This window comes from Rhizobium sp. IY2, from assembly GCF_047532935.1.
Lineage (GTDB): Bacteria > Pseudomonadota > Alphaproteobacteria > Rhizobiales > Rhizobiaceae > Rhizobium > Rhizobium anhuiense.
Window position 1 is genome coordinate 454,056 of sequence record NZ_JBLKNU010000001.1, and the last position, 57,259, is coordinate 511,314.

Sequence of the window (57,259 nt, forward strand, 5' to 3'; positions counted from 1 at the left end):
ACGGGAAGCCGTAGGGCGGGAAGGTTCCTGGATTTTTCGTGTTCGTTATTGAAAAGCCCGCCCCACAAGGGGGAGGGGCTTAACTAGTCGCACCCGCTTTCCAGATCTTTGACGTTTCGGGAGGAGTGAGGCGGGGCCTGAGCTTAGTCCCTCCCTAAAGCTGATCCGATGCTGGCTTATGCTCCACACCAAACGGAAAAGGCCCGGACGAGCCGGGCCTTCCAATACGCAAACGGAGAAATATCAAGCCGCCTGCGTCAGCTCGTCGGCAATGACCGTGTCGAGGTTCAGGAAGCAGACCATGGTCTTTTCGAGCGCGACGATGCCGCGGCAGAAGGCGCGCTGGGCTTCCGGGATGATTTCCGGCGGCGGCTGCAGGTCTTCGCTCTTGATGGTCATCATGTCGGAAACCTGCTCGACCAACAGGCCGACCAGCTTGCCGGCGATATCGGTGACGATGATTGCCGAGCGCTCGGAGGGCTCGGTCATCTTCATGCCGAGGCGGCAGGCCATGTCGATGACGGGGATCACGGCGCCGCGCAGGTTGATGAGACCCAGCACGTAGGGCGGGGTGTGCGGCATCGGCGTCACCGGCGCCCAACCGCGGATTTCGCGGATGGCCATGATGTCGATGCAGAACTCCTGGTCGCCCAGGTGGAACGAAACGATTTCGAGATAGGCGCCCGATTGCTTGATGGCGTTGTTGTTCATGGTCAGAATTCTTCCCAGTTGTCCCCGGCGGGAGAGGCGATGACTTTGGCGGCAGAACCGCCGTTGAATGCGCCCGCGACTTTGCCGATCAGGTTGCGCGCGGGAGATGGTCTCGAATGCGAGGCGGCACTTGCCTCTCGCGGCGTTTGCCGGGCGCTCATGCCCTCGCCGGTCTTGAACTGCTTGACCAGTTGCGTCAGGTTTTCCGCGTCGATGGCGAGCGTATGGCTTGCAGCGTTCGTCTCTTCCACCATGGCCGCGTTCTTCTGCGTGACCTGATCCATCTGGCTGATGGACGTATTGATTTCATTCAGTCCCACTGATTGTTCGCGCGCAGAGGTTACGATTGATTTAACATGTTCGTCGATGCGCAGAACATCTTCGCCGATCTGGCGAAGCGCTTCGCCGGCGGCCGTCACCAGTTCGCCGCCGATCTTCACTTCGTCGCCGGATTTTCCGATCAAGGTCTTGATATCCTTGGCAGCGCCGGCGGCGCGGCCGGCGAGTTCGCGTACTTCCTGGGCAACGACGGCGAAACCCTTGCCGGCTTCGCCGGCGCGTGCTGCCTCGACGCCGGCGTTGAGCGCCAGAAGGTTCGTCTGGAAGGCGATCTCGTCGATGACGTTGATGATCTTGCCGATCTCGCGGGACGCGCCTTCGATTCGCTGCATCGCCGCCATTGCGTCGCCGACGACGATATCCGACTTCGCCGTGTTCTCACGGGTATGGGTGACCATATGGCCGACTTCCTCGGCGCGGTTGGTCGCGTTGCGGACGGTGGCGGTGATCTGGTCGAGGGCGGCTGACGTCTCTTCGAGCGACGCGGCCTGCTGCTCGGTACGCTTGGCGAGGTCGTCGGCGGCAGCGCGCATCTGGCGGCTGTTCGCCTCGATCGAGCTGCTGTTGACGGCGATGTCGCTCATCGCCTTGCGCAGCGTTGCCGTCGTCTGGTTGAAGTCGCGGCGCAGGCGCTCCAGTTCCTCGCGGAAAGGCTGGTCGATCGTAACGGTCACGTCGCCTTCCGACAGGCGGGTAAGGCCGTGGCCGAGGGCGGTGACGGCGGCGTTCAGAGCTTCGGCGTCGGCGAGCTTTGCGGCTTCGCGCTCACGGTGCTCGGCATCGCTGCGCTGCCTGTCGGTCTGGTTCTGCGTCTCGAGGTTACGCTTCTCGATGGCGGCGAGACGGAAACTGTCGGCGGCGCGGGCCATTTCGCCGATCTCGTCGCCGCGGCTCTTTTCGGCAACGTCGCTGGCGAAATCGCCGTTCATGATGCGCTGCATGCTTTCGCGCACGGCGCCGATGCCGCGGCGGATCGAGCCGCCATGGACATATTGCAGAATACCCATGCTGAGGATGGCGAAGATGCCGAGGCCGATCTGGAGAATAAGGGCTTCCCGCGATACGGCATTGGCAAGATCGACATGCTGCTGGGCAAAGACGGTGCCGTCAGCGGCGAGCTTGTCGAGCGTTTTGGTCAGCTCCTCGCCGGCGCCGTCGATCGTGTCGTCGATCTTGTCGAACTCGGCATCGGGCGCACCCTGTTGAACCAGAGCGACGAGATCGACCTGGATCGCCTTGCCCATTGCGGCGACGTCGGCGTCATAGCTTTTCAACAGACCATCGTCATGCATTTCTTCGGCAAGCCGGCGCATTTCCTTCGAGCCGCCGGAAAGGGCGGTGAGCGAATCGCCGATCAGCTTGATGCGCTCCGGCTCCACCGCCTTGTCGTTCTTGTCGACGATGATATCCATGGCGGCCAGCACCATCGTCAGGTTCGCAAGGCGCATGTCGTCGATATGGTTGACGCTCGTCTGGATCTCGCTGGCGCTACGCAGGCTGGCATCGACCCGCATGTTCTCGTACCAGCCGACGCCAAGCATCGTTCCGAAACCGAGGAAGGCCGCGCCACCGAGCGTCCAGAGCCGCTGGCTGACTGACAGGCTCTTGCGCACTGCTGAATTCGTCATGAAAAGACCCCTCCACAAACCGCTCGGGTTTATGTTCTCCTACCCTCATGCGGACGTCCGGGGTTTTTGCCACTCGGCAGACTTCATGTCAGAACGGCTCGATGGAGCCGCACGCATTGCTAAATATAGATATGACGGCTTAAGTCTTTCCTAACGATATGTGCCTTGAGACTGTCTGTTCGCTTCAAAAGCAAATTATTCAAAACACGATGTTTTTCGATCCATGGCAATTTCGACGGGCAGATTTTCCGCTGTGGATGGCCTCTATCAGTGAGACAATCAATCACGGGTCAGAAAACATATTGTTGAATTGCGCGCGTCCGGTCGGGGCTATAATCACGCGGGGCACAAGGGGTGGGCGGCAGATATCCGCCTGGATCGAGGATCATCCAATGAAGACTTTCCGCATCGCCGTCTGGGTCGGTGTCCTGATACTGGCCGGGTTTCTCGGCGGGTTCTCGTACTATCTCAGCAGATCGGGGAATGTAGTGGCGGAGGCTCCCTTCGGCGTGCCCTTTACCCTGGTCTCCCAGACGGGCCAGCCGATCACCGAGCAGGCGTTGCGCGGCAAGCCGACGGCGCTGTTTTTCGGCTTCACCCATTGCCCGGAAGTCTGCCCGACGACGCTTTTCGAGCTGAACGGCTGGATGGAGAAGGTCGATCCGAAGGGCGACAAGCTCCAGGCGTATTTCGTCACCGTCGATCCGGAGCGCGACACGCCCGAGATCATGAACCAGTACGTTTCCAATGTTTCCAAGCGGATCACCGGCATATCAGGTGCGCCTGACAAGGTCGCCGAGGTCATCAAGGGATTCCGCGTCTACGCCAAGAAGGTGCCGGTCGACGAGAAGGATCCGAATGGCGACTATACGATGGATCACACCGCCTCGGTCTTCCTGCTCGATTCGGCCGGGCGGTTTTCAGGAACGATCGCCTATGGCGAAAACCCGGACACGGCGGTAAAGAAGCTGGAGAATCTCGTCAGCAAGGGGTGATGGTTTCAGCGTGATGGGGCGTTGGCCCGACCGGCGGCGGGCAACGGAAACGGGAAAGACCGCCTATCGTGAGTGAAATCCGCCTTTACGTGACGACGACCGAAAGCAAGGCCGAAGAGATTCTCGACCTTCTGAGCACGGTCTTCGGCGAAGAAGACTTTGCCATCGGCACCACCGAGATCGATGAGAAGAAGGATATCTGGGAAGCCTCGATCTATATGATGGCCGAGGACGAGGCCGAAGTGCGTTCCCGCGTCGAGGATGCACTGAAGACCTCTTTCCCCGATGCCCGGTTGGAGCGGGAAGTCATCCCCGAGGTCGACTGGGTGGTGAAATCGCTGGAGGGGCTGAAGCCCGTCAGGGCAGGGCGCTTCCTGGTGCATGGTTCGCATGACCGCGACAAGGTCCGCCCCGGCGATATCGCCATCGAGATCGATGCCGGCCAGGCCTTCGGCACCGGCCATCACGGCACGACTGCCGGCTGCCTCGAAGTGATCGATGCCGTGGTGCGCTCACGCCCGGTCCGCAATGCCCTCGATCTCGGCACCGGAAGCGGCGTGCTGGCGATTGCGGTGCGCAAGCTCAAGAATATTCCGGTGCTGGCGACGGATATCGATCCGGTCGCGACACGGGTGGCGGCCGAGAACGTGCGCCGCAACGGCATCGCGTCGGGCATCGTCACCAGGACCGCGCCGGGCTTTCATTCAACGGCCTTTTCCGAACACGGTCCCTTCGATCTGATCATCGCCAACATTCTCGCCCGCCCGCTGATCCGCATGGCGCCGAAGCTCGCGACGCATCTTGCGCCGGGTGGATCGGTGATTCTTTCGGGCATTCTAGCCGCGCAGCGCTGGAAGGTGATTGCCGCCTATAGCGGCGCACGGCTTCGCCATGTGCGGACCATATGGCGCAATGGCTGGGTGACGATCCACTTCGATCGACCGTAATTTTGCTGGGTTGTTTCTGAGTGGGGTTAGGGCCTTAGCCTACGTCACGCTTGCTTGGGGCACCAGGTTCCTTCCCCGCCCCAATGCTGTGCCTGTCACAGGAATGAGCGAGGAGGGGCTTGCGCTCCATCCCCACGACGCCACGACTCGCACTCTTCCTAAGACAAGAAAAAAGGCGGTGCCGATGGCACCGCCTTGGACCGGTCTATCCGGCCAATGCCCGCGAGCTCAAGGGGAGGAGCGCTCAAGCGGGCTCTACTGCATTCCAATAGGCCGGTCCGGGAGGGAGGAGACGGACGGGCTTTCAGGCTTAGAACGCGTAGCTGAGGGCGCCCTTGTGGCGCGTAGCGCGCTGGCCGGCGCCGAGCAGCTTGAGGCTGTCCTCGTTCTGCGGGCGGCGGGCGCCGATCACGTGACGCACGGTCTGGCGTTCGCCAGCCTGCACCGGGCTGCTATATGCGAAGCGCGAGAGAGAGGCGGTCATTTCAAGAATTCCTTTGTTTCGGGTTCATCGCGAACCGTTCGATGGCGTCTATATAGCTATTCTGAAATGCGGAGGCAGAGGGTTTTGCTCATGGGAGCCATGCGGCCAATGCATAAAGCGTGCCAAATTACGATTTCGTGTCACAGTTCTGTCAAAATGTTGAGCGGCCCCAAGGGTTTCGACTCGTTTCGTCGCTTTTTCTCCCCATCGGTTGAAATTTCGCTAACATGGCAGCTATCCCATTAACCGGATTCGTCTCAACCATTCGGATTTCCAGCATGTTCCAGTCTTTCGAGGTCACTTCCACGCCGCAATTCGGCAGGGATCGTGTATCGGCGTTGCGCGCCGGTTTCGATTCGCTCGGCATCGACGCCTTCCTCGTGCCGCGCGCCGACGAGTTCAACGGTGAATACGTTCCCGCAGGTTCGGAGCGTCTCGCATGGTTGACGGGCTTTACCGGGTCGGCGGGTATTGCGCTGATCCTGCGCACGCAGGCGATCGTTTTCGTTGACGGGCGCTATGTGACGCAGCTTGCCGAACAGGTCGACGGTTCGGTCTTTTCGGGCGGCGATCTTGTCAATGAGCCGCCGCATGTCTGGCTGGCCGCAAACGGCGCCAAGGGCCTGCGGCTCGGCATCGATCCCTGGCTGCATGCGGGTGCCGAGGTGCGTCGTCTGGAAAAGGCGCTTTCGCAGATCGGCGGCACGCTGGTCTTCCTGCCGCACAATCCGCTCGACAGGCTTTGGAGCGACCGGCCGGCCGAGCCGCTCGGCGCGGTCAGCATCCAGAACGTCGCGCAGGCCGGCGTGCTGGCCAGAGAGAAGATCGCGACAGTTGCGGCCGATCTTTCGAAGAAGAACCTCGCTGCGGTGCTGATCGCCGATCCCTCTTCGGTCGCCTGGATCTTCAATATCCGCGGCGCCGACGTGCCGCACACGCCGCATCCGCTGGCGCGCGCCATCATTCATGCCGACGGCCGAGCCGAGCTCTTCCTCGACAAACGCAAGACGGGCATCGAGCCGGAGGCCTATCTCGGGCAGATCTGCACGCAGCTGCCGCCCTCGGCGCTGGAGGAGAGACTCGCTGCCGTTTCCCGGAATGGCGGCCGCGTGCTGATCGACCCCGATATCGCTTCCTATGCACTGGCGGAAATCATCCGCCGGGCGAGCGGCGAAGTGGTGGAGGGCGCCGATCCCGCCAAGCTGCCGCGCGCGGTGAAGAACGACGTCGAGATCAACGGCTCGGCCGCCGCGCATCTGCAGGACGGGGCGGCGATGGTGGAATTCCTCTACTGGCTGTCGCAGGAAAAACCCGGCACGGTGAGCGAGATTGTCGCGGCCGAGCGTCTCGAAGCGGCGCGCGCCCGTGTCGGCCAGAGCATGCAGAACCCGCTGAAGGACATTTCCTTCGACACGATTTCGGGTGCGGGCGAACATGCGGCGATCATGCATTACCGCGTGACGACTGAGACCAACCGGATGATCGAGGCCGGCGAACTCTTCCTGATCGATTCCGGCGCGCAATATATCAACGGCACGACCGACATCACCCGCACGGTCGGCATCGGCAGGGTAACCGAAGAGCATCGGCGCTTCTTCACGCTGGTGTTGAAGGGCATGATCGAGATCAGCACGGCGCGTTTCCCGAAAGGCACGCGCGGCTGCGACCTCGATCCGCTGGCGCGCATCGCGCTGTGGCGGGCAGGCGCCGATTTCGCCCACGGCACGGGCCATGGCGTCGGTTCCTACCTCTCGGTGCATGAGGGCCCGCAGCGCATCTCCAGGCTTTCGACGCAGGAACTGCTGCCCGGCATGATCCTTTCGAACGAGCCGGGCTATTACCGGCCCGGCAGCTTCGGCATTCGCATCGAGAACCTGATCTATGTGCGCGGCGCCGAAGAGATCGAGGGCGGCGATACGGCGATGCTCGGTTTCGAGACGCTGACCTTCTGCCCGATCGACCGCAGCCTCGTCATTCCAGAGCTTCTGACCCATGACCAGCTGCATTGGTTCAACGACTACCACCGCCGCACACGCGAGGCGCTGATGCCGCTGATCCACGATCACGATGTCAGGGCATGGCTCGAAAACGCGACGCTGCCGCTGGAATATTGAGAACGGCGTCGACGCGCCGGCGCTGCAGCCCTCAGGCGCCGATCGTGTGGCGCCAGGTCATCACGACGATCCAGGCGGCGACCAGCATCCATGTATGCGAAACGCGCAGGCCGACGAAGAGGGCGACGATCAGCGCCAGTTTCGATTCCCACCCACCGATGAAGAAGGCGGGGGCGACCAGCGTCGTCAGCACGGCGGCCGGCACGGCATTCAGCGCCGCCTCCATGCGCGGCGGAATGCTCTTCATTCGGGTGATGAGGATGTAGCCGCCGATGCGGGTGGCGAAAGTGGCGACCGCGGCGGCGAAGATGACGAGCGCCATGTGAAGATCGAATTCCATGGCTCAAACCTCGTGCACTTCGGATTGCAGGGCGTCGGCTTCGAGATCCGGCGCTTGCGGCGGCAGCGGCAGCAGGGCGGCAAGCACGATGCCGACGGCGGCGCCGAGGCTGACATGCCAGGGCGAGCCGACATAGCGATAGGCGAGGACTGATGCGACGGCGCTGACGAGCGCCACGGGCAGAAAATTGTCGCGCTTGCGGAAACCAAGGACGATGCCGAGGAAATAGGCCGGCAGCAGGATATCGAGGCCGATCGCCTTGGGATCGCCGATGAAGCCGCCGAGCATGCCGCCCAGGACGCTGATCAGCACCCAGGGAACGTAGATGATGATGCCGAAACCGAAATACCAGGCGAAGCTGACCGGCAGACCCGACTCGCCGCGTTTCACCGCTGCGGCAAATTGCGGATCGACGAGCAGGAAGAAGGTGAAAAATTTCTGGACCGGCGTGAACTGGCCGATATAGCGCGCCATCGCCGCCGAATAGAGCACGTGGCGGAAATTGACGGCGAGGATCGACAGCACGATCAGCCAGGCATGGACATTGTGGCCGAAGAGTTCGATGCCGACCATCTGGCTGGCGCCGGCATAGACGGTGGCGCTCATGAAGGCGGCTTCGGAAAGCGACATGCCGTTTTCGACGGCCAGCGCTCCGAACAGGGCGCCAAAGGGCGCCGATGCCAGCGCAACGGCAAAGCCGCCCCGCAAACCTTCAACAAAGTCGGCGCGATTCATGTGATCTTGTCCGGTTGGAATTCAGGTTTCCCCTTATGGTCTATGGCTTGCAACGGCAATTGAATTTCCTTGATTGACCAATCGATTTCGCTGAACCATCAAACTTCCGAGTGCATTCGGCCAAGAGGAAACCATGAAGAAGATCGAATTTTCCAAGGAGGCGAAGGCGGCGATCGTTTCAAGCATCCGCCGCTATTTCGAGGCGGAGCTCGACCAGCCGATCGGCGTGCTTCCGGCGGAGTTCCTGCTCGATTTCTTCGCGGACGAGATCGGCGCCCATTATTACAATCAGGGTCTTCGCGATGCGCATGCCGCCCTTCTGAGGAAGATGGAGGACCTGGCGGAAGACATCTATCTGTTGGAGCGCGAGGAGAAGAACAAGGGCACTACCGCATAGTTCTACAGCGTTCCCTACGCATCTGAGAAGGAGCACGGCGCTGTCGCCATAGCGGGACGCGGCGGCGCCGCGGCCCGCCAAGATCGCAGAGGATCAGCCCTCGCGCTTCATCCGCTCCCGGCGAGCGATTTCGGCCTCCGAGGGCTGCGCCAGCTCGAACGTGCCTGTCTTGATTGCGCCCGCACGCTCATAGACGCTCATGATGACGCCCGTCGTCGATACGCTATTGGCGGTCAGCTTCAGCGCCTCCGGCTTGGCGCCTTGACCGAAGAGGCGTTTGCCCGGGCCAAGCACGAGCGGGAAGGTCAGAAGCCGGAATTCGTCGATCAGGTCGTGCGCCAACAGGGTCTGCAGCAGGCCGCTGCTGCCCTGCGTCAGGAGGGCGGGACCGTCCTCCTGCTTCAGCCGGGCGATTTCGGCAGCGACGTCGCCACGCAAGGCGATAGAATTCTCCCAGTCGAGCGGTTCCGTGGAGCTGGTCGCGACATATTTGGTCACGGCGTTGAAGACCTGGCCGATCGGATCGTCCTTCTCGACGAAGGGCCAATGCGCGGCAAAAATCTCGTAAGTCCTGCGGCCGAGCAGCAGTTCGAAGGGGTCGGTAAAGATCCCGCCCATGAACTGGCCCATCGGCTCGTCCCAATAATTGACGGTCCAACCGCCAAGCGTGAAGCCGCCGGTCGGATCCTCCTGTGGCGCGCCCGGCGCCTGCATGACGCCATCCAGGCTGACGAAGGCTGCAGCAACAAGCTTTCTCATCTCTCAACTCCCATTGTTGGTGTGTTCAGAGCCAAGGACGGATCGGCTTGCACCGATCCGACATTCGACGCGTGGTTTTTTAGGCGCGATCTGACTTAATCTGACAAGACCTTGGCGCTGTCGATGATCGCGATGCCATGCGCCCGCATCTCCTCGATGGCGGCGGCGACATCTTCGGGCGTGATGCCGCGGCTTGCATCCTCGATGAAGCGCACGCGGACACCAGGCATCATCTCCAGCGCGTCGAGCGCGGAGAATTTGACGCAATAGTCGGTCGCGAGCCCGCAGACGTCGAGGTCGGTGATGCCCTGGTCCTCGAGGAAATCGGAAAGGCCGGTCGAGGCATCGCGGTCATTGTCGCGGAAGGCCGAATAGCTGTCGATATAGGGATGCTCGCCCTTCTGCTGGATCAGATCGATCTCTTCCGATCTGAGCGCAGGATGCAGTTCCGCATCGAGCGTGCCCTGAATGCAGTGGTCGGGCCACATCATCTGCGGCTTGCCGGAGAGTTCACCCATCTCGAAGGGGGCCGCGCCCGGATGGGCGGAGGCGAAGCTGCCGTGACCCGGCGGATGCCAGTCCTGCGAGGCGACGATCAGATCGTATTTGCCGCTGTCGATCAGCCTGTTTGCGACGGGAATCACCTTGTCGCCATCAGGTACCGGCAGATTGCCGCCCGGGCAGAAGCCGTTCTGAATGTCGACGAGCAGCAGCGCTTTCATCAAGCCCAATCCCTTCGCTCTATTGCAGTGTAAGACGCAAAGCACACTCAATGCATCAACTAGTGGATTTCCAGGCGCGGCGGCGCAAGTGTTAATTCTGGTACTAGCGGTAGTAAGTCGTCAAAGTAGAGAGCTCTAATGCAATCATCGCGATAGTTGGCGGCGGCTCTCGTGTTGAAATGGAATGGAGGGAAGGTTCGTGGATAATCTCGGGCTGGATCGAGGCTCCCCCGGCAGAGCCCGGATCTCGGCCGGCTAGATCGCAACCGCGGTGTCGGCTGCGGAATCACCTGCCGCGGCGGAAGCGCCGTAGGTATTGCGGTAGGCCTGAAGCGCCGTCTGCATGTCGCTCAGCACCTTGGTGAGCAGCGGATCGCTATCGCCGGATGTACTGATTTTGCTCGGATCGGCGGCGAGGAATTCCGACTCGGTTAACTTGCCGTCGCCATTCGTATCCATCGCGGCGAAGACACCTTTGGAAGTGTCGTCGCTTTGATCGCTACCGTCGCCCTGATCGTCGCTGTCGTCGGTTTTCTGCATGGACAGCATCAGCGACAGGATGTCGGCGGTGATCTTCTTGACGATGTCGGTACTGCTGTCGTCGCTATCGCCGTCGGTCGCGACCGTGCTTGATGTCGAGGACTGCGATGCGGCGGCGAGCTCGTCCGCCGAAATGACGCCGTCACCGTTCTTGTCCAGGCCTGAAAGCGGAGACTGATACTGTGTCAATGTGCTGCCGAGAGATGAAACACTGGTCACTTGAACCTCCTTCGAAAAGTTCGTCGTGAAGCCCGCCTTTCATGGACGGGCAGTCTCCGGGCTAAGCTGATTTGCGCAAAGCGTCAAAGCGACGTTTTGACAGGGAAGAAGGTGCGATTGACGGCGTGGGGCAACGCACGTTAACCTTTCGGTTACCAAAGCTGTTTCATTGAAATGATTGGCGTTTTTAGCGGCCGACGGGTTCGGGCGAGCGAAAGTCCATCTCTGCGAGCGCACGCGATGGCGCCATCGCGGCTTGCTGGAGGGGCGATGGACGGTCCGCCGGGGCTCCCGCCGCTGCGGCATTTCGTCCGGCTTCCCGGAGCGCGATGGCAGATCGATCTTGCTCAGGACTGCGATTTCTGCCTTTCTTGCCGTCAGCTGCAAGCCGGAACCGAAGCCATGTCCGAAGCGGACCCCGACGAAAAGATCGATGCGACCTTCCGCAACGGATCGCTGACGGCGACCGGGATCATCCTCGGTTTCTCCCTCAATTTCATCAGTCTCTGGGTATCCAATCCGAATGACTGGAGCCGCATCGATCTTCTGCCGATGTCGTTCCTGACGGTCGGCATCGCCATTCAGGTGAAGGTGTTTGCCGATCTTCTGGCGCGGGACTCACTGGTGGCTGTCAAATATGACCGGGCTCGCCGGCTTTTCCTGATCGGATTGTCGATCGTCGCCACCGGGATGGGAATTGCCCTGATGAACGATATTCTCGGGCTTGGAAGCATGCGGATGCTCGGCTGAAGGTGCTGACGCAAGGTCAGACGCGTTCGACGAACCCGTCCAGCACCCGCTTCTGTCCGGCCCGGTCGAACTCGATCGTCAGCTTGTTACCTTCGATGCCGGTGATGTTGCCGTTGCCGAATTTTAGATGGAACACGCGATCGCCGAGGGTGAATCGCGACGGTTCCGACGAGGTCGATTTCGCCACCAGCTCGCCGTCGATCGTGCGCCCTTTCGGACCGCTTTCGCCATAGCCGATGCGTTCGACGGCGTGGCCGGAGCGGGTGCCCCAATTGTCGCGGGTGGCGTCGGTCTTGTTGGCCTGGGCGCGTTTCCAGCCTGGGGTGGAATAGGAATTGGCGAAGGGCTCGGCCTTGTCGAAGCGGGACTGGCCGTAGCCGCCGCGGCCGTAACCGCCATAGCTCTGCTCCATTTCGGCGACCTCGACATGGGTTTCCGGCAGTTCGTCGAGGAAACGCGAGGGCAGGGTCGACTGCCAGAGACCGTGGATGCGGCGGTTGGAGACGAACCAGATATGGCAGCGGTGCTTGGCGCGGGTGATGCCGACATAGGCAAGGCGGCGTTCCTCCTCCAGGCCGGCGCGGCCGCTCTCATCCAGCGAGCGCTGGTGCGGGAAGAGGCCTTCCTCCCAGCCGGGCAGGAAGACGGTGTCGAATTCCAGGCCCTTGGCCGAGTGCAGCGTCATGATCGAGACGGCGTCGAGGTTCTCGTTGGTCTCGGCATCCATGACGAGGGAGACATGTTCAAGGAAGCCGCGCATCGACTCGAAGCTCTCCATCGAGCGGATCAGTTCCTTAAGGTTCTCAAGGCGGCCGGGAGCTTCGGCGCTTTTGTCGTTCTTCCACATGTCGGTATAGCCGGACTCTTCGAGGATCTGCTCGGCAAGTTCGGTATGCGGTGTGTTTTCAAGCAGTTCCTGCCATCGGCGGAAAGATTGAATCACGTCGAAGAGGGCTTTTCGCGCCTTCGGTTTCAGCTCGTCGGTCTCGATGATGTCGGCCGCTGCCGCAAGCATCGGGATGTCGCGAGCGCGCGCGTAGTCGTGCAGCGCACGCACCGTCGTATCGCCGAGGCCACGCTTTGGCGTATTGATGATGCGCTCGAAGGCGAGGTCATCGGAGGCTTGAGCGACCAGGCGGAAATAGGCCATGGCATCGCGGATTTCCAGGCGCTCGTAGAAGCGCGGGCCGCCGATGACGCGGTAATTGAGGCCGAGGGTGACGAAGCGGTCTTCGAATTCGCGCATCTGGAAGGAGGCGCGCACGAGGATCGCCATGTCGTTTAAGAGATGCTTGCTGCGCTGGAGCTGCTCGATCTCCTCACCGATGGCGCGGGCTTCCTCCTCCGAATCCCAGGAGGCGTGGACCTGAACCTTGACGTCGTCCGGATCGGAGCGGTCGGTGAACAGCGTCTTGCCGAGCCGGCCTTCATTATGGGCGATCAGATGCGCCGCGGCGCCGAGAATATGTTCGGTCGAGCGGTAATTGCGCTCGAGCTTGATCACCTTGGCGCCGGGGAAATCCTTCTCGAAGCGCAGGATATTGTCGACCTCCGCGCCGCGCCAGCCGTAGATCGACTGATCGTCGTCGCCGACGCAGCAGACATTCTGCGGCTCGCCCTTGGCGCGCTGGGCGAGGAGCCTCAACCACATATACTGGGCGGTGTTGGTGTCCTGGTACTCGTCGACCAGGATATAGCGGAAGCGGCCGTGATATTCCTTCAGGAGATCCGGATTCTTGCGGAAGATCGCGATCGGATGCATCAGCAGATCGCCGAAGTCGCAGGCGTTCAGCGTCGTCAGGCGATTCTGATAGGCAAAATAGAGATCGCGGCCGCGGCCATTGGCAAAGGCGCGGGCGTCGCCCTCGGGAATATCGGCAGGCCCGAGGCCTTTATTCTTCCAGGTGTCGATCATGCCGGCGAACTGCTTGGCCGGCCAGCGCTTGTCGTCGAGGCCTTCGGCCTGGATCAGCTGCTTGATCAGGCGGACGACGTCGTCGGTATCGAGAATGGTGAAATCGGAGCGCAGGCCGACGAGCTCGCCGTGGCGGCGCAGCAGCTTGACGCCGATCGAGTGGAAGGTGCCGAGCCAGGGCATGCCTTCGACGGCGCCGCCGACGAGCAGCGCAATGCGCTCCTTCATCTCGCGGGCGGCCTTGTTGGTGAAGGTGACGGCGAGGATCTGCGAGGGGAAGGCGCGGCCGGTGTTGAGAATATGGGCAATGCGGGTGGTGAGCACCCGTGTCTTGCCGGTGCCGGCGCCGGCGAGCACGAGGACCGGGCCCTCCAGCGTTTCGACGGCATCTGTCTGCTCAGGATTCAGCCCGGCAAGATAATCCGGCCGCTTGCCGCCGTCGCGGGCCGCCATGGCGCGCGCGGCGAGGCCTCCAGCTGCAATGCTCCCTGTTGCAGGCGCCTTTCCCAACGAAGCCTGAGGCGGCTGCGGCTTGCGCGCCATCTCGCCCGGCTCTTCATCAAAGAAGGGAATATCGTCGAAACTATTGCTCATGGCGCGTAATGTAGTGATTCGGGAAGGAAAGACCAGAAAAGATGTTCTGCTTTCATTCCCAAGTGGCCGCTATCCCAAGCGGGATGCTCTGGGCACTAAGGGCGCCGCGAGCGCGGCTGCGATCGCCATGCCGGCGAACCGGGCGAAAAAATTCAGATCGCAGCCTGTCGGAAGCGATGCCGGCGCGACGTCCTTGAAGCATCGGGCTTCGATCATCGGACGGGGTCCGGATCAATACTCGTCAACAAGGAGGCCGTTTCATGCCGAAGGTCGTTTCAAATCTCTGGTTCGCCGAGCAAGCGCGCGAAGCCGTCGAATTCTACACATCCGTTATCCCCGACTCCCGGATCGGCCGCATCACTATATTGCCGGCGGAAACGCCGAGCGGGCCTCCCGGCAGCGTCGAGCTGATCGAGTTCACGCTCGGCGACCAGGCCTTCCTGGCGATGAAAGCCGGGCCGCTCGATAGCTTCAACCATTCCTTCTCGATCGCGATTCTCCTGGAAAGCCAGGCCGAGATCGATCGGATATGGGAGGCATTCCTCGCCAATGGCGGCACGCCGGAGGCCTGCGGCTGGCTGAAGGATCGCTGGGGCCTTTCCTGGCAGATCGTGCCGCGCATGCTTTCCGAGATGGTCGCCGATAGCGACCGCGAGCGGGCGAGGCGCGTGACCGAGGTGATGCTCGGCATGATCAAGATCGATATCGCCGCGCTGGAAAAGGCGTTCAACGGCTGAGTCGCGCCGGTGGCATATCGTTACGAAAAACGGGCGCATGGCTGTGATGCGCCCGTCTTTATCATGTCAGGCGCGGATGGGTATGCGCTGTCCAGCATCGACTTTGCGCAGATTGGCTGCCAAGCGTCGATTTTTCCAGGGCTCGAATCACGGGCGACATTGCACACCCTTTTCATCTTTCTGTCACGTCGCGAAATGTGCTGATACCGCAAAAGCCCTTTTCTCAACTACAATAAGAAACAGTTTCGTAGAGTAAAAAAATAACCGGTGCATGCACGTTTTTGTGCATTGCCAGAAACAGCCGGTGAGCGTGGAATATACCTGCGAAACTATTGATTCTTAGGAATGTCGTGGCCATCTCCTTTGGTATGACGACCTAGAGCCTGTGGCAGTAACCTTGAATGGAGGGCCCATGCTGAGCGAATCCGTATTTGATGCGTTCACCCGCAGTTATGATGCGCGCCGCGAGACCGATATGTCGATCGCGGAGTATCTCGACCTTTGTAAAAAAGAACCGCTTGCCTATGCCAATGCGACCGAGCGGCTGCTCGCCGCGATAGGCGAGCCGCAGATGGTCGATACCGCCAGGGACGCGCGCCTCGGCCGGATTTTCATGAACCGGACCATCCGGATCTATCCAGCCTTTGCCGGCTTCCACGGCATGGAAGAGACAATCGAACGCATCGTTTCCTTCTTCCGGCACGCAGCCCAGGGGCTCGAAGAGCGCAAGCAGATCCTCTATCTGCTCGGCCCGGTCGGCGGCGGCAAGTCATCGCTGGCGGAGCGGCTAAAGCTGCTGATGGAGGTTCATCCGATCTACGTGCTGAAGGCCGGTGACGAGATCAGCCCCGTTTTCGAAAGTCCGCTCAACCTCTTCGACCCCGACACGATGGGATCGCTCCTGCAGGAGCAATACGGCATTCCCCTGCGTCGCCTGAACGGACTGATGAGCCCGTGGTGCCTGAAGCGACTCGACGATTTCGGCGGCGATATCTCCCGCTTCCGCGTCGTCAGAGTTCAGCCTTCGCGGCTGCGCCAGATCGCCATCGCCAAGACCGAGCCTGGGGACGAGAACAATCAGGATATCTCGTCGCTGGTCGGCAAGGTCGATATCCGCAAGCTGGAGACCTATTCCCAGAACGATCCCGACGCCTACAGCTATTCGGGCGGCCTCAACCGCGCCAATCAGGGCGTGCTCGAATTCGTCGAGATGTTCAAGGCGCCGATCAAGATGCTGCATCCGCTGCTGACGGCGACGCAGGAGGGGAACTATATCGGCTCCGAGAATATCGGCGCCATACCGTTCTCCGGCATCGTTCTTGCGCATTCGAACGAGGCGGAATGGCAGACCTTCAAGGCCAACAAGAACAACGAAGCGTTCATCGACCGTATTTGCGTCATCAAGGTGCCCTATTGTCTGCGCGTGACGGAAGAGCAGAAGATCTACGAGAAGCTGATCGAGGGATCCGAACTCGCCGATGCGCCATGCGCCCCGGCGACGCTCGAAATGCTGGCCCGTTTCTCCGTGCTTTCACGCCTGCGCAAGCATGAGAATTCGACGTATTTCTCGAAGATGCGCACATATGACGGCGAAAGCCTGAAGGAGACGGATCCGCGCGCCCGCAGTGTCCAGGAATATCGGGATGCCGCCGGCATCGACGAGGGCATGGACGGCATATCGACCCGCTTCGCCTTCAAGGTGCTCGCCTCCACCTTCAATCACGACACCACGGATATCGGCGCCGATCCGGTTCATCTGATGTATGTGCTGGAGCAGTCGATCCGCCGCGAGCAGTTTTCCGACGATGTCGAGAAGCGCTATCTGGAATTCATCAAGGCCGATCTTGCGCCGCGTTACGCAGAGTTCATTGGAAATGAAATCCAGAAGGCCTATCTTGAATCCTATGCGGACTACGGACAGAACCTGTTCGACCGCTACGTGGACTATGCCGATGCCTGGATCGAAGATGTGGACTTCAAGGATCCCGATACTGGCCAGCTTCTCGACCGCGAGCTCCTCAACCAGGAACTGACGAAGATCGAAAAGCCGGCGGGAATCGCCAATCCGAAGGATTTCCGCAACGAAATCGTCAAGTTCTGCTTGAGATCGCGGGCAGCCAACGGCGGAAAGAATCCGTCATGGACGAGCTACGAGAAAATCCGGGAAGTCATCGAAAAGCGAATGTTCTCGCAGGTCGAAGATCTTTTGCCGGTCATTTCCTTCGGATCGAAGAAGGATTCCGAAACGGAAAAGAAGCACAGCGAATTCGTCTCGCGCATGGCCGCGCGAGGTTACACCGAGAGGCAGGTTCGACGCCTTGTGGAATGGTACATGCGCGTCAAACAGGCAAGTTAATGCGGAGCCATTATGCACATTGTCGACCGGCGGCTGAATCCGCGCGGTAAAAGTCTGGAAAATCGGCAGCGGTTCCTTCGACGCATGAAGGGCGCCGTGCAGCAGGCGGTCAAACGTTCTCTGCAAAACCGCAACATTCGCGATGTGCTCGACGGCGGGGAAATCAGCCTGCCGATCGATGGGATGGCCGAACCGAACTTGCGAAGGGGCGACGGCGGCATCCGCGATCATATCCTGCCTGGAAACAGGGCCTTCGTCGAAGGCGACATTCTCCCGCGCCCGCCGGGGAGCAGGGGCGGAAAACCCAAGGATGCGGGCGAAGGCGACGGCGAGGACGGCTTCCGTTTCGTGCTGACGCGCGAGGAATTCCTCGATGTGTTCCTGGACGATCTGGAACTGCCCGACCTTGCCAAGCGGCGCCTGGCCGAAACCGAGGAGGAAACGCCCTTCCGTGCCGGCTATTCCGTGTCGGGATCGCCGTCCAACATCGCCGTCGGCCGCACGACCAGGCTCGCGATGATGCGCCGTGTCGCGCTTGGCCGTCCGCGCCGCGAAGAAATCGAAGCCCTGCAGCGGCAGATCGAGGAATGCGAGGACGACGAGAGCCGCCTGACGCTTGAGGCAAAACTCAAATCCCTGACGGAAAAAAGCCGGCGCATTCCCTATATCGATCCGCTCGACGTGCGGTATCGCCGCTTCGAAAACGAGCCGAAGCCTGTGGCGAAGGCCGTGATGTTCTGCCTGATGGACGTCTCCGGCTCGATGTCGGAACACATGAAGGACCTGGCGAAGCGTTTCTATCTGCTGCTCTACCTCTTCCTGTCGAAGCGTTACAAGAAAGTGGAGATCGTCTTCATCCGCCATACCGACAAGGCCGAGGAAGTCGACGAGGAAACCTTCTTTTATGGCCCGGCAACGGGCGGCACGCTGGTCTCCAGCGCGCTGGCGGCAATGCGGGCGATCATCGCGGCGCGTTTCGATCCGGCAGAATGGAATATCTATGGCGCCCAGGCCTCGGATGGCGACAATGCCCATTCGGACGGGAACCTGAGCGGGCAGCTGCTGCGCGAGATTTTGCCGCTGTGCCAGTATTTCGCCTATATCGAGGTTGGCGAAGAGGGCGGCGACTCCTCCGTATCCCGCTCACCGCTTTGGATGCTCTATGACGGGATCCGTTCCGAGCTGCAGCCGCTTTCGATGCGCAAGGTCTGCCGGCGAAACGAAATATTCCCGGTTTTCCACGATCTCTTCCAGAAACGTGACGCACAGTCGAAGGTAACGCCATGACCATGACGATGAGGCCACGAGAGCGGCTATTGTTCGAGGGGGCCGACTGGGACTTTTCAACACTCCAGCGCATCCACGACGCCTGCGAGGACATCGCGCTTAACGAACTCGGCCTCGACGTCTATCCGAACCAAATCGAAGTCATCACCTCCGAGCAGATGCTGGATGCCTATTCCTCAACCGGCATGCCGCTCTTTTACCGCCATTGGTCCTTCGGCAAACACTTCGCGCATCACGAAACTTTCTATCGCCGGGGGATGCGCGATCTTGCTTATGAGATCGTCATCAACAGCTCTCCCTGCATCTCCTACCTGATGGAAGAGAACACGGCGACGATGCAGACGCTCGTCACCGCGCATGCGGCCTTCGGCCACAACCATTTCTTCAAGAACAATTATCTCTTCAAGCTCTGGACCGATGCGGAGGGCATCCTCGATTACCTTGATTTCGCCAAGGGTTATATCACGCGCTGCGAGGAGCGTTACGGCGAGACGGCCGTCGAGCGCACGCTCGATGCAGCCCATGCGCTGATGTCGCACGGGGTGCATCGATACGCGGGCAAGACCACCATCGATCTTCGCCAGGAGGAGAAGCGGCAGCAGGAGCGCCGCGCCCACGAGGAACAGATGTTCAACGACCTGTGGCGCACGGTTCCCGTCGGCAAGGCCAAAAAGGCGAGCGACAGCGGCCTGGATAAGCGCCGCGCCGCCCTCGGTCTTCCGCAGGACAACATCCTTTACTTTCTCGAGAAAACGGCGCCGCGGCTGCAGCCGTGGCAGCGCGAGATCCTTCGCATCGTCCGCCACGTCGCGCAATATTTTCATCCGCAGCGCCAGACCAAGGTGATGAACGAGGGAACCGCCACCTTCGTCCACTACCAGATCATGAACCGGCTTCACGAGCGAGGGCAGATCAGCGACGGAAACTTCCTGGAATTCCTGAAGTCGCACGCCAATGTGGTGTTCCAGCCGAGTTATGACGACCGGCGGTTCTCGGGATTCAACCCCTATGCGCTTGGTTTTGCGATGATGCAGGATATCGAGAGGATCGTCACGGCGCCGACGGAAGAGGACCGCGCATGGTTTCCCGATATCGCCGGACGAGGCGATGCGATGGCGGTGTTGCGCGACATCTGGGCCAACTACCGGGACGAGAGCTTCATCAGCCAGTTCCTGAGCCCGAACCTGATCCGGCAGTTGCGGTTGTTCCATCTCTACGACGATCCGGAACAGACCGAGGGGATACTGGTTTCGGCGATCCACAATGAGCGCGGATATTTGCGCATCCGCCGCCAGCTCTCCCGCGAATACGATATCGGCTGGACCGACCCGGCAATCGATATCGTCGATGTCGACCTCGCCGGCGACCGCCGCCTGTTGCTGCAGCACATCGTCGTGAATGGCTGCTACCTTCAGGAAAATGACACGAAACTCGTCCTGCAGCATCTCGCCGATCTCTGGGGCTACGACGTCTTGCTTCAGGAAATCGACAGCTCCAGCACGGTGGCGAGAGAACACACGGCGAGCCCGCGCAAAATCGTTCAATAATCAGCCGTTATGCTGACGGGCGATAATCAACAATTATCGGTGGCAACAAACACAAAGCCTTAGTAGTTTATCGCCGTTGCAATCGCCCACCTGATCTCGGCCAGTTTCACCCTTTGCAGCGATCTTTCCCGGCGGGCGGATAGCGCGGAGACGAGAGACCATGAGTGAAACGCGGCGCAAGCTGACGACGATCTTCTGTGCTGACGTGCAGGACTATACGCGGCTGATGGGGGCTGACGAGGAGGGCACGCTTGCCAGCCTGAAGCGCTGCCGCGAGGCGATGGGGCGCCTGATCGAAAGCCATGGCGGCCGCGTCATCAATACCTGGGGCGATGGGCTGATCGCCGATTTCCCGAGCGTGGTCGAAGCGGTGCGCGCGGCCGTCGACACCCAGAACGAACTCGCGGGCTTCAACGCCCGCCGCCCGGCCGACGGGCGCATGCTCTTCCGCATCGGCATCAATCTCGGCGACGTCATCGTCGAAGGCGACGATATTTATGGCGACGGCGTGAATATCGCGGCGCGGTTGCAGGCTTCGGCGGCGGCCGGCGGCATCGTCATATCGAGCACCGTTTACGACCAGGTCCGCAACAAGGTGGCTGTGGGTTTCGAGTTTCTCGGGCCGCTGATGGTGAAGAACGTCGATGAAGGCGTGCCGAGCTATGCGGTGAAGATCGGCGACGCCAGGGATGAGACGCCGCCTGCCGGAGGATCCGGTCCGGCGCGACCGCAGCCGGCGGCGATTATGCCGGCTGATATGGCCGAGGTAAGGCCGGCACCGGGCGGACGCAGGCTGTACGGGGTGCTCGGCGTCATCGCCGTGGTCCTGATCGGCATCAACCTTCTATCGTGGCAGGGCGTTTTCTGGGCGCGCTTTCCGGTGCTTGCGCTCGCCGTTGTCGCGGCACTCGCCTGGAATCGCAACCAGACCCGGTTCCACCGGAAGATCACCTTGCTGGCGATCCTGGCGCTCGGCTTTGTCGGCATCAACCTCTTCACCTGGACAGGGCAGTTCTGGGCGGTGTGGCCGATCCTCGGGATTGCCGCCGCAATGGGCCTGCGATGGTCGATGCGCCGATAGGCACCAACCCGCATCGCCAGAGATTGGATACGGCATCTCGCCCGAAATCGACGGCGTCAAAGACATGCGTGAGTGTCCGTTCAAGCAAAAGTGAGCGGCCGGGTTATTTCCATTCTTTGCTGATATTACAAATCGGTAATGCCGGCTGCTTATGCTTGCCGGTAAACTGTAAACGCGCGATATTGTCGCATCAGACGGGACTCTCGATCCCGCGGCGCCTCTTTCGACCGACCCTGGTCCAACCTCGAGTCCCTCTGGAGACGTGAATGGCCTTTTGGAAGCAGTTTATACTGTCGCTCGTCGTCATTATTGCCGGCTTTGCCGCGTGGGTTTTCCTTGTGCCCGGCGCCGGCGATACGATGCGCGATGCAGGTATTCCAGAGAGCATCGTTTCCAAGATCGCGCCGAAGGCCGAGGAGACGGCGGATGCCGATGCTCCCGGCCGGGCGCAAAGTCAGCAGCGCGGTGAGGGACAAGGCCAGGGCCAGAACCGCCGCAATGGCGGCGGGCGCAACAGCGCCATCCTCGTCGCGACGCAAGCCGTCGTCCAGGGCGTCGTCAACGATCGGCTGAATGCCATCGGCACGGGTGACGCGATCCGTTCGGTTGCGGTCACGCCGCAGGCATCGGGCACAATCCGCGAAATCCTCATCAAGTCGGGCGACAGGGTGAAGGCCGGGCAGGTGCTGGCCAAGCTCGACAGCGAAGAGCAGGTGATCGCCCGCGGCCAGGCGGATGTGGCAGTCAAGGCCGCCGTCGAGAAATCCAATCTCTATCACAACATCAAGTCCAGCGTGTCGCGCATGGATGTCTTCGATTCCGAGATCGCCGAGCAGGGCGCGCGGCTGCAGCTGCAGGCTGCCGAGCTCAATCTCGCACGGCGCAACATCACAGCGCCGATCGACGGCATCGTCGGCATCGTGCCGGTCAATATTGGTGACAACGTCACGACGAGCATCCCGATCGTCACCCTCGACGACCGTTCGGAAATCCTCGTCGACTATTGGGTGCCGGAGCGCTTCGCCAATACAGTGTCGGTCGGCCAGCCGGTCGAGGCGATGTCGGTCGCAAGGCCGGGACAGGTGTTTTCCGGTGTCGTCGAAGCCGTCGACAACCGCATCGACGCGGCAAGCCGCACGCTTCGCCTGCGCGCCCGGATCGACAACAGCTCCGATGAGCTGCGTGCCGGCATGTCCTTCAGCGTCAGCATGAAATTTCCCGGCGACAAATATCCGGCCGTCGACCCGGTCGCCGTGCAGTGGGATTCGCAGGGTTCCTTCGTCTGGCAGGTGACCGACGACAAGTCGCATAAGGTGCGTGTCAGCGTCGTGCAGCGCAATCCTGATTTCGTGCTCGTCAAAGCCGACCTTAAGGACGGCGACAAGATCGTAACGCAGGGCCTGCAGCGCGTGCGGGAGGGCGGGGCGGTGCGTATCAGCGCCGATGTCGCATCCACTGCGGAGGTCGCGACCCAATGAGCGTGACCGAGATTCATCAGGACAGGGCCTCGGGCAAGCAGAGCTTCACCGCACTTTTCGTTCGCCGGCCGATCCTGGCGATGGTGTTCAACACGCTGATGGTCGTTGCCGGCCTTGCGGCTTATGTCGGCGTCGAGGTGCGCGAACTGCCGGATGTCGACCGTCCCGTCGTCACCGTGCGCACCACCTTCGACGGCGCATCGCCGCAGACGATCGACCAGGAACTGACCAAGGTGATCGAGGGGGCGGTTGCGCGCGTCAGCGGCCTGAAGTCGATCTCGTCGACCTCTTCCTTCGGCCAGAGTCGGGTGACGCTGGAATTCTCCGATGCGATCGATCTGGCGGTCGCCGCCAACGACGTGCGCGACGCGATCGGCCGCATCACCCAGAACCTGCCGGATGAGGCGGATGCGCCGCAGATCGTCAAGGCGGATTCGGATTCCTCGGCGATCATGCGCCTTGCCGTCACCTCCACCAAACTCAACATGGACGACCTGACACAGCTCGTCGAAAACGAGGTGATCGATCGCCTCGCCTCCGTCGACGGCGTTGCCGATGTCGAGGAATATGGCGACCAGGAGAAGGTTTTCCGCGTCGATGTCGACCAGGGCGCGCTGGCCAGCCGCGGGCTGACCATCGGCGACCTGACGAAGGCGCTCGACAATGCGGCACTCGACGTGCCGGCCGGCTCGCTGAAAAGCAAGACGCAGGATATCGTGGTGCGCGCGACCGCCAATCTGCAGACGCCGGCGGATTTTTCCAACGTCATGCTGCAGGATCGTATTCGGCTCGGTGATGTGGCGACGGTGACGCTTGGGCCGCGCGACGGTGAAACGGCGCTGCGCTCCAACGGCAAGCCGGGCATCGGCCTCGGCATCATTCGCCAGGCGCAGTCGAATACGCTGAACATCTCGACCGGCATCAAGGCCGCTGTCGACCAGTTGTCGAAGACGCTGCCCGAGGGCACGACGATCGCCATAACCAGCGACGACGCCGTCTTCATCCAGGGCGCGATCCACGAGGTGGTGCTGGCGCTGGTGCTCGCCGCCGTCATCGTCACCGCCGTCATCTATCTCTTCCTGCGCGACTGGCGAGCGACGCTGATCCCGGCGGTCAGCATGCCGGTGGCGCTGATCGGCACGCTGGCGGCGATCTATATGGTCGGCTTCTCGATCAACATCCTGACGCTGCTTGCCATCGTGCTGGCGACCGGCCTCGTCGTCGACGATGCGATCGTCGTGCTCGAAAATATCGTGCGCCGGCGCGCCGAAGGCATGGGACCACGCGCGGCCGCCGTGCTCGGCACGCGCGAGGTGTTCTTCGCCGTCATCGCCACGACGGCGACGCTGGCGGCGGTGTTCATTCCGCTCTCCTTCCTGCCGGGACAGGTCGGCGGCCTTTTCCGCGAATTCGGCTTCGTGCTCGCCTTCTCGGTCGGGCTGTCGTCGATTGTGGCGCTGACGCTGTGTCCGATGCTTGCCTCGCGCATGCTGACCAAGCCGGTTCTCGAGGATCACGGCGCGCTCGGCCGTTTCGGCGGGGCGCTTGCCGGTCTCTATAAATGGGCGCTGCACGGCTGCCTCAACGCGCCCTTCGTCGTCATCCTGTTTTCGGTAATCTTTGCCGGCGCGGCGGTCATCGCCTTTTCCACAGTCAAGAGCGAGCTGACGCCCGAAGAGGACCGCTCGATGGTGATGATGCGGCTGACGACGCCGCAGGGATCGAGCCTCGAATATACCCGCGACAAGATGCAGCTCGTCGAGGAATATCTGCAGCCGCTGGTCGACAGCGGCGACATCCGCAACGTCTTCTCGATCTCAGGCCAGGGCGGTTCGCTGAACAGCGGCTTCATGGTGCTGACGCTTGCTCCCTGGGGAGAGCGCCAGAGGACGCAGGCGGAGATCGTCGGCGACATCAACCAGGCGGCATCAAGGGTGCCGGCGCTGCGCGGCAATGCCATCTCCTCCAACAGCCTGCGCATCCGCGGCGCCGGCAGCGGCGTGCAGATGGCGCTGATCGGCAATGATCACGAGGCGCTGACGGCGGCAGCCGCCAAGCTGGTTCAGGCGCTCGAGGCCACTGGCCAATACGATACGCCGCGCCTGACCAACGAGCCGAGCCAGGCGCAGGTATCGGTGGCGATCGACCGCGAGCGTGCCTCCGACCTCGGCATCGACATCACCGGGCTTTCGACGGCGATCCAGTCGCTGCTCGAAGGGCGCTCGGTGGTCGACGTCTTCGTCGACGGCGAATCCTATCCCGTGCTTCTGACCTCGACGACGCGGCCGATCGACGATCCGACCGACCTCGAGAACGTGTTCCTGAAGACCGGCGACGGCAAGATCGTGCCGATGTCGGTCATCGCCACGATGAAGGAAGGTTCGGTCGCGCCGCAGCTCAACCGCGAGCAGCAACTCGCTTCGGTCGCGATCACGGCCGGCCTCAGGAACGGCATGTCGCTCGGCGATGCGGTCAAGCAGGTCACAGCGCTCGCCGAGCCGCTGTTGCCGGCGGGCTCCCGCCTGCTGCCGCTTGCCGAAGCGGCGACGCTCGAGGAGAATTCGAGCGGCATGGCGCTGACCTTCGGCTTCGCCATCGTCATCATCTTCCTGGTATTGGCCGCGCAGTTCGAAAGCGTGCTGTCCTCGCTGATCATCATGTCGACGGTGCCGCTCGGCCTTGCCTGCGCCGTTTTCGCGCTGGTGATCACCGGCTCCAGCCTCAACATCTACAGCCAGATCGGTCTCGTGCTGCTCGTCGGCGTCATGGCGAAGAACGGCATCCTGATCGTCGAATTCGCCAATCAGCTGCGCGACCGCGGCGAGGACGTGCGGTCCTCGATCGAGAAAGCTTGCGCGCTACGCCTTCGCCCGGTGATGATGACGATGATTGCCACCATCCTCGGCGGCGTGCCGCTGGTCTTTGCCCATGGCGCGGGCGCCGAAGCACGCGTCGCGCTTGGCTGGGTGATCGTCGGCGGTCTCGGTTTCGCGACGCTGGTGACGCTGTTCATCACGCCGGTCGCCTATCTGCTGCTTGCCCGCTTCGCCAAGCCGCATGCCCATGAGGAAGCGCGCCTTCACGAAGAGATGGCGGTCGCCACACGGTCGCGCACTGCCCCCGACGATGAGCAGCTACAGGCTGCCGAATAAGGCTTCCATCCGATTTTGCAACGCCGCCGTACCTCGTCCGGCGGCGTTTCTTATGGTGTACGAAACCTTGAAAAATAAGATGAATTACTTCTGAAGTTTAGCCGTTTGTTAAGCATAAACGGCAATGATTGCTCCAGACACCGACTGGTCTTCTTCGTTTCTTGAAGGCCGCAGCGCTGAAGCGTCAGCGACCCCGGACATGAGCGTCCGCGCGGCACGGTTCATTTTGTACAGTTTGCGTCTGTTGAGTTTTTGGAGTCTAGTTCCCGTGAGTATTTATCAGCGCGTTTCCGTGGACGCGGCGCTTCATGTGCTGCGCGATATCAATCGGAACATGGCCGTCACTCAAAATCACATCACGACGGGCATGCGTGTTGCAAAAGCCAGCGACAATGCCGTCTACTGGTCGGTCGCCACAACCGCGCGAACCGATAACAAGGCGATTTCAGCGATCCAGGATGCGCTCGGCATGGCGGCGGCGACGATGGGAACGGCCTATACCGGCGTTCAGGACGTCATCGACGTCGTCTCCGAGATCAAGGCGAAGCTGGTCGCCGCAACGGAAGATGGTGTCGACAAGAACAAGATCAACGAAGAGCTCAAGCAGTTGCAGGAGCAGTTGCGCAGCGTCTCGGAAGCGGCGACCTTCAACAGTGACAACTGGGTGGTCCTCAATAACGATGCGACCCCGACGCAGCCGCGCCAGATCCCGGCCTCCTTCATTCGCAATGCCGACGGCACTGTCTCGGTCGGCATGCTGAGCTACCATATCGATACGACGCCGAGCGGAAGCACGTCCTCCAAGGATGCGCGCTATCTGATCGATGATCGCGCCACCGGTTCGGGTGAATACGGTGTGCTGACGTCGGCCTATTTCGCCACCGAGCTCGGCGCCTCGCAGAACTACGTGCTGATGACGAGCAAGAACGGCACCACCACGGGCCAAGTGGTGATCTCGCTTTCGGACACCACGACGAAAGGACAGGTCAGCGAAATGATCAGCGTCGTCGATGCAGCGCTGACGCAGCTGACGACGGTCGGCTCGGCTTTCGGCGCGCTGGAGAAACGCATCAACCTGCAGAACGATTTCGCTAGCAAACTGCACGATAACATCACCGCCGGCATCGGCCGGCTCGTCGATGCCGACATGGAAGAGGAGTCCAGCAAGCTCAAGGCGCAGCAGACGCAGCAGCAACTCGGCCTGCAATCGCTGAACATCGCCAATGCGACTTACGATACGGTCAGGCAGTTGTTCCAGAATTTCTAAGAGTGCGATCCCACTCTCCCTCATTCCGGTGACGAGCACAGGAATGAGGGGGAGAAGTGGCGGCTCAACAACGCACTATGGAGACGTCAGCCGATGACGGCAATCAAGGGCGCACTACTCGCTAAAACTGGTGATATCCGCGCATTCCCGCAACATGGCTTCTGTTTCGGCGCCTGAAATTCCCCTATCAAGAGAGCATCTTCATTTTCTTGCCGCAATCCTTGCCATTTGCTCGCATCAGTTCGAACGGAGACCGTCCTGTCCATGATCAAGAAATTCATACTTCTGGCTGTTGCAGCAAGTTATCTCAGTGCCTGCACGACGACCGATCCCTATACCGGTGAGCAGAAGGTTTCCAATACGGCCGGCGGCGCTGCGCTTGGCGCCCTCGGCGGTGCCCTCGTCGGTGTGGCTGTTGGCGGCGGCGGCCACGGCAAGCGCAATGCGGCATTGATCGGCGCAGGCGTCGGGGCTCTCGCCGGTGGCGCGATCGGCAATTACATGGACCAACAGGAAGCCGAGCTTCGTGCCCAGCTCGAAGGCACGGGCATTTCGGTGACCCGCAACGGCGACAACATCATCCTCAACATGCCCTCGAACATCACCTTCGACGTCGACCAGGATGCGGTGAAGCCGGGCTTCTATCCGACGCTGAATTCGGTGGCGATCGTACTGCGCAAGTTCAACCGGACGCTGATCGACGTCAACGGCCATACGGATTCGACCGGCAGCCTGCAGCACAATCAGGACCTGTCGCAGCGCCGCGCGCTTTCGGTTGCCGATTATCTCGGCGGCCAGGGCATCGACCAGCGCCGCGTCTCCGCCGTTGGTTTCGGCCCGTCGCAGCCCGTCGCCTCCAATGCGAGCGAGGCCGGCCGCGCACAGAACCGCCGCGTCGAAATCCAGATCGCGCCGATCACGCAGGGCTGATCGCACGCTTTCCCAGACAACACGAAGGCCGGGTCATTGCCCGGCCTTTTTCATTCCAATCTTTACGTCAGTGCTGCATCGTCGCGCCCTTGGTGATCTTGTCGACGATCTTCTTTTCGGCGCGCAGCGCGATACCGACCACCTTGGCATCTTCGGGCGCGAATTCGGCGAAGACGGCGCGGTTGGCGGCGTCGTGACCGGTTGCAAACATTTCCTCGATGAACAGCGAGGCGGTGACATCGCGCTCCAGCGCACGGCGATGGATGGCTGACATCGTCGCCTCCTCGGCGGAGAGCACGATGATCGGTTGGATCGACAGCGGATTATAGAGATTGCCGGCGCGGTCTTTGTAGGGTTCGCCGATGATTTCGGGGTGTCCGCCGGCGATGCCTGTCATCAGGAAGGCGGTGACGTTCAGTTTCTGCCAGCCGGCAAGATTGTTTCGCAGGACGACGGCAATTTTGGTATCAAACATCGGATGGTCTTTCATCTCGGACTATGGAGTATCGGGCGCGTTGAGCCAGGATTTACATCCGCAGGCCTTCGAAGGTCTTGAACGTTTGTGCGCGGGACCATCCGGCAACGCCATCCTGGCCGCGCCGGCCTTTCCCGGCATCGAGCGCATCGAGGCGCAATTCTCGGGCAATGCCTTCGAGCCGCACCGGCACGACACCTATGCACTCGGGGTCACACTGAAGGGCGTGCAGACCTTCCGCTACCGCGGCGAACAGCGCTTCAGCCTGCCGGGGCAGGTGATCGTGCTGCATCCCGACGAGGAACACGACGGTGGGGCGGGGACGGAGGATGGGTTGCAGTACCGCATGCTTTACCTGGAACCATCGCTGCTTCTCGAATGCCTGGAGGCGGATGGCGCCGGCCTGCCTTTCGTCGACGAACCTGTCATCGGCGATCCGGCGCTGGCGGGTGTGCTGCTCGCGGCGCTCGGCGAACTCGATCGCGAACTGGACGAACTTTTCGTTGACGATTTCCTGTCGCGGGTGACGGGCGGGCTGTCACGGCATGCGCGTATGCCGCGCCGGCCGCTCGGCCTCGTCGCCTGGCGGCAGGCGCGGGCGGCGCGGGATTATCTCGAGGCGCATGCGACCCGGGCGGTGCGTTCAGGCGAGCTGGAAGCGGTGACGGGGCTCGACCGTTTCGCGCTGTCGCGGCATTTCCGGGCGGCCTTCGCCACCAGCCCGCATCGCTACCTCTTAATGCGGCGGCTGCAGCAGGCGCGGGCGATGATCGGCGCAGGCGAGGGGATTTCGGACGCGGCGGCGGCGACCGGCTTTGCCGACCAGAGCCATCTCAATCGCCATTTCAAGAAGGCCTACGGCATGACGCCCGGCCAGTGGGCAGCGCTCGCGCATAATTCCGCGCAGCGTTCTATGCGGGATTTTCCGCAAGGCCGGAACGGCGTGCGATGAAGCGGGCGAGCATCGGCCCGATCATCAGGATCACCAGGAAACGGCCGGTCTGCATCGCCATCACGAAGGGTACGTCGACATCGCTGGAGGCGGCGATAATGGCGACGGAATCGGCGCCGCCAGGGCTGGTGGCGAGATAGGCGGTCAGCGGATCGATGCCGGCAAAGACATGCAGTGCCGCCGCCATGCAGCCGCAGAGCGCCATCAGCAGCACGATGCAGGCCGATACCCTCGGCAGGGCGCGCGCCACATGCTTGAGGATCGAGCGGGTGAAACGCAGGCCGATGCTCCAGCCCACCAGTGCATAGGCGATGGCGAGCAGCCACACCGGCAGCTCGATCTTCAGGAGACCCATGCCCTGCAGCAAGGCACCGAGAAAGAGCGGTGCCATGATCGTGCCGCCCTGGAGGCGCAGGCGCCGGACGCCATAGGCACAAAAGGCGGCAAAAGCCATTGTCGCAGCGAAGGCCGGCCAGTCAATCTCGGGAAAGAGGACAAGCGGCGGCGGCTCGCCGCCGTCGGCCGCCACCCACAGGCGCGAGATCACCGAGGCGCCGACGGCGACGAAGACGACGCGGAGATATTGCATGAAGGCGACGAGGCGGGCATCGGCGCCATAGGCTTCCGACATGATGACCATGGCGGAAGCGCCGCCCGGCGAGGAGCCCCAGACGGCAGTCGTTCCCGGCAGCACCTGCCAGCGCGTCAGCAGCCAGCCGAGGCCGGTGGCGATGGCGATGACCGAGAAAATGAACAGCAGGAAGAGCGGCGCGTCCTTCGCCATGGTGCCGAGAATGTCGGGGGTGATGGTGCGCGCCATCATCAGGCCGACGAGGACCTGGCCGAATTGCAACGGCCAGAAGGGCACGCGAAGCTTTCCCTTGCCGACGGTCAGCGCCAGAAGAATGGCCGCAACCATCGGGCCGATCAGCAGCGAGGCGGGCAGGGCGAAGAGTTCGAGGAAGATGACGAGAGCTGTGGAAAGCGCCAGCAGCAGCGCCCATTTCGGCAGGCCGGCATCCCGCAGCAGGCGGCTCGCGTCGCTCAATGACATGATCCCCGTGTCTTTTTCTGGCCGGCGCCAAGCCCTGAGGCTGAAGATGGGAGGGGGCTCCGGCATGACGAAGAGAGGCCGGCTGCAAGAGCCGGCTGGCGCGGGTCCGACATAGGCGGGTGGAAGACGAACGGTCAATTGCGAAATCTGGCTTCTCGGCGCCTGGGAATGCGAAATTGATTCATATAGCTTTTGTAAGCTATTGTTTTCATGGAGGTTGACTTCCGAAGCCACTGAGCGGTTTCGGTTGATCTGCCCTCAAAAACGCACGTGGCTGACGAGGAAATCGAGCAGTGCGCGGACCCGTGCCGGCAGCGGCCCACCCTGGCCCATGTAGAGGGCGTAGAATTCCTCGAGATCGCCGGGATTGGCCTCTTCGAGCACCGGCACCAGACGCCCGGCATCGATATCGGCGCGCACGGTGAAGGCGGCGAGGCGGGCAAGGCCGGCGCCTGACAGAGCGAGGTGCCGCATGGCTTCTCCGTCTGTCACCTGCACGCCGGGGGTGACCGGGATGGTTACGGTCTCGCCGTCTTCGTGCAACGGCCAGCCCTCGACGGCGCGGGCGTAGGAAAAGCCGATGCGGCAATGGCGGCGGAGATCGATGACAGTGCGTGGCTCGCCATGACGCGAGAGATAATCCGCCGATGCGACGATGATCTTGCCGGTGGCGCCGAGCTTTCGGGCGATCAGACTGGAATTCTTCAGGGGGCCGGCGCGGATCGCGACATCGGCGCGCTCCTCCATCAGGTCGACTATTCTGTCGGTATGGGAAATATCCAGCGTCACGGCCGGATGAAGCGCCATGAAGGCGGGCACCAGCGGCGCCAGCACATGATTGCCGAAGGAGCCGCTGGTGTTGATGCGGATGCGGCCCGAAGCCTGCTCGCCTGTCGAGGCCTGACGTTCGGCCTCGGCGATATCGGCAAGGATGGCAATGCTGCGCTCGTAGAAGGCGCAGCCTTCCGGCGTCAGCTGCAGCTTGCGGGTCGAGCGGTTGATAAGGCGGGCGCCGAGGCGCGTCTCCAGCCGGGCGACGAGCTTACTGACGGCCGACGGTGTCATGCGCCGGGCCGTGGCGGCCGCGGAAAAATCGCCGCGCTCGACGACACTGACGAAGACTTCCATTTCGCCGGAGCGGTTGATGTCCTGACGGCTCATGATGAATTCAATTCACAGATGATTTTCTTTCAGGCAATCTATATCACAAGCTGGCCAAGGTCTATCTCAGAGGAAATACAGGAGACAGATCGATGGATTACAGAAATCTCGGTGCATCCGGCCTCAGGGTGCCGGTGTTGAGTTTCGGCGCAGGCACATTCGGCGGCAACGGTCCGCTGTTCGGCGCCTGGGGCAATACCGATGCGGAAGAGGCGCGACGGCTCGTCGACATCTGCCTCGAAGCCGGCGTCAATCTCTTCGACACGGCCGACGTCTATTCGGCCGGCGCTTCCGAAGAGGTGCTCGGCCAGGCGATCCGTGGCCGGCGCGACGCGGTGCTGATCTCGACGAAGACGGCGCTGCCGATGGGCGAGGGGCCGCAGGACTGGGGAACGTCGCGGGCGCGGCTGATCCGCGCGACCGAAGATGCGCTGCGCCGGCTCGGAACCGACTATATTGACCTCTTGCAGCTTCACGCCTTCGATGCCTCGACGCCGATCGAGGAGGTGCTGTCGACGCTCGACGGCCTCGTCGCCGCAGGCAAGATCCGCTATGTCGGCGTTTCCAATTTTGCCGGTTGGGAGCTGATGAAGTCGCTCGCCGCCGCCGAGCGTCACGGTTATCCCAGCTATGTCGCCCATCAGGTCTATTATTCGCTGGCTGGGCGCGATTACGAATGGGAACTGATGCCGCTTGGCGCGGACCAGGGTGTGGGAGCTCTCGTCTGGAGCCCGCTTGCCTGGGGACGGCTGACCGGCAAGATCCGCCGCGGCCAGCCGCTACCCAAGGCAAGCCGGCTGCACGAGACGGCGCAATACGGCCCGCCGGTCGATGATGAGAAGCTGTTCGACATCGTCGAGGTGCTGGACGCCATCGCGGCGGAGACCGGCCGGACGGTGCCGCAGATCGCCATCAACTGGCTGCTCGGCCGGCCGACGGTATCGAGCGTCATCATCGGCGCCCGCAATGAGGAGCAGCTCCGGCAGAACCTCGGCGCGGTCGGCTGGAGCCTGTCGAAAGACCAGATCGAAAGGCTCGACGCCGTCAGCACTGTCACTGCGCCCTATCCCTATTTCCCCTATCGGCGGCAGGAGGGTTTTGCGCGGCTCAATCCGCCGCTCGTCTGAGGTGTCGGAAGGCGAACTTGGCTATAACAGCCGGCCTATAACAAAAGGGGAATGAAATCTTCTGCCAATCTTAACTGGACAGCCGCTTTGACTTGCCGCATACCCAGCCTGCTGCATAATTCCTTAAATCGGAATCGAATTAAGGATGAAATTATGCAGCAATTTTAAAGTCCTACAGCGTCCTTTGCGCGTCTGAAATGACCGCGGCGCTGTAGCCTGCGAGACATGATAGGGTTTCTGCGGAATAGCAGGGAGATCAAAGGAATGGCGCTGAAGGACGCGAAGGCCGGCACACGCAACGAGGCGGGCATAGCTGCCGTGCTCGGCATTCTCAAACAGAGCTTCGGCGAGCGCTTCCAGACCGGCCAGTCGTTCCGCGAGCAGCATGCCCACACGACCACCTATATCCCGTCGCAACTGCCGGACGGGGTGCTCTTTGCGGAGAGCGCCGAGGATGTGAAGGCGGCGGTCAGGGCGTGTGCGACCCACAAGGTGCCGGTGATCGGCTTCGGCGTCGGCACCTCTCTGGAGGGGCAGGTCAACGCCGCCAATGGCGGCATTTCGATCGATTTCAGCCGCATGAACCGGGTGCTCGAGGTCAATCCCGAAGATCTCGACTGCACCGTCGAGCCGGGTGTGACGCGCGAGGCGCTGAACATCCACCTTCGCGATACCGGCCTGTTCTTCCCGATCGATCCCGGCGCCAACGCCTCGATCGGCGGCATGGCCTCGACGCGGGCTTCCGGCACTAATGCCGTGCGCTATGGGACGATGAAGGACAATGTCCTTGCCGTCACCGCGGTCACCGCCAGTGGCGAGGAAATCCGCACGGCCCGGCGCGCCCGCAAATCTTCCGCCGGCTACGACCTGACGCGGCTCTTCGTCGGCGCCGAGGGCACGCTCGGCATCCTGACCTCGGTGACGCTGCGCCTGCAGGCGATCCCGCAGAAGATCGCCGGCGGAGCCTGTGCCTTCCCGAGCATCAAGGCTGCCTGCGATGCCGTCATCATGACGATCCAGATGGGCATTCCGGTGGCGCGCATCGAGTTGCTCGATACGGTGCAGATGCGGGCCTGCAACGCCTATTCCAAGCTCTCCTATGCCGAGAGCCCGACGCTGTTCCTCGAATTCCACGGCACCGACGAGACGGTGCCGCTGCAATCGGCGGCCTTTGCCGAGATCGCGGCGGAATGCGGTGGCGGCGAATTCCTGTGGACCGCCAATGCCGAGGAGCGGACGAAGCTCTGGAAAGCGCGCCACGACGCCTATTGGGCTGCAAGGGCCCTGGCGCCCGGGCTTGCCGCACTTTCGACCGATGTTTGTGTTCCGATATCGAAGCTCGCCGATTGTGTTTCCGAAACGCAGGCGGATATCGAGGAACACGGGCTGCTGGGGCCGATCGTCGGCCATGCCGGCGATGGCAACTTCCATGTGCTGCTGCTGTTTGACGACAGCAGTGCCGAGGACATCGCCAGGGCCGAGAGCTTCGTGCAGCGGCTTAACCGGCGAGCGCTCGACATGGATGGGACATGCACCGGTGAACACGGGATCGGGCAAGGCAAAATGGCGTTTCTGGAACAGGAGCTCGGAGGCGCGGTGGATCTGATGCGACAGGTGAAACAGGCGCTCGATCCGGACGATATCTTCAATCCCGGCAAGATTTTCCACCATGGCTGAAAACGGAATATTCTCATGAAGTTGGGCCTTGCCCCCGGCATGAACGGCGCTAGAGCATTTCCGTTTTTTTCCAAGCTGCGGAAATGCTCTATCTTTTTGTTTTTCCGCAACTCCGGACGCAAAACCGCTGTGCACTTGTGCTGGAATTGCTCTAGTGTCGGCAATAGAATCCCGAATGGAGACCCCTTGCATTGGTAGGCCGGTTCCTCGTCTTTCTGGGGGGAGTGATCGTCGTAGTGCTGTTTGTGGCGCTGCTTGCGCCACTGTTCATCGACTGGACGGATTTCCGCAAGAATTTCGAGGATCAGGCAAGCCGCATCATCGGCAAGAAAGTCACCGTCTACGGCACGGTGGACGCGCGCCTGCTGCCGTTTCCGTCGGTCACGCTGCACGACGTGCGCGTTGGCCAGGAAGTGGACGGCACGCCGATCGTCAAGGTCGAGCAGTTCTCCATGGATGCGGAACTCGCGCCTTTCCTGTCGGGCGAGGCGCTGATCTTCGACATGCGTGTCGTCAATCCGAAGGTGCGCCTGAGATTGCTCAAGGATGGCACGCTCGACTGGATGCGCGGCAGCCGCGCTGAAATACCGGCAAAGACCGTCGTTCTCGAAAATGTGCATGTCAGCGGCGGTGAAGTCGAGTTCGTCGACGACCAGTCGGGCCGCTCGCGCCGCATCACCGGCCTCAATGCGGAAATGTCGGCGAAGTCGCTGGCCGGACCCTGGCGCATCGAAGGCGATGCGGCGCTCGACGGCGAGCACGGCAGTTTCTCGATCTCGAGCAGCCAGCCGGATGAGAAGGGCGTGCTGCGCATGCGCACGAAGCTTTCGCCGGACAAGCACCCCGTCAGCGTCGATCTTGACGGCGAGCTAAAGCTCGTCGACAGCAAGCCTAATTATCAAGGCCAGCTTTCGGCGGCGATCGAGACCCGCAACAGCGCCAGGCCGGCCGACAAGAATGAGCAGCCGCCGCGCGTCAAGGGCCGCTTCGAGCTGACCAACGAACGCATCCGCATTCCCGAATACCGGATGGAGATCGGCCCGACGGACGATCCCTATGTCATAACTGGCGAGGCGACGCTCGATACCGGCAATGCGCCGGAATTCCTGTTGACCGCCGACGGCCAGCAGATTGACGTCAACCGTATCGGCAATCAGGGCGCGGCCGGCAAGACGACGCGGGATGCGGCGGTTTCGGCGCGCCAGCGGCTGAATTCGCTGATCGATATCGTCGGGCAGGTGCCAATCCCGCAGGTGCCGGGCAAGGCGAGCGTCAAGCTGCCGGCCATCGTCGCCGGCGATACGACGCTGCGTGACGTGCAGCTGGAGCTGGAGCCGGCCGGAACAGGCTGGATGATCGACAGCGCCACCGGCACGTTGCCGGGGCGCACGCAGGTGGAAGGCAAGGGCAAGCTCCAGCTTCAGGGCGAAGCCTCCTTCAACGGCCAGATCGTGGTGGCTTCGAGCCAGCCGACGGGACTTGCCTCCTGGCTTGCCGGCTCGGTCGATCCGGCCATCCGGCAATTACGGCAGGCGGGCTTTTCCGCCAATGTCAGCCTGACGCATGAATTGCAGCGTTTCGAAAATCTCGAGATCGCCATCGGACCGGCGACGCTGAAGGGTCGACTGGAGCGCCAGGCGATTTCCGGCCAGACGCCGACGCTGTCTGTGGCATTGAATGGCGATACGCTCGATCTCGACGCGCTGCAGGCGCTGAGCGGGCTGATGACCGGTCAAGACGCCGGCGACAACGTGCTCGACCACAAGATCGCCGCCCAGCTCAAGGCGGACAAGTTCACCGCCTTCGGCGTCAATGCCGAGAATGTCGAGACCACCTTCACGATTGCCGATGGGGAGCTTGCCGTCGACCGGCTGTCGATCAAGAATATCGCAGGCGCCGAGCTGACGGCGACGGGCAGGGCGGAAGGTTCGCTGCTCGATTACAAGGGCGCGGGTGAGATTACCTTCAAATCCGCCGATCCCGGCGGCTTCTTCACTATGCTGCGCGAGCATCTGCCGCATCACCCGGTACTCGACCGGTTGGTGCGCAATGCCGGCTGGTACGGCAATACCGCGCTTCGCGGGGCGCTGACGCTCGGCGGCGACGAGGGCGACGCGCTGACGGTGACGCTTGCCGGCGTCTCGAACGGCAGCCGCGTCAATCTCGATTACCGCATGTCCGACCTCTTGGCGCTGACCGGCAACGGCACGACGAGCCTGGAGGCGACCCTCGAAAACGCCGTGCCGTCCATCCTGTTCGGCCAGGCCGGGCTCGACCCGCTGCCGGTCGATGTCGGCGCCAACGGCCGCCTGACGCTGAAGGTGAAGGCATCGGGCAACGATCCCGCCGATGCGGCGCTGACCTTTGCGACCGACCGGACCTCGTTCACCGCCAACGGCAAGGTCGATGTCCGGCCGGAAACCTTCATGAACGGCCGGATCGCCCTTTCGCTCGACAGCGCCGATATCGACCCATATCTGATCATGAACGGCATCGCCCTGCCGCAGACTGGGACGGGGCTGCCGTTCGGCCTGCAGGTCAATGCCGCCGTCGACAGCGACAAGATCGTCTTTTCAGATCTCAAGGGTCATGCGGCCGACAACGAATTTTCAGGCGGGCTGAGCTTCGACCGGAAGGCTACGAAGACGACGGCGAGCGGCGGGCTGACGCTTTCGAAGGCCGATGCCGGCTGGCTCGGCGAGGCAGTGTTCGGCCAGATCGTCGATCCGGCCAACGGTCAGCTGACGACGGCGCCGCTGGGGCTGCCCATCTTCAAGGATCTCGACGTCAACGTGAAGCTGACGGCCAAGGAGTTCTGGCCCGGCCTGCCGGAAACTGCGGTGTCCGACTTTACCAGCAACGTCGCCTACAAGGGCGATGAGCTGCAGCTCAACGACATGGCCGGCAACTGGGACGGCGGAAAACTCTCCGGCAACCTGCTCTTCACCAATGCCAACGGCACCGGTTTCCTGCAGACGAAGCTTGCGCTTGCCGATTCCGATCTTTCCGGCATCGTCTGGCTGCGCGATGGCGCGCCGATCGCCAACGGCAAGTTCGGTTTGTCGCTGTCGATGGAGGCCTCGGGCAAGACGATCGGCGAGATCGCCAGCTCGCTCAATGGTTCGGGCGAATTGAGGCTCGGCGATACCAGCATACGCGGGCTGAACCTCGCCATCCTTCCGCCGCTGCTTGCCGCAACCGACACGATGCAGGAGCAGATCAATGCCGGGAAGGTGCATCCGATCGTCGAGACTTTGCTCAGCAACGGCGAGGCGAAGCTGCCGCCGCTCGGTATTCCCTTCAACATCACCGACGGCACGCTGAGGGTGCAGAATGTCACCGTCGCCAACGATCTCGCCCGCATTACCGCCGATGCGCAGATCGCGCTGCCGGAGGAACGGATCAGCGCGACGCTTGGTGTTGGCCTTAATCCCGGCACGGAAGCGCTTTCCGGCGCCGAGCCGGCGCTCAGGCTGAATTTTTCCGGCATGCTGCCATCGCCCGGCAAGACGATGGATGTGACCGATATCACCAGCTATCTGTCGCTGCGTGCCTTTGAGCGCGAGCGCCGGCGGGTTGAGCGGCTGCAGGCGATCGTGCTCGAAAAGCAGCGGCTGCGCCGCGAGGTGGCGCTCTACCGGTTCAACGACGCGGAGCGAGTCCGGGCAGCCGAGATCGAGCAACAACGTCGGGCGGAAGAAGAGCGGCTGCGCGCATTGGCGCAGGCGGCAGCGGTACAGAAGGCGGCTGCCGAGGCGGAGGCCGCGCGTGCGGCGGAAGCCAAAGCCAAGGCGGATGCGCAGGCAAGGGCTGCTGCCGAGGCGGAAGCGGCGCGCCGTAGCGGGCAGGCGCAGCCCGGTCCGCTCAATTTCGACCAGCTGCCGGGCGTTCAGGCGCAGTGACGGCGCATAGAATTTGATTCATGCAACGCGCCTCAGCTCTTTGTTTTCATTGATGTCGCCGTCACAAAGCGCCATGCGATCTTAAGCAATATGTATCAGGTCCGGCGGTCGCCGCCGGCCTTCGCCCAGGCGAGCACGTGGAGCCGCAGCGCCGAGGACAGGTTGCTGTCGGCAGGACGGTGGTCGTCGATCTCGGAGATCAGCGCGGCAAGCGGCATCGAGCGGCATGCGGCGATGGTCTTCAGCTCGGCCCAGAATTCATCCTCCAGCGAGAAACTGGTGCGATGGCCGTGCAATGTTGCCGAATGCTTGCGGATCATGAAGGCTGTTTCGCGTTTCGATCGGGTTCGAAGATCGATTCAAGGCGGCCGTGCAAGTGGTTGATTGCAGAATCCATTCCGGCTCTTCAAGCCGTCGGTGAAGGCGTCACGCGCCGTCGTCATCCGTTTCGATCCGGCCGTCGCGATGGGCCTTGTCGGCCTTGTCGTTCAAGCTGCGGGTCAGCTGCTTTTCGACCTTGGTGCGGCCGAAGGAAACGCGGTTCTGCTCAGCCTGCTTTTCCTTTTCGGAGCGGGCCTGCTTCTTGCGGAACTGGCGCAGATTGATGATTTCGGCGCTCATGCGGTTGCCTGAATTCCCTATGAAAAAGGGAGGCTTGGCCTCCCTTCAAATCACTGCTTCTTGCGGAAGGAGTCGAGCGAGACGACGGAGCCCGGCTTCTTCTCTTCGCCGTCGGCAGGTTTCGCGCCCGCCGCGTCATCGGGCTTTGCAGCCGCATCGACAGGATAAGCGGTGATCTCGCCTGATGGCAGCTCCTCGCCATCGGCCAGCGGCACGTCGAATTCAAGTTCGAAATTGACGGAGGGGTCGTAGAAGCCGCGGATCGCATTGAACGGGATGACCAGCTTTTCCGGAACGTCTGAGAAGGAAAGGCCGATCTCGAAATGCGTCTCGGTAATCTTCAGGTCCCAGAACTGGTGCTGGATGACGATGGTCATCTGCTCGGGATATTTCGACTTCAGGTGCTGGGAGATGCGTACGCCGGCGGCACCCGTGAGGAAGGTGATGAAGAAGTGATGGTCGCCGGGCAGACGGCCTGTCGCGCCGACTTCCGCCAAAACCTTGCGGATGACGCCGCGAAGTGCATCCTGTGCCAGAATGTCGTAGCGGATATGATCCTGCCCCATGCTTTTCCTGTCTTTCGTCGGTTCGGAAGTCTTTTCACAAGGTTATATGCCACGTCCGGGCGCCTTGGGAAAGACCGGAGCCGAGTCACGTTTTGAAGCAGCATACATGATTTCGGCGGCAGGGAGAAGGTGAAGGCTTCTGTTGCCAGGTGCCTTCGGACCCCGCCTAGAGGTGCGAACCACTAGGACTTTGATTGAAGTGTCACACCGCGATTAAGCAGCGAGACGAGCTTCCGCATAGTTGTCGTTTGCAACTACAATTTTAGCCCGATAACGGCGGTACAATGCCGAGCAAAAAGACGATCTTTACACCCTTGTCGATCCTGTTTCGCCCCCATCAAAAGCCGGCCTTCGAGGCCGCCGGTTTTTGGTGGAGGCGCCGGGTACCGCCCCCGGGTCCAATAGGTTTATTACACCGCTCATTTATCGCCATAGCCGACCCGAAAGCCGGCAAGGGTGATATAGTGGTTTCCTCAGCCCAAGGAAAGGGCAAACGTCATAAAAGCGTTATGCAGCCCATCAGAAACATTGGGAAAATCCCCGGTGGCGATTGGTTTCCCGCCGCTGAGGGCTTAAATTGGGGCAAACGGAATCAGCGCGACATGAAGCAATATCTCGATCTCCTGAACCATGTGATGGACAAGGGCTCCGACCGGGGCGACCGCACCGGCACCGGCACGCGCTCGGTCTTCGGCTACCAGATGCGCTTCGACCTCGAAGAGGGCTTTCCTGTCCTCACCACAAAGAAGCTGCATCTGCGCTCGATCATCCACGAGCTTCTCTGGTTCCTGAAGGGCGAGACGAATATCCGCTATCTCAAGGAGAATGGCGTTTCTATCTGGGACGAATGGGCCGACGAAAACGGTGATCTCGGGCCTGTCTACGGCGCCCAGTGGCGCTCCTGGCCGGCGCCGGATGGCGGCCATATCGACCAGATCGCCAATCTCGTCAAAGGCATCGTCAACAACCCGAATTCACGCCGCCATATCGTCTCGGCCTGGAACCCGGCCGAAGTGGATGAAATGGCGCTGCCGCCCTGCCATTGCCTGTTCCAGTTCTATGTGGCCGATGGCAAGCTTTCCTGCCAGCTCTACCAGCGCTCGGCCGATATCTTCCTCGGCGTGCCGTTCAACATCGCTTCCTATGCGCTGCTGACGATGATGGTGGCCCAGGTGACCGGGCTGAAGCCCGGCGATTTCGTCCACACGCTCGGCGACGCCCATCTTTATCACAATCATTTCGACCAGGCGAAGCTGCAGCTGGCGCGCCGGCCGAAGCCGCTGCCCTTCATGCGCATCAATCCTGATGTGAAGGACATTTTCGGCTTCACCTTCGACGATTTCGAGCTGATCGGCTACGAGGCCGATGCCAGCATCAAGGCGCCGATCGCCGTCTGATCCGGGACATTCCATGGCCGACATCCGCAGGACCATCTTCGCCGCCGTTGCCCGCAACGGCATTATCGGCCGCGACGGCGATATGCCCTGGCGGCTTTCGAGCGATCTCAAGCGCTTCAAGGCGCTGACATTGGGCAAGCCCGTCGTGATGGGCCGCAAGACCTACGATTCGATCGGCAAGCCGCTGCCGGGGCGGCCGAATGTCGTCATCTCGCGGCAAGCGACGATAAATCATCCGGATGTCAGCATGGCGCAGTCGCTGCCGGAGGCGATGACGGCGGCCGAAAGGCTGGCGCTCGAAACCGGCGTCGATGAGATCTGCATTCTCGGCGGCGGTCAGGTCTATGCGCAGGCGATCGGCCTTGCCGACCGGATGTGCATCACGCATGTCGAGGCCGATCTCGATGGGGACGCCTCATTTCCCGCCATCGATCCCGATATCTGGCAGGCGGGGGAGCCTATCGCGGTTCCGGCCGGCGAGAAGGACAGCTATCCCACGCGTTTCGTCGTCTATGAACGCCGACACGCCTGAAAATGAACTATTTTCCAATTAAATTGACCAAGTTTCCCACGTTGCGTTGAAAGCCGATGCGGCGATACCTATAACGGTCACCAACGCATCCGCCGGTCAGCCCCCACGGTTCCGGATGTGTGGAAGACTTAACGAACAACGAGGTTTTGATGCCCTGGAGCAATCAGAATGGCGGCGGCGGCCCTTGGGGCGGCGGCGGCGGTAATAATCAGGGACCATGGGGCCAGGGGCCGAACCGCCCGCGCGGTGGCGGCGGCAAGGGCGGACCGCCCGATCTGGAAGATATCATCCGGCGCGGCCAGGACCAGCTGCGCAACATCGTTCCCGGCGGTTTCAACGGCGGCGTGGCGGTGATCGTCGTGGCGATCCTCGCGGTGTTCTGGCTGATCCAGTGCATCTACGTGGTGCAGCCGGACGAACGCGGCGTCGAGCTGCGGTTCGGCAAGCCGAAGGAAGAGATCTCGATGCCCGGCCTGCATTTCCATTTCTGGCCGATGGAAACCGTCGAGACGGTCAAGGTGACCGTGCAACAGCTGAATATCGGGGCGACCTCGGCCTCGTCTTCGAACGGCCTGATGCTGTCCAGCGACAAGAGCGTCATCAACGTGCAGTTCGCCGTCTTCTACACGGTCAGTGATCCGAAGGCCTATCTCTTCAACGTCGAAAATCCGGCAGAGACCCTGCAGCAGGTTTCCGACAGCGCCATGCGCGAAATCGTCGGCCGGCGTCCGGCCCAGGACGCCTTCCGCAGCAATCGCCAGCCGATCGAAGTGGATGTGCTCAATATTCTGCAGGATACCATGAACCGCTATGGCGCCGGCGTGACCGTCACCGGCGTGACGATCCAGAACGTGGCGCCGCCGCGGGAAGTCGCCGATGCTTTCGAAGAGGTGCAGCGTGCCGGCCGTGACCGCGATAGCACGATCGAGGAGGCCAATCGCTACACCAACCAGAAGCTTGGCCAGGCGCGAGGCGATGCGGCCAGAATCCGTGAAGATGCCGCCGCCTACAAGGACCGCGTCGTGAAAGAGGCGGAAGGTGAAGCGCAGCGTTTCACTGCGATCAACGACGAATATTCGAAGGCGCCTGACGTAACCCGCAAGCGGTTGTACCTCGAAACGATGGAGCAGGTGCTGAAGAACTCGAAGAAGGTCATCATCGATGAGAAGCAGGGCGTGTTGCCCTATCTGCCGCTCAACGAGCTCGGCAAACCGGCGCAGCAGGGAGGTTGAGTCATGACATCGAACAGACTTCCCATCATTCTCCTCATCCTCGCCATCGTGCTGGTCGGGCTCTATTCGTCCATCTTCGTGGTGAATGCGCGCGAGCAGGCCATTGTCGTCCGTTTCGGCCAGATCCAGTCGGTCAAGACCGAGCCTGGCATTTACTTCAAGCTGCCGTTCGGCTTCATGGATGCCGACCGCGTTCAGTTGGTCGAAAAGCAGGCGCTGAGGCTCGATCTCGACAATATCCGGGTTCAGGTCCAGGACGGCCAGACCTTCGACGTCGATGCCTTCGTGATCTACAATATCTCGGATGTCCGTCGTTTCCGCGAGACGGTATCGGGTGATCGTGAGGCCGCGGAAGCGCGGCTGAGGGCGCAGCTCGATTCATCGCTTCGCCGCGTCTACGGTCTGCGTGACTACAATGCCGCACTCTCGGAAGAGCGTGTCGCGATGATGCTGGAAATTCGCGACGACCTGCGCACAGATGCCGAAAATCTCGGCCTGCATATAGACGACGTTCGCATCCGCCGTACCGACCTTTCGCCGGAGGTTGCGCCGAACACCTATAATGCCATGCGTTCGGAACGCCTTGCCGAGGCCGAGCGTATCCGTGCCGAAGGCAATGAGGAAGGCCAGCGGCGCCGGGCCGTCGCCGACCGCCAGGTTGTCGAGCTCACCGCAGGCGCCCAGCGCGATGCGGAAATCCTTCGGGGCCAGGGCGATGCCGAACGCAACCGCGTCTTCGCCGAAGTGTTCAGCAAGGATCAAGCCTTCTTCGAGTTCTATCGCTCGATGGCGGCCTATTCCTCGGCGCTTTCGTCGCAGGACACAACGCTGGTGCTGTCGCCGAATTCGGAATTTTTCCGCTTTTTCGACAATGCCGCCGGCACGATGCAGCCGTCACCGGCAAATCCGGCCGCACCGGCTGCGGCTGCTCCCGCAGCACCCGCCCAGCCGGCGAACTGACGGCAAGGGATGCCGATCGCATCCCGACAATCCTCGAAGGGCCGGCCCGAGTGCCGGCCCTTTTTTCGTGGGATGATTGAGATGATCCGGCATTTGCGAGGCCACGTCACATTGCACGGGGATTTCGCGAAAAGGTGATTTCACCCTCCATCATTCCGCCTTATGCTGATGCTCAATGTGCGCATTTACCCCTTATGAGGAAGCTTGATGGCCCCCACGAAACGCTCGCCCTTCAGACGAACGCTCGCGCTTATGGCCAGCGCTGCAATTCTTGCGCATGCCGGCATGAACGGGATTGCCTATGCGCAAACCGCACCTGAGACGACCGCTCCCGGGGTTGCCACGCCCGCTCCGGCTGCTCCGGAGGCGGCTGCTCCTACGCCCACGCCGCCCGCACCCGGCGCGCCACAGCAGATCGCCCCGATCCAGGCCGTCACGCCAAACAGCGGCCCGGCTTCGGTCGCCGATCTCGCCGAGGGGCTGCTCGATGCCGTGGTCAATATCTCGACCTCGCAGAATGTGAAGGACGACGAGGGGGCCGGCCCGGCGCCGCGTGCACCCGACGGCTCGCCGTTCCAGGAGTTCTTCAACGATTTCTTCAACAAGCAGCAGGGCAACAAGGGCGGCAATCACAATGTCAGCTCGCTCGGCTCCGGCTTCGTCATCGATCCGGCCGGCTATATCGTCACCAACAATCACGTGATCGAGGGCGCCGATGACATCGAGATCAATTTCGCCAATGGTTCGAAACTCAAGGCGAAGCTGATCGGCACGGATACGAAGACCGATCTTTCCGTGCTGAAGGTCGAGCCGAAGGCGCCGCTGAAATCCGTGAAATTCGGCGATTCCAGCACGATGCGCATCGGCGACTGGGTGATGGCCATCGGCAATCCGTTCGGCTTCGGCGGTTCGGTGACGGTAGGCATCATTTCCGGCCGCGGCCGCAATATCAATGCCGGCCCCTATGACAACTTCATCCAGACGGATGCGGCGATCAACAAGGGCAATTCCGGTGGACCGCTCTTCAACATGAAGGGTGAAGTGATCGGCATCAACACGGCGATCATCTCGCCGAGCGGCGGTTCGATCGGCATCGGCTTCTCGGTGCCGTCGGAGCTTGCGTCCGGCGTCGTCGACCAGCTGCGCGAATATGGCGAGACGCGGCGCGGCTGGCTCGGCGTGCGCATCCAGCCGGTGACCGACGATATCGCCGACAGCCTCGGGCTCGACAGCGCAAAGGGCGCGCTGGTCGCCGGCGTCATCAAGGGCGGGCCCGTCGACGACGGCTCGATCAAGGCGGGCGACGTCATCTTGAAATTCGACGGCAAGACCGTCAGCGAAATGCGCGACCTGCCGCGCGTCGTGGCGGAAAGCACGGTCGGCAAGGAAGTCGACGTGGTGGTGCTGCGCGACGGCAAGGAGCAGACCGTCAAGGTGAAGCTTGGCCGGCTCGAAGACAGCGATCAGGCGGCCGCATCCGGCGATGCGGCGCCCGATGGCTCGCAGGACGACGGCGTGATCACGCCGGATCCCGGCGAAAACAATGACATGGACCAGCCTGACAGCGGCGATCAGGTCCAGCCCGAACCCGGCACGCCGGACCAGCATAAGGGTCAGGTGGCGCCGGATGCGGCAACGCCGAAGAACGTGCTCGGCCTGTCGCTGTCGCTTTTGAGCCCCGAGACGCGCAAGGCTTTCGGCATCGCCGAGAGCGTCGACGGCGTCGTCGTGACAGAGGTGACGCCCGGCTCCGCCTCGGCCGAAAAGGGGCTGAAGCCCGGCGATGTGATCGTCGAAGTGGCGCAGGAGTTCATGAAGTCGCCGGATGCGGTCGCCGCCAAGGTGCAGGCGCTGAAACAGGAAGGCCGCCGCAACGCCCAGCTTATGATCGCATCGGCGAATGGCGATCTCCGGTTCGTGGCGGTGCCGATGGAATAAGAAAGTTGCGGCGGTGGTGAATTACCGCCGTCGTCTCCAACTCTCGCCCATTCCTGTGACGAGCATAGGGATGAGGGTGTGCCACGTCGGTCTTCAAGCCGTCACGAAATCCGTCTTCCGGTAGCCCTGGATATAGAGCAGGGCTGTGAGATCACCGTGGTTGATGCGCATCTCAGCTTCCGCGGCGACGGCGGGCTTGGCGTGGAGGGCGACGCCGGCGCCGGCGAGGTGCAGCATGCCGAGGTCGTTGGCGCCGTCGCCGACGGCGATCGCTTCTTCCGGCGAAATGCCGAGGCGAGCCGAAATTTCGTTCAGCGCATCGACTTTCGCCTGCTTGCCGAGGATCGGTTCGGCGACGAAGCCGGAGAGTATGCCGCCGTCTTCGAGCAGCGTGTTGGCGCGGTTCTCATCAAAGCCGAGGGTGGCGGCGATGCGGCTGGTGAAGACCGTGAAGCCGCCGGAGACGAGGGCGGTGTAATGGCCTTTCGATTTCATGGTGGCGATCAGTTCCGGGCCACCAGGGGTAAGTGTGATGCGCTTGGCGATCACTTCGTCGACGACCGACAGCGGCAGGCCCTTGAGCAGGGCGACACGCTCACGCAGGGCAGGTTCGAAGGCGATCTCGCCATTCATGGCGCGGGCGGTGATGGTGGCAACCTTTTCCTTCAGGCCGACTTCGGCGGCGAGTTCGTCGATGCACTCCTGGCCGATCATCGTCGAATCCATGTCGGCAATCAGCAGCTTCTTGCGGCGGGTCTCCTGCTCCTGGATGACGAGGTCGATCGGCGCGCCTGATATGAGCGCAAGGATATTGGCCTCGGCCGCCTGCGCATCCGTGCCGTCGCGCAGCGCGATGTCGCAGGCGATGCCGTCGGCCAGCCAATAGAGGCCGGAAGCCTTCACCACCTCGGCCGCCTGTTCGGCGATTGCGGGTGTCAGCACGGGATTTGACGGATTGGCAACAAGCGTGGCAACGAGGGCCATGATGGAAAACCTTCTGAGCACAGTGAACGCGATCCTGATAACCGGGCCGACCGCCAGCGGCAAGTCCGCGCTCGCCGTCGAATTGGCTAAACGCCATGACGGTGTCGTTGTCAACGCCGACAGCATGCAGGTCTACGATACGCTGCGGGTGCTGACGGCGCGGCCGTCGGAGGGGGAGATGCAAGGCGTGCCACATCATCTCTACGGCCACGTGCCGGCGGGGGCGGCCTATTCCACAGGCGCCTGGCTGCGCGATGTCTCGGCGCTGCTGCCGATGCTCAAGGCCGAAGGACGGCTGCCGGTCTTCGTCGGCGGCACGGGGCTTTATTTCAAGGCGCTGACCGGCGGACTCTCGGATATGCCCGGGATACCGGAGACACTGCGGCAAAGCCTCAGGGCACGGCTGCTGGAGGAGGGGCCGGACGGGTTGTATGCGGAGCTCGCTGACGCCGATCCCGCCACGGCGGCAAGTCTCAACCGCCAGGACGGACAGCGCATCGTCCGGGCGCTGGAAGTGATGAAGGCGACGGGGCGGTCGATCGCCGATTTCCAGGGCCAGTCGGGACCGGTGGTGATCGACGCGGGTGAGGCCCGCAAGATCGTCGTGCTGCCGGACCGGGCGGTGCTGCATCAACGCATCAACGGCCGTTTCGAAAAAATGCTGCAGCAAGGCGCCGAAGACGAGGTGAGGGCGCTGCTTGCGCTCGACCTGCCGGCCGAGGCGCCCGTGATGAAGGCAATCGGCGTGTCGCAGATCGCGGCGATGCTGAGGGGCGAGATGACACGCGACGAGGTGCTGGAGAAGGGTGCTGCGGCGACGCGGCAATATGCCAAGCGGCAGATGACATGGTTCCGCAACCAGATGGACGACAGCTGGGAACGGCTGATCGCTTAAGTGTCAGACCTGACGCGGGCCTTCCGCTCCAGTCATCTGCAGGCTCAGCAGTTTGGCGAGTTCGCCGACCGCCGCCCGCAGCTGGTCCGGAAGAAATCCGCCGAAGCCCAGCATCAGGCCGGGGCGCGCCGGCTCCGCGGCATACATCGGGGAGATCGCCCGCACGGCGAGGCCGGCCGATAGGGCGCGTGCTGCAAGTTGCACGTCGTCGGCCTGCTCGGGCAGCCACAGAAGAATGTGCATGCCCTGGTCGCTCGGCTGAACCTGGCATCCCTCGGGCAAGGCCCGCTCGAGCGCTGCGAGCAGGACAGCGCGGCGGTCGGCATAGAGGCCGCGGATGCGCCGGATATGCGCCTCGAAATAGCCTTCCCGCATGTAAGCCGCCAGAACATGCTGTTCTGCGATCGGCGAATGCCGGTCGAGAATGGCGCGGGCGCCGGCAAAGGCTTCTACGAGCGGAGGAGGGGCGATGACGTAGCCGAGGCGCAGGGAGGGGAAGAGCACCTTGCTGAAGGTTCCGAGATAGATGACGCGTGACGGACGCAATCCTTGCATCGAGGGAAACGGGTGTCCGGCATAACGCAGCTCGCTGTCGTAATCGTCCTCGACGATCCAGGCGCGATTCTGGTCGGCCCAGGCGATCAAGGCATTGCGCCGCGCCATGCTGAGCGGCATGCCGATCGGATATTGGTGCGAAGGGGTGACGAATGCGGCGCGCGCCTGCGGACAGAGTTCGAGGCCGCGTTCCACGTTCATCCCCTGTGCATCGACGGGCAAGCGGTGGGTCCGTACGCCGAGATCGTCGAGCACTGCCGTCAACCCGGGATAGGCGGGGTCTTCGGCCCATACCGGATCGTCACGCGAGAGAAGCACCCGGCCTGCCATATAGAGGCCTTGCTGGGTGCCCGATGTAACGATGACCTGTTCCGGCTCGCAATGAACGGCCCGCGCGCGCCGGATGTGGTCGGCAATGGCAAGCCTGAGCTCGTGCAGACCCATCGGGTCGTGGTAACCCGAGGGTGCGGCCTGTCTCGACGCGCGCACGCGATTGCCGAGGCGGCGCCAGGTGTCGTCGGGCGCAATACCGGACGCCGGGACGGCAATGGCGAAGGGAACCGGCGGGTGCGGGGTGAGCGCACGGGCAACGGCGATCAGCCGGGCAGCCGGGGGAGGCAGATCGACAGCATCAGCGACCGGCGGAGCTGCCGGCGCCGGCATCGCGTCCAGGAGATGAGCGGCAACCCGGGTTCCGGCTCCGACCCGCGCTTCGAGATAGCCTTCGGCGACCAACTGATCGAACACCTCGACGACAGTGCCGCGCGCGATCTTCAGCGAAGCCGCAAGGCTGCGCGTCGAAGGAAGGCGTTCGCCTGGCCTCAGTTCGCCGCTGGCGATTGCGCTGCGCAGGCTCTGGGCAAGCTGGCGGCCGACATTGGCCGTTCGATCGATCGCGTTGAGCGACGGGATTTCGATGGTGCTGCGCCGTTTGGACATCGCAAAAAGTGGTCTAGAGATTTTCTTCAAAAATGGTGCTTCATAGTGGACCAATTTTCGAGGAAAAGGAAGCGGATTGGCGGCTCCCCGTATTCTTCGTTTCTAGGGGCGTCCGCGGGCGCAAACTTCTGGAAACACGCAAATGCAGGATCTTCTCGTCGTCTACATCGCCTACGCAATTGCTGCAGGCAGTCCCGGACCAAGCAACATGGCCATCATGAATGTGGCGATGCGGCAGGGGCGTCGACCGGCGTTAACCTTGGCCGCCGGGGTCATCACGATGTCGACATGCTGGGGGCTGATCGCGGTCACCGGCATATCGACACTGCTGGTCCGTTATGCCCATGCCCTGCTGTTCCTCAAGGTCGCGGGCGGGCTGTATCTCCTCTGGCTCGCCTGGAAGGCGGCCCGCTCGGCAGCCGCGCCGGACAGGCCGGCAGGTGAGCTCGTCCGGCCTGACGCGCGACTCGGCATGCTCTATCGCCGCGGCGTTCTGATGCATCTCGGCAATCCGAAGGCGGTTCTGGCCTGGGTCGCGATCATGTCGCTCGGCCTTAAGCCCGGCGCTTCGCCAGAGATGGCCGTCACGGCGTTCGGCGGCTGCGTGCTTCTCGGGATCTCGATATTTGCCGGATATGCCGTGCTCTTCTCGACGGCGCCGATGGTGCGCGGCTATGCCCGCGCGCGGCGGTGGATCGAGGGAAGTCTCGCCGTCTTCTTCGCCGGCGCCGGATCGCGCCTGCTGTTTTCACATTGACCGGATTTTCAGGATCGCATCATGTCTGTCGCTTCTCCGTTTCATGGTCTTTCGGCCTTTCCGCCAACGCCCGCCGATCGGGATGGCAGGGTCGACACCGAAGCTCTTAGCCGCCTGCTGGAGCGCCTGTGCGATGCAGGCGTCGCCTCGATAGGTCTTCTCGGCAGCACCGGGATCTATGCCTTTCTTGCACCTGAGGAGCGGCGGCGAGCCGTCGAGGCTGCGGTCGAATGCGTTCACGGCCGTATTCCCCTCGTCGTCGGCGTTGGCGCTTTGAGGACAGACCAGGCCCAAAACCTTGCGAGGGATGCCGAGGCCGCTGGTGCAGATGCGCTTCTGCTGGCGCCTGTATCCTATACGCCGCTGACCCAGGAAGAAGCCTATGGGCATTTCCTTGCGGTCACGGAGGCGGCGAAGCTGCCGCTTTGCATCTACAACAATCCCGGCACGACCCACTTCACCTTCAGCCGCGAGCTTCTGCAACGCCTGTCCGACCTCGAGACGATCCAGGCGGTAAAGATGCCTCTGCCTGTTGACGGGCATCTCGCAGGCGAGCTGGCGGCATTGCGGGAGAAGACCGAGCTTGCGATCGGCTATAGCGGCGACTGGGGGGCGGCCGAAGCGCTGCTTTCAGGCGCCGATGCCTGGTACAGCGTCATCGGCGGCTTGCTTCCGCGCGTCGCCCTTGCGCTCAGCAAGGCCGCGATTGCGGGCGACAGTGGTGAGGCGCGCCGGCTCGATGCTCTCCTCCAGCCGCTCTGGAAAACGTTCAAGGAATTCGGAAGCCTTCGCGTGGTCTATACGCTGGTCGACATTCTCTCACTCGCTCGGGCAGAGCTCCCACGACCTCTGTTGCCGCTCGCATCGATGGACCGGCAACGGGTGCTCGACGCCGTCGGACCTCTAATGACGCTGGAGAGTGAGCTGAAGCGTCAATCCTTGTTGTAGAGGCTGCTCAGCGGTTTTTTCAGGATGCTTTCGCGCAGCGACGTGCCAGGCTCCCGGCGGGTGATCGCTGGCTGATCCGCCGACGGCGCCGGCCGGGGAAAGACCGGCTCCTCGCGGCGCATCTCGCGGCGGAGCGCGTCCAGCCGGGGATCGATCGCCGGCACTGCAGCCGGATCCAGCCGCGGCGTTTGCGGCAGCAGTTCGCGTCGGTAGGATTCGAGCGGCGCGGCCGAAGAGGTGGGTGGCGCGTAAGCCGTGGCGTCGAGATCCTCGTCGGCTGCATCAGCCTCGTCCAAGCTTGCCACGGATGCGGCGTAGTTCTGCTGGAAATTCGAAATGTCGGGTCCGACGGTCACCGCCCGCATACGGGTGACGATCTTGCGCAGGTCGACTGTATCCGGATCTTCCTCGCTTTGCTTGCTGTTGGCGCTGCTCGCCTTCGGCAGCAGGTTCTCCTCGACGCGGGAAAAGCGCATGCGCATCGGCACGCTGATCGCCTCGCCGAAAGCGATTGCCTCACCATTGCCGATCGAGGAGATGAAGCTCGTCGTCGAGATCGACGAATTCGGGATGGCCGAGCGGATGATTTCCTGGTCTCGGTCGTTGGCAAGGCGCATGGCAAAGAGCGTCGAACACTGCGACAGGATCGTCTGGTCGAGCTCGCCCGGCCGCTGGGTGATGATGCCGAGCGAGACGCCGTATTTGCGGCCCTCCTTGGCGATGCGGGCAATCGCCTGGCGCGTCGGCACGAAGCCGAGGCTCGGATCGGAGGGAATGTAGCGATGAGCTTCCTCGCATACGACGAGCATGTGGATGGCGCCGTCGCTCCACAGCGCCACTTCGAAGGCCATGCGGCAGAGCACCGAGGCGACCGAATTGACGACCTCGGAGGGAATGCCGGCAAGCTGGAAGGTGCAGATCGGCCGATTCTCGCCGGGGATGCGGAAGATCTGCGCGATGGTTTCGGTGATCGTGTCGCTGATCGTGTTGTTGGAGAACATGAAATGATAGCGCGGATCGTTGATCGCGGCGATGAGGCGCATCTTCAGCGACCGCAGGAAGGGCTTTTCCGAGCGGCCTTCCAGGCGGCCGATGCGCTCGTCGATCAGCGCCAGCAGATCGGCCATGCGGTAGGGAACCGGCGTATCGGCGGTGATCGAGCTTTTTTCCGTGGTGCGGCGCACCAGCGAGTTGTCGCTGCCGCGGAAGGCGCGTTTGGCTTCCGGCAGGATATCGCGCAGCATGTCGAGTTCTTCGGGCACCGGCGGACGGCCGCGAAAAACGACCTCGGCGAATTCCTCCAGCCGCATCAGCCAGAAGGGCAGGTCGAGTGTATCGGTATCGATGGTGACTGCGTGCTTGGGGAAGGCGGCGGCAAATTCATTATGCGGATCGAGGATCAGTACACGCAGCTTCGGATCCGCCACGATCGCCTTGTGCAGGAGCAGCGAGACCGCGGTCGACTTGCCGACGCCGGTGGAGCCGACGACGGCGAAATGCTTGGAGAGCATCGAGGGGATGTGGATCGCCGCATCGATGCTTTCGTCCTGCGTCAGCTTGCCGATGACGGCGGTCGTACCCTCGCCGGCATCATAGATGCGCATCAGGTCGGCGGAACGGATGCGGTGGGCGATGGCGCCGAGATAGGGATAACGCGAGATTCCGGTCGAGAACTCCTCGGTGCCGTCCTCATCCACACGGACTTCGCCGAGCAGTTCGGTCTCGATCCGGAACGTGTTGTCTTCGCCTTCATCCCAGGCATGGCTGCCGGTGTTCATCTGATAGACGAGGGCGACGACACGGTTGCGGCCGACGCTGATCGAAATCAGCCGGCCCACGGACCAGAGTTCGGTAAGATCGGTGCCGCCCTGTTCGGCGACGGCGGCAATTGTCGCCCTGGAGCCGCTGCATGCAACGACGCGGCCGAGAAAGCGATTCCCCGGCGCATGGCCATCGCGGCGATCATGCTCGCCTGCCTTGCCAGACGTGCGCAAGTCGTTGTTGAGCAAAGGGCTACTCCATGCGGTAGCGTATAAGAATAAAGTCGATCCTTTAACAAATCCTTCATCCTATCGATTTTCGGGGATACGGGCGTCGGGCAGTTTTTTATTGCGGCATGCGTTGACGCTGCGAAATTTTCTGTCTATCACTTCCGACCATGAAAATCGCAACGGCTCTTATCGTGGTGGGAAAGCGCATGGGCAGGATGGTGTAACCATCCGGCGATAGCCACCCATGCGCTAGATGACAGGCTCCTCCGGGGCCTTTTTTTATGCCCGAAATCAGGGCTTCCGGCCACAAACGCAAATCCCAGCATAAACGGAACAGACAGATGAGCACGGACAATCAGGCGGCAGGCAATCGGATGACGGGAGCGGAGATCGTTCTCAAGGCGCTGAAGGACAATGGCGTCGAACATATCTTCGGCTATCCCGGCGGCGCGGTCCTGCCGATCTACGACGAGATCTTCCAGCAGGAGGAAGTCAAGCACATCCTCGTCCGCCACGAGCAGGGGGCAGGCCATGCGGCCGAAGGTTATGCCCGCTCGACCGGCAAGGTCGGCGTCATGCTGGTAACCTCGGGTCCGGGCGCCACCAATGCGGTCACGCCGCTTCAGGATGCGCTGATGGATTCGGTCCCGCTCGTCTGCCTGACCGGCCAGGTTCCGACCTCGCTGATCGGCTCCGACGCCTTCCAGGAATGCGATACGGTCGGCATCACCCGGCCCTGCACCAAGCACAACTGGCTGGTCAAGGACGTCAACGAACTCGCCGCCGTCATTCACGAGGCCTTCCGCATCGCCCAGTCCGGCCGTCCGGGCCCTGTCGTCGTCGATATTCCGAAGGACGTGCAGTTTGCGACTGGCACCTACACACCGCCGGCCGACTACACGATCCAGAAGAGCTACCAGCCGAAGACCCAGGGCGACCTCAACCAGATCCATGCGGCGATCGAGCTGATGGCGAATGCACGCCGTCCCGTCATCTATTCCGGCGGCGGCGTCGTCAATTCCGGTCCCGAGGCTTCCAAGCTGCTGCGCGAGCTGGTCGAGCTCACCGATTTCCCGATCACCTCGACGCTGATGGGCCTCGGCGCCTATCCCGCTTCCGGCAAGAACTGGCTGAAGATGCTCGGCATGCACGGCTCCTACGAAGCCAACATGGCGATGCACGATTGCGACGTCATGGTCTGCATCGGCGCGCGTTTTGACGACCGCATCACCGGCCGTCTCAATGCCTTTTCGCCGAATTCGAAGAAGATCCATATCGACATCGATCCGTCTTCGATCAACAAGAACGTCCGGGTCGATATCGGCATCCGCGGCGATGTCGGCCACGTCCTCGAAGACATGGTCCGCCTGTGGCGGGCGCTGCCGAAGAAGCCGGAAAAGGGCCGGCTCGACGACTGGTGGACCGATATCACCCGCTGGCGGGCGCGCAACTCCTTCGCCTATACGAAGAGCAACGACGTCATCATGCCGCAATATGCGCTGGAGCGGCTCTACGCCCACACCAAGGACCGCGACACCTACATCACCACCGAGGTCGGTCAGCATCAGATGTGGGCGGCGCAGTTCTTCGGCTTCGAACAGCCGAACCGCTGGATGACCTCGGGCGGCCTCGGCACGATGGGTTACGGCCTGCCGGCCGCACTCGGCGTGCAGATCGCCCATCCCGACAGCCTCGTCATTGACATTGCCGGCGATGCCTCGATCCAGATGTGCATCCAGGAAATGTCGGCGGCGATCCAGCACGATGCGCCGATCAAGATCTTTATCATGAACAACCAGTATATGGGCATGGTGCGCCAGTGGCAGCAGCTGCTGCACGGCAACCGCCTGTCGAACTCCTATACCGAGGCGATGCCCGACTTCGTCAAATTGGCGGAAGCCTATGGCGCCGTCGGCCTGCGCTGCGAAAAGCCGGATGAGCTCGACGACACCATTCTGGAAATGATCGAGGTCAGAAAGCCCGTCATCTTCGACTGCCGCGTCGCCAATCTCGCCAACTGCTTCCCGATGATCCCTTCAGGCAAGGCCCATAACGAGATGCTGCTGCCGGATGAAGCCACCGACGAGGCGGTCGCCAATGCGATCGACGCCAAGGGCCGCGCGCTCGTCTGACATTTTTAATTTGCGCATAATCCTTTCCGGAAATCGTTTCCGATTTTCGGGGTTATGCGGCAGGGAAGAGGAAACTCAGGACCATGAACGCACATCTACAGCCCACGGGCTCCGCCTATTTCATCTCGCCGGAAACGGCGGCCGTCGAAAGCCACACGCTTTCAGTTCTCGTCGACAACGAGCCGGGCGTTCTTGCCCGGGTCATCGGCCTGTTCTCCGGCCGCGGCTACAATATCGAGAGCCTGACGGTCTCCGAGACCGAGCATCAGGCGCATCTTTCCCGCATCACCATCGTCACACGCGGCACGCCGCACGTGCTGGAGCAGATCAAGGCGCAGCTGGAGCGGATTGTGCCGGTGCATCGCGTCGTCGACCTGACGGTGCGCGCCCGCGAACTCGGCCAGGACCGGCCGATCGAGCGCGAGGTGGCGCTGATCAAGGTGATCGGCGAGGGCGACATGCGCGCCGAGACCCTGCGCCTTGCCGATGCCTTCCACGCCAAGGTGGTGGATGCGACGGTCGGTCACTTCATTCTTGAGATCACCGGCAAGTCGTCGAAGATCGACCAGTTTGTAGCGATCATGAAGCCGCTCGGCCTGATCGAGGTCTGCCGTACCGGCATTGCGGCGATGAACCGCGGTGTCCAGGGCATGTAGAGACTACAGCCCGGGCATGTAAAGATTACAGCCCGGGCATGTAGGCCCGCTGCTGAAATAATTGCGAAAGCCGCTGGAGATCAGAGCATCTCCAGCGGCTTTTTCTTTGCCGGCGGCGGGAAGGCGGCGTCCAGCGCCTGCCAGTCCTCGTCGGTGATATCGAGCGAGACGCAGTCGCGGTTTTCGGCCGCGCGTTCGGCATTCGAGGTCTTCGGGATGACGATGACGCCGTCGCGTTCCAGCAGGAAGGCGAGCGCCAGCTGGGCGGGCGTTGCCTGATAGGCCTTGGCGATGCGGATCAGCTCGGGATGATGCAGGATATTTCCCTGCTCGATCGGCGAATAGGCCATGATGGGAATCTTGCGGCTCTGGCACCAGGGCAGCAGGTCGAATTCGATGCCGCGGCGGGAGAGATTATAGAGCACCTGGTTGGCGGCGACATTGGCGCCGTCGGGCACTCCAAGCAATTCCTGCATGTCGTCGGTGTCGAAGTTGGAGACGCCCCAGGCGCCGATCTTGCCGGATGTTTTCAGCATTTCGAAGGCGGTGACGGTTTCGGCGAGCGGGTAGTTGCCGCGCCAGTGCAAGAGATAGAGATCGATGCGGTCGGTGCCGAGCCGTTCGAGACTGCGCTCGCAGGCTTCGATCGTGCCTTTCAGGCTGGCGTTCCAGGGATAGACCTTGCTGACGACGAAGACCTCGTCGCGCCGTCCCCTGATTGCCTGGCCGACGATCTCCTCGGCGCCGCCGTCGCCGTACATTTCGGCGGTGTCGATCAGCGTCATGCCGAGATCGATGCCGGCCTTGAGGCTTTCGATCTCGGCCCTGGCGTGGCCGGCATCCTCGCCCATGGCCCAGGTTCCCTGGCCGAGCGCCGGCACCTCCGTGCCGTTCGGGAATGTGATCGATGGAATCGGGTCGTCTTGCATAATTTTCTGTCCCTTCGGCAAGAGATTGGGCCGGCTCGCCATCTTTCAAGTAATCCTGTCACCATGACAATGATGTCATGGCATCGGCAGTTTAGGGCAGTTATGCTGACCTAAATAAGCAGGCCGCAAATAGCTGGCTCGGGAGGTCGGATGCCGCTGGATACGTTTCTCGCCCTCGTTCTCTTTGCCTTTACGACATCGATCACGCCGGGACCGAACAATATGATGCTCTTCGCATCGGGCGTGAATTTCGGCTTCCGCAGGACGATCCCGCATATGTTCGGCATCGGCGCCGGTTTTTTCTCGCTGCTCATCGGCGTCGGCCTCGGGCTCGGCGCGCTTCTGCATACGGTGCCGGCCGTCTATACGGCGCTGAAATTTGCGGGCGGCGCCTATCTCGTCTGGATCGCCTGGAAGATCGCCTCGTCGCGCTCGCTCAGCGAAGGCAGGAGCGGCGTCGAGCCGACGTCCTTCCTGTCGGCTGCCGCCTTCCAATGGGTCAATCCAAAAGCCTGGGTGATGGCGGTCACCGCGATGGCCACCTATACCAATCCGCAACTCTATTTCGTCAGCGTGCTGATCGTCGGTCTCGCTTTCGCGGTGGTCAATGTCCCCAGCGTTTCGACATGGGCAGGTTTCGGCTCGGCGCTCAGGGAATGGCTTTCCGATCCGGTGCGGCTGAAATGGTTCAATATCAGCATGGCGGTGCTGCTGGTGGCGAGCCTCTGGCCGATGTTAAAATAGAGCGATCGACGGCTTCGTCAGCATCAGCCAGAAAATGCCGAGGACGGCTGAGAAGGCTGGAAAGCCGAAAGCAAACCAGATGCGGTAAAGGCTGAAATAGGCTGGCGGCAG

General features: G+C 62.1%; 50 protein-coding genes and 1 other RNA gene (2 of these 51 only partly in view). 30 read left to right on the top strand and 21 right to left on the bottom strand.

The features are described from left to right. A protein-coding gene (locus ACMUVN_RS02130; RefSeq protein WP_047610915.1) for a CreA family protein crosses the window boundary here: on the top strand, positions 1–14 show its 3' portion. 478 nt of this gene lie to the left of the window's left edge; 14 of the gene's 492 nt are visible here — the last part of the coding sequence; its start codon lies off the left edge, out of view; the stop codon is at positions 12–14. Between the two features lie 229 nt (positions 15–243). On the opposite strand, the gene ACMUVN_RS02135 is transcribed toward ACMUVN_RS02130, so the two are convergent. Both ACMUVN_RS02135 and ACMUVN_RS02140 read right to left on the bottom strand, forming a co-directional pair. Then, positions 244–711 carry a chemotaxis protein CheW gene (locus ACMUVN_RS02135; RefSeq protein ID WP_017965084.1) on the bottom strand — a complete coding sequence of 156 codons (468 nt, stop codon included), beginning with the start codon at positions 709–711 and terminating at the stop codon, positions 244–246. A 2-nt stretch (positions 712–713) separates the two neighbouring features. Beyond that, positions 714–2,678: a methyl-accepting chemotaxis protein gene (locus ACMUVN_RS02140; protein ID WP_414814859.1), complete on the bottom strand. Its 1,965-nt coding sequence runs from the start codon at positions 2,676–2,678 to the stop codon at positions 714–716. Positions 2,679–3,070: 392 nt separating this feature from the next. Here ACMUVN_RS02140 and ACMUVN_RS02145 point away from each other — a divergent pair, with 392 nt between their 5' ends. Together ACMUVN_RS02145 and ACMUVN_RS02150 are read left to right on the top strand one after the other, a co-directional pair. Continuing rightward, positions 3,071–3,673: an SCO family protein gene (locus tag ACMUVN_RS02145; RefSeq protein WP_047610910.1), complete on the top strand. Its 603-nt coding sequence runs from the start codon at positions 3,071–3,073 to the stop codon at positions 3,671–3,673. Between the two features lie 68 nt (positions 3,674–3,741). Beyond that, the gene (locus ACMUVN_RS02150) at positions 3,742–4,620 is read left to right on the top strand and encodes a 50S ribosomal protein L11 methyltransferase (protein ID WP_047610908.1); all 879 of its coding nucleotides are present in this window, start codon (positions 3,742–3,744) and stop codon (positions 4,618–4,620) included. A gap of 310 nt (positions 4,621–4,930) precedes the next feature. Here the strand turns inward: ACMUVN_RS02150 and ACMUVN_RS02155 are convergent, their stop codons facing one another. Further along, positions 4,931–5,104, bottom strand: a complete 174-nt coding sequence (locus ACMUVN_RS02155) for a hypothetical protein (protein WP_012758267.1) — start codon at positions 5,102–5,104, stop codon at positions 4,931–4,933. Positions 5,105–5,382: 278 nt separating this feature from the next. Between ACMUVN_RS02155 and ACMUVN_RS02160 the strand changes: the two genes are divergently transcribed. Next, positions 5,383–7,218: an aminopeptidase P family protein gene (locus tag ACMUVN_RS02160; RefSeq protein ID WP_063474602.1), complete on the top strand. Its 1,836-nt coding sequence runs from the start codon at positions 5,383–5,385 to the stop codon at positions 7,216–7,218. Positions 7,219–7,249: 31 nt separating this feature from the next. Here ACMUVN_RS02160 and ACMUVN_RS02165 read toward each other — a convergent pair whose 3' ends face one another. Both ACMUVN_RS02165 and ACMUVN_RS02170 read right to left on the bottom strand, forming a co-directional pair. Then, positions 7,250–7,558, bottom strand: a complete 309-nt coding sequence (locus ACMUVN_RS02165) for an AzlD family protein (RefSeq protein ID WP_047610903.1) — start codon at positions 7,556–7,558, stop codon at positions 7,250–7,252. Between the two features lie 3 nt (positions 7,559–7,561). Continuing rightward, positions 7,562–8,293, bottom strand: a complete 732-nt coding sequence (locus ACMUVN_RS02170; RefSeq protein ID WP_063474603.1) for an AzlC family ABC transporter permease — start codon at positions 8,291–8,293, stop codon at positions 7,562–7,564. A gap of 133 nt (positions 8,294–8,426) precedes the next feature. Here ACMUVN_RS02170 and ACMUVN_RS02175 point away from each other — a divergent pair, with 133 nt between their 5' ends. Continuing rightward, positions 8,427–8,690 carry a DUF2164 domain-containing protein gene (locus ACMUVN_RS02175; RefSeq protein ID WP_047610898.1) on the top strand — a complete coding sequence of 88 codons (264 nt, stop codon included), beginning with the start codon at positions 8,427–8,429 and terminating at the stop codon, positions 8,688–8,690. A gap of 93 nt (positions 8,691–8,783) precedes the next feature. Here ACMUVN_RS02175 and ACMUVN_RS02180 read toward each other — a convergent pair whose 3' ends face one another. The 3 genes from ACMUVN_RS02180 to ACMUVN_RS02190 all read right to left on the bottom strand — a co-directional run bounded on the left by ACMUVN_RS02180 (position 8,784) and on the right by ACMUVN_RS02190 (position 10,930). Then, positions 8,784–9,449, bottom strand: a complete 666-nt coding sequence (locus tag ACMUVN_RS02180; RefSeq protein WP_047610896.1) for a dihydrofolate reductase family protein — start codon at positions 9,447–9,449, stop codon at positions 8,784–8,786. 95 nt (positions 9,450–9,544) lie between these two features. Further along, on the bottom strand, positions 9,545–10,171 hold the full coding sequence (pncA, locus tag ACMUVN_RS02185) for a bifunctional nicotinamidase/pyrazinamidase (protein ID WP_414814860.1): 627 nt from the start codon (positions 10,169–10,171) through the stop codon (positions 9,545–9,547). Positions 10,172–10,426: 255 nt separating this feature from the next. After that, positions 10,427–10,930, bottom strand: coding sequence for an EF-hand domain-containing protein (locus ACMUVN_RS02190; RefSeq protein ID WP_047610893.1), 504 nt, complete (start codon positions 10,928–10,930; stop codon positions 10,427–10,429). Positions 10,931–11,332: 402 nt separating this feature from the next. On the opposite strand from ACMUVN_RS02190, the gene ACMUVN_RS02195 reads away from it, so the two are divergent. Next, positions 11,333–11,680 (top strand): membrane protein, encoded by a 348-nt coding sequence (locus ACMUVN_RS02195; protein WP_047611758.1) that lies wholly within the window; start codon positions 11,333–11,335, stop codon positions 11,678–11,680. A 16-nt stretch (positions 11,681–11,696) separates the two neighbouring features. Here ACMUVN_RS02195 and ACMUVN_RS02200 read toward each other — a convergent pair whose 3' ends face one another. After that, complete coding sequence (locus ACMUVN_RS02200; RefSeq protein WP_183903145.1) at positions 11,697–14,189, bottom strand: ATP-dependent helicase; 2,493 nt, start codon at positions 14,187–14,189, stop codon at positions 11,697–11,699. A gap of 260 nt (positions 14,190–14,449) precedes the next feature. Between ACMUVN_RS02200 and ACMUVN_RS02205 the strand changes: the two genes are divergently transcribed. From ACMUVN_RS02205 to ACMUVN_RS02245, 9 genes are all read left to right on the top strand, one after another. Then, entirely contained in the window at positions 14,450–14,926 is a 477-nt protein-coding gene (locus ACMUVN_RS02205) for a VOC family protein (protein WP_047610889.1), read from the top strand. Between the two features lie 412 nt (positions 14,927–15,338). Further along, positions 15,339–17,282 (top strand): PrkA family serine protein kinase, encoded by a 1,944-nt coding sequence (locus tag ACMUVN_RS02210; RefSeq protein WP_047610888.1) that lies wholly within the window; start codon positions 15,339–15,341, stop codon positions 17,280–17,282. A 12-nt stretch (positions 17,283–17,294) separates the two neighbouring features. Further along, positions 17,295–18,569, top strand: coding sequence for a YeaH/YhbH family protein (locus ACMUVN_RS02215; protein WP_047610886.1), 1,275 nt, complete (start codon positions 17,295–17,297; stop codon positions 18,567–18,569). Next, positions 18,566–20,116: a SpoVR family protein gene (locus tag ACMUVN_RS02220; RefSeq protein ID WP_047610884.1), complete on the top strand. Its 1,551-nt coding sequence runs from the start codon at positions 18,566–18,568 to the stop codon at positions 20,114–20,116. Before ACMUVN_RS02215 ends, ACMUVN_RS02220 begins: the two co-directional genes overlap by 4 nt. Positions 20,117–20,276: 160 nt before the next feature. After that, positions 20,277–21,197 (top strand): adenylate/guanylate cyclase domain-containing protein, encoded by a 921-nt coding sequence (locus ACMUVN_RS02225; protein WP_047610883.1) that lies wholly within the window; start codon positions 20,277–20,279, stop codon positions 21,195–21,197. Positions 21,198–21,463: 266 nt separating this feature from the next. Next, a complete protein-coding gene (locus ACMUVN_RS02230) occupies positions 21,464–22,675 on the top strand; it encodes an efflux RND transporter periplasmic adaptor subunit (RefSeq protein WP_047610881.1) in 1,212 nt (403 codons plus the stop codon). Then, positions 22,672–25,827 (top strand): efflux RND transporter permease subunit, encoded by a 3,156-nt coding sequence (locus ACMUVN_RS02235; protein ID WP_414814861.1) that lies wholly within the window; start codon positions 22,672–22,674, stop codon positions 25,825–25,827. Before ACMUVN_RS02230 ends, ACMUVN_RS02235 begins: the two co-directional genes overlap by 4 nt. Before the next feature lie 268 nt (positions 25,828–26,095). Then, positions 26,096–27,094 (top strand): flagellin, encoded by a 999-nt coding sequence (locus ACMUVN_RS02240; protein ID WP_047610877.1) that lies wholly within the window; start codon positions 26,096–26,098, stop codon positions 27,092–27,094. A 264-nt stretch (positions 27,095–27,358) separates the two neighbouring features. Then, the gene (locus ACMUVN_RS02245) at positions 27,359–28,024 is read left to right on the top strand and encodes an OmpA family protein (RefSeq protein ID WP_047610874.1); all 666 of its coding nucleotides are present in this window, start codon (positions 27,359–27,361) and stop codon (positions 28,022–28,024) included. Positions 28,025–28,091: 67 nt separating this feature from the next. Here ACMUVN_RS02245 and ACMUVN_RS02250 read toward each other — a convergent pair whose 3' ends face one another. Beyond that, a complete protein-coding gene (locus ACMUVN_RS02250) occupies positions 28,092–28,499 on the bottom strand; it encodes a DUF2000 family protein (protein ID WP_063474611.1) in 408 nt (135 codons plus the stop codon). Between the two features lie 40 nt (positions 28,500–28,539). Between ACMUVN_RS02250 and ACMUVN_RS02255 the strand changes: the two genes are divergently transcribed. Further along, positions 28,540–29,451: an AraC family transcriptional regulator gene (locus ACMUVN_RS02255; protein ID WP_063474612.1), complete on the top strand. Its 912-nt coding sequence runs from the start codon at positions 28,540–28,542 to the stop codon at positions 29,449–29,451. On the opposite strand, the gene ACMUVN_RS02260 is transcribed toward ACMUVN_RS02255, so the two are convergent. Together ACMUVN_RS02260 and ACMUVN_RS02265 are read right to left on the bottom strand one after the other, a co-directional pair. Then, complete coding sequence (locus ACMUVN_RS02260; protein WP_414814862.1) at positions 29,411–30,505, bottom strand: AbrB family transcriptional regulator; 1,095 nt, start codon at positions 30,503–30,505, stop codon at positions 29,411–29,413. The genes ACMUVN_RS02255 and ACMUVN_RS02260 overlap by 41 nt on opposite strands. A 258-nt stretch (positions 30,506–30,763) precedes the next feature. Then, positions 30,764–31,666 (bottom strand): LysR family transcriptional regulator, encoded by a 903-nt coding sequence (locus ACMUVN_RS02265; protein ID WP_127430217.1) that lies wholly within the window; start codon positions 31,664–31,666, stop codon positions 30,764–30,766. A gap of 92 nt (positions 31,667–31,758) precedes the next feature. Here ACMUVN_RS02265 and ACMUVN_RS02270 point away from each other — a divergent pair, with 92 nt between their 5' ends. The 3 genes from ACMUVN_RS02270 (at position 31,759) to ACMUVN_RS02280 (ending at position 38,372) form a co-directional block, all read left to right on the top strand. Continuing rightward, a complete protein-coding gene (locus tag ACMUVN_RS02270) occupies positions 31,759–32,793 on the top strand; it encodes an aldo/keto reductase (protein ID WP_183903139.1) in 1,035 nt (344 codons plus the stop codon). 264 nt (positions 32,794–33,057) lie between these two features. Continuing rightward, positions 33,058–34,470, top strand: a complete 1,413-nt coding sequence (locus ACMUVN_RS02275) for an FAD-binding oxidoreductase (protein ID WP_047614158.1) — start codon at positions 33,058–33,060, stop codon at positions 34,468–34,470. 191 nt (positions 34,471–34,661) lie between these two features. Next, the gene (locus tag ACMUVN_RS02280) at positions 34,662–38,372 is read left to right on the top strand and encodes an AsmA-like C-terminal region-containing protein (protein WP_097542166.1); all 3,711 of its coding nucleotides are present in this window, start codon (positions 34,662–34,664) and stop codon (positions 38,370–38,372) included. A gap of 95 nt (positions 38,373–38,467) precedes the next feature. Here ACMUVN_RS02280 and ACMUVN_RS02285 read toward each other — a convergent pair whose 3' ends face one another. The 4 genes from ACMUVN_RS02285 to ssrA all read right to left on the bottom strand — a co-directional run bounded on the left by ACMUVN_RS02285 (position 38,468) and on the right by ssrA (position 40,050). Then, complete coding sequence (locus ACMUVN_RS02285) at positions 38,468–38,692, bottom strand: ribbon-helix-helix domain-containing protein (RefSeq protein WP_047610860.1); 225 nt, start codon at positions 38,690–38,692, stop codon at positions 38,468–38,470. Positions 38,693–38,798: 106 nt separating this feature from the next. Beyond that, positions 38,799–38,993, bottom strand: coding sequence for a DUF4169 family protein (locus ACMUVN_RS02290; protein ID WP_127430221.1), 195 nt, complete (start codon positions 38,991–38,993; stop codon positions 38,799–38,801). A gap of 50 nt (positions 38,994–39,043) precedes the next feature. After that, positions 39,044–39,559, bottom strand: coding sequence for an SspB family protein (locus ACMUVN_RS02295; protein WP_047610856.1), 516 nt, complete (start codon positions 39,557–39,559; stop codon positions 39,044–39,046). A gap of 128 nt (positions 39,560–39,687) precedes the next feature. After that, positions 39,688–40,050: a transfer-messenger RNA gene (ssrA, locus tag ACMUVN_RS02300) on the bottom strand. Positions 40,051–40,161: 111 nt separating this feature from the next. On the opposite strand from ssrA, the gene ACMUVN_RS02305 reads away from it, so the two are divergent. From ACMUVN_RS02305 to ACMUVN_RS02325, 5 genes are all read left to right on the top strand, one after another. Beyond that, positions 40,162–40,956, top strand: a complete 795-nt coding sequence (locus tag ACMUVN_RS02305) for a thymidylate synthase (RefSeq protein WP_063474617.1) — start codon at positions 40,162–40,164, stop codon at positions 40,954–40,956. Between the two features lie 13 nt (positions 40,957–40,969). Beyond that, complete coding sequence (locus tag ACMUVN_RS02310; protein ID WP_132572547.1) at positions 40,970–41,488, top strand: dihydrofolate reductase; 519 nt, start codon at positions 40,970–40,972, stop codon at positions 41,486–41,488. A 149-nt stretch (positions 41,489–41,637) separates the two neighbouring features. Further along, positions 41,638–42,720 carry an FtsH protease activity modulator HflK gene (hflK, locus tag ACMUVN_RS02315; protein ID WP_047610852.1) on the top strand — a complete coding sequence of 361 codons (1,083 nt, stop codon included), beginning with the start codon at positions 41,638–41,640 and terminating at the stop codon, positions 42,718–42,720. A gap of 3 nt (positions 42,721–42,723) precedes the next feature. Further along, a complete protein-coding gene (hflC, locus tag ACMUVN_RS02320) occupies positions 42,724–43,680 on the top strand; it encodes a protease modulator HflC (protein WP_132572544.1) in 957 nt (318 codons plus the stop codon). A gap of 207 nt (positions 43,681–43,887) precedes the next feature. Further along, a complete protein-coding gene (locus ACMUVN_RS02325) occupies positions 43,888–45,618 on the top strand; it encodes a DegQ family serine endoprotease (protein ID WP_132572541.1) in 1,731 nt (576 codons plus the stop codon). Between the two features lie 93 nt (positions 45,619–45,711). Here ACMUVN_RS02325 and serB read toward each other — a convergent pair whose 3' ends face one another. Next, positions 45,712–46,602, bottom strand: coding sequence for a phosphoserine phosphatase SerB (gene serB / locus ACMUVN_RS02330; protein ID WP_047610846.1), 891 nt, complete (start codon positions 46,600–46,602; stop codon positions 45,712–45,714). On the opposite strand from serB, the gene miaA reads away from it, so the two are divergent. Beyond that, positions 46,601–47,497 carry a tRNA (adenosine(37)-N6)-dimethylallyltransferase MiaA gene (gene miaA, locus ACMUVN_RS02335; protein WP_047610844.1) on the top strand — a complete coding sequence of 299 codons (897 nt, stop codon included), beginning with the start codon at positions 46,601–46,603 and terminating at the stop codon, positions 47,495–47,497. The two genes, serB and miaA, sit on opposite strands and share 2 nt — an antisense overlap. Positions 47,498–47,500: 3 nt before the next feature. Here the strand turns inward: miaA and ACMUVN_RS02340 are convergent, their stop codons facing one another. Further along, positions 47,501–48,991: a PLP-dependent aminotransferase family protein gene (locus tag ACMUVN_RS02340; RefSeq protein WP_132572538.1), complete on the bottom strand. Its 1,491-nt coding sequence runs from the start codon at positions 48,989–48,991 to the stop codon at positions 47,501–47,503. Between the two features lie 142 nt (positions 48,992–49,133). On the opposite strand from ACMUVN_RS02340, the gene ACMUVN_RS02345 reads away from it, so the two are divergent. Beyond that, positions 49,134–49,748, top strand: coding sequence for a LysE family translocator (locus ACMUVN_RS02345; protein ID WP_047610838.1), 615 nt, complete (start codon positions 49,134–49,136; stop codon positions 49,746–49,748). A 21-nt stretch (positions 49,749–49,769) separates the two neighbouring features. Further along, complete coding sequence (locus ACMUVN_RS02350; RefSeq protein ID WP_047610837.1) at positions 49,770–50,696, top strand: dihydrodipicolinate synthase family protein; 927 nt, start codon at positions 49,770–49,772, stop codon at positions 50,694–50,696. On the opposite strand, the gene ACMUVN_RS02355 is transcribed toward ACMUVN_RS02350, so the two are convergent. Beyond that, on the bottom strand, positions 50,681–52,705 hold the full coding sequence (locus ACMUVN_RS02355; RefSeq protein WP_047610835.1) for an ATP-binding protein: 2,025 nt from the start codon (positions 52,703–52,705) through the stop codon (positions 50,681–50,683). The two genes, ACMUVN_RS02350 and ACMUVN_RS02355, sit on opposite strands and share 16 nt — an antisense overlap. A gap of 323 nt (positions 52,706–53,028) precedes the next feature. On the opposite strand from ACMUVN_RS02355, the gene ACMUVN_RS02360 reads away from it, so the two are divergent. Together ACMUVN_RS02360 and ilvN are read left to right on the top strand one after the other, a co-directional pair. Continuing rightward, positions 53,029–54,819, top strand: a complete 1,791-nt coding sequence (locus tag ACMUVN_RS02360; RefSeq protein WP_047611753.1) for an acetolactate synthase 3 large subunit — start codon at positions 53,029–53,031, stop codon at positions 54,817–54,819. Between the two features lie 83 nt (positions 54,820–54,902). Beyond that, a complete protein-coding gene (ilvN, locus tag ACMUVN_RS02365; RefSeq protein WP_063474622.1) occupies positions 54,903–55,475 on the top strand; it encodes an acetolactate synthase small subunit in 573 nt (190 codons plus the stop codon). Between the two features lie 80 nt (positions 55,476–55,555). Here the strand turns inward: ilvN and ACMUVN_RS02370 are convergent, their stop codons facing one another. After that, positions 55,556–56,404 (bottom strand): aldo/keto reductase, encoded by an 849-nt coding sequence (locus ACMUVN_RS02370; protein WP_132572535.1) that lies wholly within the window; start codon positions 56,402–56,404, stop codon positions 55,556–55,558. 150 nt (positions 56,405–56,554) lie between these two features. Between ACMUVN_RS02370 and ACMUVN_RS02375 the strand changes: the two genes are divergently transcribed. Beyond that, complete coding sequence (locus ACMUVN_RS02375; RefSeq protein ID WP_132572532.1) at positions 56,555–57,148, top strand: LysE family translocator; 594 nt, start codon at positions 56,555–56,557, stop codon at positions 57,146–57,148. On the opposite strand, the gene ACMUVN_RS02380 is transcribed toward ACMUVN_RS02375, so the two are convergent. Further along, positions 57,140–57,259 carry the final stretch of a DUF2269 domain-containing protein gene (locus tag ACMUVN_RS02380; RefSeq protein ID WP_132572529.1) on the bottom strand. Its footprint extends 357 nt past the window's final position, so 120 of the gene's 477 nt are visible here — the last part of the coding sequence; its start codon lies off the right edge, out of view; it ends in the stop codon at positions 57,140–57,142. The two genes, ACMUVN_RS02375 and ACMUVN_RS02380, sit on opposite strands and share 9 nt — an antisense overlap.

Bases quoted from the DNA above. Each gene is read 5' to 3' on its own strand.
- ACMUVN_RS02135 (WP_017965084.1), bottom strand. From the start codon at position 711: ATGAACAACAACGCCATCAAGCAATCGGGCGCCTATCTCGAAATCGTT.
- ACMUVN_RS02140 (WP_414814859.1), bottom strand. From the start codon at position 2,678: ATGACGAATTCAGCAGTGCGCAAGAGCCTGTCAGTCAGCCAGCGGCTC.
- ACMUVN_RS02145 (WP_047610910.1), top strand. From the start codon at position 3,071: ATGAAGACTTTCCGCATCGCCGTCTGGGTCGGTGTCCTGATACTGGCC.
- ACMUVN_RS02155 (WP_012758267.1), bottom strand. From the start codon at position 5,104: ATGACCGCCTCTCTCTCGCGCTTCGCATATAGCAGCCCGGTGCAGGCT.
- ACMUVN_RS02160 (WP_063474602.1), top strand. From the start codon at position 5,383: ATGTTCCAGTCTTTCGAGGTCACTTCCACGCCGCAATTCGGCAGGGAT.
- ACMUVN_RS02165 (WP_047610903.1), bottom strand. From the start codon at position 7,558: ATGGAATTCGATCTTCACATGGCGCTCGTCATCTTCGCCGCCGCGGTC.
- ACMUVN_RS02170 (WP_063474603.1), bottom strand. From the start codon at position 8,293: ATGAATCGCGCCGACTTTGTTGAAGGTTTGCGGGGCGGCTTTGCCGTT.
- ACMUVN_RS02175 (WP_047610898.1), top strand. From the start codon at position 8,427: ATGAAGAAGATCGAATTTTCCAAGGAGGCGAAGGCGGCGATCGTTTCA.
- ACMUVN_RS02180 (WP_047610896.1), bottom strand. From the start codon at position 9,449: ATGAGAAAGCTTGTTGCTGCAGCCTTCGTCAGCCTGGATGGCGTCATG.
- pncA (WP_414814860.1), bottom strand. From the start codon at position 10,171: ATGAAAGCGCTGCTGCTCGTCGACATTCAGAACGGCTTCTGCCCGGGC.
- ACMUVN_RS02195 (WP_047611758.1), top strand. From the start codon at position 11,333: ATGTCCGAAGCGGACCCCGACGAAAAGATCGATGCGACCTTCCGCAAC.
- ACMUVN_RS02200 (WP_183903145.1), bottom strand. From the start codon at position 14,189: ATGAGCAATAGTTTCGACGATATTCCCTTCTTTGATGAAGAGCCGGGC.
- ACMUVN_RS02205 (WP_047610889.1), top strand. From the start codon at position 14,450: ATGCCGAAGGTCGTTTCAAATCTCTGGTTCGCCGAGCAAGCGCGCGAA.
- ACMUVN_RS02210 (WP_047610888.1), top strand. From the start codon at position 15,339: ATGCTGAGCGAATCCGTATTTGATGCGTTCACCCGCAGTTATGATGCG.
- ACMUVN_RS02215 (WP_047610886.1), top strand. From the start codon at position 17,295: ATGCACATTGTCGACCGGCGGCTGAATCCGCGCGGTAAAAGTCTGGAA.
- ACMUVN_RS02220 (WP_047610884.1), top strand. From the start codon at position 18,566: ATGACCATGACGATGAGGCCACGAGAGCGGCTATTGTTCGAGGGGGCC.
- ACMUVN_RS02225 (WP_047610883.1), top strand. From the start codon at position 20,277: ATGAGTGAAACGCGGCGCAAGCTGACGACGATCTTCTGTGCTGACGTG.
- ACMUVN_RS02230 (WP_047610881.1), top strand. From the start codon at position 21,464: ATGGCCTTTTGGAAGCAGTTTATACTGTCGCTCGTCGTCATTATTGCC.
- ACMUVN_RS02235 (WP_414814861.1), top strand. From the start codon at position 22,672: ATGAGCGTGACCGAGATTCATCAGGACAGGGCCTCGGGCAAGCAGAGC.
- ACMUVN_RS02245 (WP_047610874.1), top strand. From the start codon at position 27,359: ATGATCAAGAAATTCATACTTCTGGCTGTTGCAGCAAGTTATCTCAGT.
- ACMUVN_RS02250 (WP_063474611.1), bottom strand. From the start codon at position 28,499: ATGTTTGATACCAAAATTGCCGTCGTCCTGCGAAACAATCTTGCCGGC.
- ACMUVN_RS02260 (WP_414814862.1), bottom strand. From the start codon at position 30,505: ATGTCATTGAGCGACGCGAGCCGCCTGCTGCGGGATGCCGGCCTGCCG.
- ACMUVN_RS02265 (WP_127430217.1), bottom strand. From the start codon at position 31,666: ATGAGCCGTCAGGACATCAACCGCTCCGGCGAAATGGAAGTCTTCGTC.
- ACMUVN_RS02270 (WP_183903139.1), top strand. From the start codon at position 31,759: ATGGATTACAGAAATCTCGGTGCATCCGGCCTCAGGGTGCCGGTGTTG.
- ACMUVN_RS02275 (WP_047614158.1), top strand. From the start codon at position 33,058: ATGGCGCTGAAGGACGCGAAGGCCGGCACACGCAACGAGGCGGGCATA.
- ACMUVN_RS02285 (WP_047610860.1), bottom strand. From the start codon at position 38,692: ATGATCCGCAAGCATTCGGCAACATTGCACGGCCATCGCACCAGTTTC.
- ACMUVN_RS02290 (WP_127430221.1), bottom strand. From the start codon at position 38,993: ATGAGCGCCGAAATCATCAATCTGCGCCAGTTCCGCAAGAAGCAGGCC.
- ACMUVN_RS02295 (WP_047610856.1), bottom strand. From the start codon at position 39,559: ATGGGGCAGGATCATATCCGCTACGACATTCTGGCACAGGATGCACTT.
- ACMUVN_RS02305 (WP_063474617.1), top strand. From the start codon at position 40,162: ATGAAGCAATATCTCGATCTCCTGAACCATGTGATGGACAAGGGCTCC.
- ACMUVN_RS02310 (WP_132572547.1), top strand. From the start codon at position 40,970: ATGGCCGACATCCGCAGGACCATCTTCGCCGCCGTTGCCCGCAACGGC.
- hflK (WP_047610852.1), top strand. From the start codon at position 41,638: ATGCCCTGGAGCAATCAGAATGGCGGCGGCGGCCCTTGGGGCGGCGGC.
- hflC (WP_132572544.1), top strand. From the start codon at position 42,724: ATGACATCGAACAGACTTCCCATCATTCTCCTCATCCTCGCCATCGTG.
- ACMUVN_RS02325 (WP_132572541.1), top strand. From the start codon at position 43,888: ATGGCCCCCACGAAACGCTCGCCCTTCAGACGAACGCTCGCGCTTATG.
- miaA (WP_047610844.1), top strand. From the start codon at position 46,601: ATGATGGAAAACCTTCTGAGCACAGTGAACGCGATCCTGATAACCGGG.
- serB (WP_047610846.1), bottom strand. From the start codon at position 46,602: ATGGCCCTCGTTGCCACGCTTGTTGCCAATCCGTCAAATCCCGTGCTG.
- ACMUVN_RS02340 (WP_132572538.1), bottom strand. From the start codon at position 48,991: ATGTCCAAACGGCGCAGCACCATCGAAATCCCGTCGCTCAACGCGATC.
- ACMUVN_RS02345 (WP_047610838.1), top strand. From the start codon at position 49,134: ATGCAGGATCTTCTCGTCGTCTACATCGCCTACGCAATTGCTGCAGGC.
- ACMUVN_RS02350 (WP_047610837.1), top strand. From the start codon at position 49,770: ATGTCTGTCGCTTCTCCGTTTCATGGTCTTTCGGCCTTTCCGCCAACG.
- ACMUVN_RS02360 (WP_047611753.1), top strand. From the start codon at position 53,029: ATGAGCACGGACAATCAGGCGGCAGGCAATCGGATGACGGGAGCGGAG.
- ilvN (WP_063474622.1), top strand. From the start codon at position 54,903: ATGAACGCACATCTACAGCCCACGGGCTCCGCCTATTTCATCTCGCCG.
- ACMUVN_RS02370 (WP_132572535.1), bottom strand. From the start codon at position 56,404: ATGCAAGACGACCCGATTCCATCGATCACATTCCCGAACGGCACGGAG.
- ACMUVN_RS02375 (WP_132572532.1), top strand. From the start codon at position 56,555: ATGCCGCTGGATACGTTTCTCGCCCTCGTTCTCTTTGCCTTTACGACA.